The 57,671-nt window shown below is 60.7% G+C and carries 45 protein-coding genes, 3 pseudogenes and 1 riboswitch (1 of these 49 running past the window's edge); of the genes and pseudogenes, 12 read left to right on the top strand and 36 right to left on the bottom strand.

Features of this window, described 5'->3' with window-relative positions:
* Positions 1-166: 166 nt before the first annotated feature.
* The 7 genes from parC to thiC all read right to left on the bottom strand — a co-directional run bounded on the left by parC (position 167) and on the right by thiC (position 9,080).
* A complete protein-coding gene (gene parC / locus H6X51_RS12180) occupies positions 167-2,419 on the bottom strand; it encodes a DNA topoisomerase IV subunit A (RefSeq protein ID WP_185267762.1) in 2,253 nt (750 codons plus the stop codon).
* Positions 2,412-2,948 carry a retropepsin-like aspartic protease family protein gene (locus tag H6X51_RS12185; RefSeq protein ID WP_235991325.1) on the bottom strand — a complete coding sequence of 179 codons (537 nt, stop codon included), beginning with the start codon at positions 2,946-2,948 and terminating at the stop codon, positions 2,412-2,414. The genes parC and H6X51_RS12185 overlap by 8 nt, the downstream gene beginning before the upstream one ends.
* A 10-nt stretch (positions 2,949-2,958) precedes the next feature.
* Positions 2,959-4,854, bottom strand: a complete 1,896-nt coding sequence (gene parE / locus H6X51_RS12190) for a DNA topoisomerase IV subunit B (protein WP_185267763.1) — start codon at positions 4,852-4,854, stop codon at positions 2,959-2,961.
* A 290-nt stretch (positions 4,855-5,144) separates the two neighbouring features.
* Positions 5,145-5,960, bottom strand: coding sequence for a 3',5'-cyclic-AMP phosphodiesterase (gene cpdA, locus H6X51_RS12195; protein ID WP_185267764.1), 816 nt, complete (start codon positions 5,958-5,960; stop codon positions 5,145-5,147).
* 81 nt (positions 5,961-6,041) lie between these two features.
* A complete protein-coding gene (locus H6X51_RS12200) occupies positions 6,042-6,497 on the bottom strand; it encodes a DUF1249 domain-containing protein (protein ID WP_185267765.1) in 456 nt (151 codons plus the stop codon).
* Complete coding sequence (locus H6X51_RS12205) at positions 6,494-7,111, bottom strand: NUDIX domain-containing protein (protein WP_185267766.1); 618 nt, start codon at positions 7,109-7,111, stop codon at positions 6,494-6,496. The genes H6X51_RS12200 and H6X51_RS12205 overlap by 4 nt, the downstream gene beginning before the upstream one ends.
* Before the next feature lie 85 nt (positions 7,112-7,196).
* Entirely contained in the window at positions 7,197-9,080 is a 1,884-nt protein-coding gene (gene thiC, locus H6X51_RS12210) for a phosphomethylpyrimidine synthase ThiC (protein WP_185267767.1), read from the bottom strand.
* A gap of 75 nt (positions 9,081-9,155) precedes the next feature.
* Positions 9,156-9,255, bottom strand: a riboswitch (TPP riboswitch).
* A gap of 134 nt (positions 9,256-9,389) precedes the next feature.
* Here thiC and H6X51_RS12215 point away from each other — a divergent pair.
* A complete protein-coding gene (locus H6X51_RS12215) occupies positions 9,390-10,841 on the top strand; it encodes a TolC family outer membrane protein (protein WP_185267768.1) in 1,452 nt (483 codons plus the stop codon).
* Between the two features lie 293 nt (positions 10,842-11,134).
* Here H6X51_RS12215 and waaA read toward each other — a convergent pair whose 3' ends face one another.
* Positions 11,135-12,391 (bottom strand): lipid IV(A) 3-deoxy-D-manno-octulosonic acid transferase, encoded by a 1,257-nt coding sequence (gene waaA / locus H6X51_RS12220; protein WP_185267769.1) that lies wholly within the window; start codon positions 12,389-12,391, stop codon positions 11,135-11,137.
* A 103-nt stretch (positions 12,392-12,494) separates the two neighbouring features.
* Between waaA and H6X51_RS12225 the strand changes: the two genes are divergently transcribed.
* The 5 genes from H6X51_RS12225 to H6X51_RS12245 all read left to right on the top strand — a co-directional run bounded on the left by H6X51_RS12225 (position 12,495) and on the right by H6X51_RS12245 (position 17,675).
* On the top strand, positions 12,495-13,667 hold the full coding sequence (locus H6X51_RS12225; protein WP_185267770.1) for an FAD-dependent oxidoreductase: 1,173 nt from the start codon (positions 12,495-12,497) through the stop codon (positions 13,665-13,667).
* The gene (locus tag H6X51_RS12230; protein ID WP_185267771.1) at positions 13,664-14,479 is read left to right on the top strand and encodes an aldo/keto reductase; all 816 of its coding nucleotides are present in this window, start codon (positions 13,664-13,666) and stop codon (positions 14,477-14,479) included. The genes H6X51_RS12225 and H6X51_RS12230 overlap by 4 nt, the downstream gene beginning before the upstream one ends.
* A gap of 36 nt (positions 14,480-14,515) precedes the next feature.
* Positions 14,516-15,391, top strand: a complete 876-nt coding sequence (locus H6X51_RS12235) for a type VI secretion system Vgr family protein (RefSeq protein ID WP_185267772.1) — start codon at positions 14,516-14,518, stop codon at positions 15,389-15,391.
* An 88-nt stretch (positions 15,392-15,479) separates the two neighbouring features.
* Positions 15,480-16,976 carry an acetyl-CoA hydrolase/transferase family protein gene (locus H6X51_RS12240; RefSeq protein ID WP_185267773.1) on the top strand — a complete coding sequence of 499 codons (1,497 nt, stop codon included), beginning with the start codon at positions 15,480-15,482 and terminating at the stop codon, positions 16,974-16,976.
* A 231-nt stretch (positions 16,977-17,207) separates the two neighbouring features.
* Complete coding sequence (locus tag H6X51_RS12245) at positions 17,208-17,675, top strand: hypothetical protein (RefSeq protein WP_185267774.1); 468 nt, start codon at positions 17,208-17,210, stop codon at positions 17,673-17,675.
* A gap of 318 nt (positions 17,676-17,993) precedes the next feature.
* On the opposite strand, the gene hldE is transcribed toward H6X51_RS12245, so the two are convergent.
* Positions 17,994-19,424, bottom strand: coding sequence for a bifunctional D-glycero-beta-D-manno-heptose-7-phosphate kinase/D-glycero-beta-D-manno-heptose 1-phosphate adenylyltransferase HldE (hldE, locus tag H6X51_RS12250; RefSeq protein ID WP_185267775.1), 1,431 nt, complete (start codon positions 19,422-19,424; stop codon positions 17,994-17,996).
* Between the two features lie 4 nt (positions 19,425-19,428).
* Complete coding sequence (msbA, locus tag H6X51_RS12255; protein ID WP_185267776.1) at positions 19,429-21,234, bottom strand: lipid A export permease/ATP-binding protein MsbA; 1,806 nt, start codon at positions 21,232-21,234, stop codon at positions 19,429-19,431.
* Positions 21,235-21,385: 151 nt separating this feature from the next.
* On the opposite strand from msbA, the gene H6X51_RS12260 reads away from it, so the two are divergent.
* Complete coding sequence (locus tag H6X51_RS12260; RefSeq protein WP_185267777.1) at positions 21,386-21,982, top strand: lipopolysaccharide kinase InaA family protein; 597 nt, start codon at positions 21,386-21,388, stop codon at positions 21,980-21,982.
* Here H6X51_RS12260 and H6X51_RS12265 read toward each other — a convergent pair whose 3' ends face one another.
* From H6X51_RS12265 to H6X51_RS12280, 4 genes are all read right to left on the bottom strand, one after another.
* Positions 21,983-23,413: a PIG-L deacetylase family protein gene (locus H6X51_RS12265; RefSeq protein WP_185267778.1), complete on the bottom strand. Its 1,431-nt coding sequence runs from the start codon at positions 23,411-23,413 to the stop codon at positions 21,983-21,985.
* 5 nt (positions 23,414-23,418) lie between these two features.
* Entirely contained in the window at positions 23,419-24,318 is a 900-nt protein-coding gene (locus H6X51_RS12270; RefSeq protein ID WP_185267779.1) for a GNAT family N-acetyltransferase, read from the bottom strand.
* A gap of 335 nt (positions 24,319-24,653) precedes the next feature.
* Entirely contained in the window at positions 24,654-25,295 is a 642-nt protein-coding gene (gene pmrG, locus H6X51_RS12275; RefSeq protein ID WP_185267780.1) for a lipopolysaccharide core heptose(II)-phosphate phosphatase PmrG, read from the bottom strand.
* A 110-nt stretch (positions 25,296-25,405) separates the two neighbouring features.
* The gene (locus H6X51_RS12280) at positions 25,406-26,233 is read right to left on the bottom strand and encodes a lipopolysaccharide kinase InaA family protein (RefSeq protein ID WP_185267833.1); all 828 of its coding nucleotides are present in this window, start codon (positions 26,231-26,233) and stop codon (positions 25,406-25,408) included.
* A gap of 237 nt (positions 26,234-26,470) precedes the next feature.
* Here H6X51_RS12280 and H6X51_RS12285 point away from each other — a divergent pair.
* The 3 pseudogenes from H6X51_RS12285 to H6X51_RS12295 all read left to right on the top strand — a co-directional run.
* A pseudogene (locus tag H6X51_RS12285) lies at positions 26,471-26,626 on the top strand (type II toxin-antitoxin system HigB family toxin); the annotation flags it as partial.
* Position 26,627: 1 nt separating this feature from the next.
* Positions 26,628-26,833: pseudogene (locus H6X51_RS12290) on the top strand (helix-turn-helix domain-containing protein); the annotation flags it as partial.
* 120 nt (positions 26,834-26,953) lie between these two features.
* Positions 26,954-27,172: pseudogene (locus tag H6X51_RS12295) on the top strand (transposase domain-containing protein); the annotation flags it as partial.
* A 229-nt stretch (positions 27,173-27,401) separates the two neighbouring features.
* On the opposite strand, the gene H6X51_RS12300 reads toward H6X51_RS12295, so the two are convergent.
* The 17 genes from H6X51_RS12300 to glnE all read right to left on the bottom strand — a co-directional run bounded on the left by H6X51_RS12300 (position 27,402) and on the right by glnE (position 47,053).
* Entirely contained in the window at positions 27,402-28,289 is an 888-nt protein-coding gene (locus tag H6X51_RS12300; protein ID WP_185267781.1) for a glycosyltransferase, read from the bottom strand.
* A 28-nt stretch (positions 28,290-28,317) separates the two neighbouring features.
* Positions 28,318-29,436: a DegT/DnrJ/EryC1/StrS family aminotransferase gene (locus H6X51_RS12305; protein WP_185267782.1), complete on the bottom strand. Its 1,119-nt coding sequence runs from the start codon at positions 29,434-29,436 to the stop codon at positions 28,318-28,320.
* Entirely contained in the window at positions 29,433-29,954 is a 522-nt protein-coding gene (locus H6X51_RS12310; protein ID WP_185267783.1) for a GNAT family N-acetyltransferase, read from the bottom strand. Before H6X51_RS12310 ends, H6X51_RS12305 begins: the two co-directional genes overlap by 4 nt.
* On the bottom strand, positions 29,951-30,355 hold the full coding sequence (locus tag H6X51_RS12315; protein ID WP_185267784.1) for a sugar 3,4-ketoisomerase: 405 nt from the start codon (positions 30,353-30,355) through the stop codon (positions 29,951-29,953). Before H6X51_RS12315 ends, H6X51_RS12310 begins: the two co-directional genes overlap by 4 nt.
* Positions 30,352-31,224 carry a glucose-1-phosphate thymidylyltransferase RfbA gene (gene rfbA, locus H6X51_RS12320; protein ID WP_185267785.1) on the bottom strand — a complete coding sequence of 291 codons (873 nt, stop codon included), beginning with the start codon at positions 31,222-31,224 and terminating at the stop codon, positions 30,352-30,354. Before rfbA ends, H6X51_RS12315 begins: the two co-directional genes overlap by 4 nt.
* Positions 31,221-32,318: a dTDP-glucose 4,6-dehydratase gene (gene rfbB, locus H6X51_RS12325; protein ID WP_328795670.1), complete on the bottom strand. Its 1,098-nt coding sequence runs from the start codon at positions 32,316-32,318 to the stop codon at positions 31,221-31,223. The genes rfbA and rfbB overlap by 4 nt, the downstream gene beginning before the upstream one ends.
* Positions 32,315-33,463, bottom strand: a complete 1,149-nt coding sequence (locus H6X51_RS12330) for a glycosyltransferase (protein WP_185267786.1) — start codon at positions 33,461-33,463, stop codon at positions 32,315-32,317. Before H6X51_RS12330 ends, rfbB begins: the two co-directional genes overlap by 4 nt.
* A 90-nt stretch (positions 33,464-33,553) precedes the next feature.
* Entirely contained in the window at positions 33,554-34,453 is a 900-nt protein-coding gene (locus H6X51_RS12335; protein WP_185267835.1) for a glycosyltransferase family 2 protein, read from the bottom strand.
* 40 nt (positions 34,454-34,493) lie between these two features.
* A complete protein-coding gene (locus H6X51_RS12340) occupies positions 34,494-36,242 on the bottom strand; it encodes a carbamoyltransferase family protein (RefSeq protein WP_185267787.1) in 1,749 nt (582 codons plus the stop codon).
* Positions 36,243-36,360: 118 nt separating this feature from the next.
* Positions 36,361-37,785, bottom strand: a complete 1,425-nt coding sequence (locus H6X51_RS12345) for a lipopolysaccharide kinase InaA family protein (RefSeq protein ID WP_221627331.1) — start codon at positions 37,783-37,785, stop codon at positions 36,361-36,363.
* Positions 37,782-38,528 (bottom strand): lipopolysaccharide kinase InaA family protein, encoded by a 747-nt coding sequence (locus H6X51_RS12350; protein WP_185267788.1) that lies wholly within the window; start codon positions 38,526-38,528, stop codon positions 37,782-37,784. Before H6X51_RS12350 ends, H6X51_RS12345 begins: the two co-directional genes overlap by 4 nt.
* Positions 38,525-39,340, bottom strand: a complete 816-nt coding sequence (gene rfaP / locus H6X51_RS12355; protein WP_185267789.1) for a lipopolysaccharide core heptose(I) kinase RfaP — start codon at positions 39,338-39,340, stop codon at positions 38,525-38,527. The genes H6X51_RS12350 and rfaP overlap by 4 nt, the downstream gene beginning before the upstream one ends.
* The gene (locus H6X51_RS12360; protein WP_185267790.1) at positions 39,337-40,458 is read right to left on the bottom strand and encodes a glycosyltransferase family 4 protein; all 1,122 of its coding nucleotides are present in this window, start codon (positions 40,456-40,458) and stop codon (positions 39,337-39,339) included. The genes rfaP and H6X51_RS12360 overlap by 4 nt, the downstream gene beginning before the upstream one ends.
* A gap of 345 nt (positions 40,459-40,803) precedes the next feature.
* Entirely contained in the window at positions 40,804-41,898 is a 1,095-nt protein-coding gene (gene waaC, locus H6X51_RS12365) for a lipopolysaccharide heptosyltransferase I (protein WP_185267791.1), read from the bottom strand.
* 5 nt (positions 41,899-41,903) lie between these two features.
* Positions 41,904-42,950: a lipopolysaccharide heptosyltransferase II gene (gene waaF, locus H6X51_RS12370; RefSeq protein WP_185267792.1), complete on the bottom strand. Its 1,047-nt coding sequence runs from the start codon at positions 42,948-42,950 to the stop codon at positions 41,904-41,906.
* Between the two features lie 124 nt (positions 42,951-43,074).
* On the bottom strand, positions 43,075-43,998 hold the full coding sequence (locus tag H6X51_RS12375) for a branched-chain amino acid transaminase (RefSeq protein ID WP_185267793.1): 924 nt from the start codon (positions 43,996-43,998) through the stop codon (positions 43,075-43,077).
* A 112-nt stretch (positions 43,999-44,110) separates the two neighbouring features.
* Positions 44,111-47,053 carry a bifunctional [glutamate--ammonia ligase]-adenylyl-L-tyrosine phosphorylase/[glutamate--ammonia-ligase] adenylyltransferase gene (gene glnE / locus H6X51_RS12380; protein WP_185267794.1) on the bottom strand — a complete coding sequence of 981 codons (2,943 nt, stop codon included), beginning with the start codon at positions 47,051-47,053 and terminating at the stop codon, positions 44,111-44,113.
* 245 nt (positions 47,054-47,298) lie between these two features.
* Between glnE and aceE the strand changes: the two genes are divergently transcribed.
* Both aceE and aceF read left to right on the top strand, forming a co-directional pair.
* Positions 47,299-49,953 (top strand): pyruvate dehydrogenase (acetyl-transferring), homodimeric type, encoded by a 2,655-nt coding sequence (gene aceE / locus H6X51_RS12385; protein WP_185267795.1) that lies wholly within the window; start codon positions 47,299-47,301, stop codon positions 49,951-49,953.
* Positions 49,954-49,964: 11 nt separating this feature from the next.
* Entirely contained in the window at positions 49,965-51,623 is a 1,659-nt protein-coding gene (gene aceF, locus H6X51_RS12390) for a dihydrolipoyllysine-residue acetyltransferase (protein WP_185267796.1), read from the top strand.
* Positions 51,624-51,665: 42 nt separating this feature from the next.
* Here aceF and H6X51_RS12395 read toward each other — a convergent pair whose 3' ends face one another.
* The 5 genes from H6X51_RS12395 to H6X51_RS12415 all read right to left on the bottom strand — a co-directional run.
* Positions 51,666-52,955: a serine hydrolase domain-containing protein gene (locus H6X51_RS12395; RefSeq protein ID WP_185267797.1), complete on the bottom strand. Its 1,290-nt coding sequence runs from the start codon at positions 52,953-52,955 to the stop codon at positions 51,666-51,668.
* A 455-nt stretch (positions 52,956-53,410) separates the two neighbouring features.
* Complete coding sequence (locus tag H6X51_RS12400; RefSeq protein WP_185267798.1) at positions 53,411-53,803, bottom strand: type IV pilin protein; 393 nt, start codon at positions 53,801-53,803, stop codon at positions 53,411-53,413.
* Positions 53,803-56,661 carry a PilC/PilY family type IV pilus protein gene (locus H6X51_RS12405; protein WP_185267799.1) on the bottom strand — a complete coding sequence of 953 codons (2,859 nt, stop codon included), beginning with the start codon at positions 56,659-56,661 and terminating at the stop codon, positions 53,803-53,805. The genes H6X51_RS12400 and H6X51_RS12405 overlap by 1 nt, the downstream gene beginning before the upstream one ends.
* A gap of 10 nt (positions 56,662-56,671) precedes the next feature.
* On the bottom strand, positions 56,672-57,214 hold the full coding sequence (locus H6X51_RS12410; RefSeq protein ID WP_185267800.1) for a pilus assembly PilX family protein: 543 nt from the start codon (positions 57,212-57,214) through the stop codon (positions 56,672-56,674).
* A 1-nt stretch (position 57,215) separates the two neighbouring features.
* Positions 57,216-57,671, bottom strand: partial view of a PilW family protein gene (locus H6X51_RS12415; protein ID WP_185267837.1) — the 3' portion only. It continues 264 nt past the right edge of the window; the window shows 456 of its 720 coding nt (coding positions 265-720); its start codon lies beyond the right edge, outside the window — the gene reads right to left on this strand; its stop codon occupies positions 57,216-57,218.

Consider the following 57,671-nt stretch of genomic DNA (forward strand, 5'->3'; position numbering starts at 1 on the left):
CACTGATGCAGCACCAGACAGCCTATCAACCAAAAACATCAGGTTGAGGGTTGCCTGGAACCATAGAATCTCCCACAAAGAGGCAGCAGTACAAACAAAGCGGCTGCAGGATGTGTGGGAGCGGCGCCTCGCCGCGATGGGCGTCCGCTGGACGCCCGGGATCGACTCAGACCTCGACCTGCAGCCCATCCACCTTCTGGAAGCCACGCGGCAGCTTGTTGCCCCGCCGCCCGCGCTCGCCACGATAATGCTCCAGATCCGCCGGCTTGAGGGTCAGGGTGCGTTTGCCGGCGGTGAGCACCAGGTTGGCGCCCTGTGGCAGCAGGGCCAGCGCCAGCAGGAACTCCTCGCGACTCTTCACCCGTGCCGATGGCACTGACAGTATCTTGTTGCCCTTGCCTTTGGACAGCTGCGGCAGGTCGGTCAGCGGGAATACCAGCAGGCGGCCTTCGTTGGAGATGGCCACCACCAGGTCACTCTCACGCTGATTGACCGGTACCGGAGCCAGCACCCGGCTGCCTTCCGGCAGGCTCAGCAACGCCTTGCCGTTCTTGTTCTTGGCCTGCAGATCAGCGCCCTGCACCACGAAGCCATAGCCGGCATCCGAGGCCAGCAAGTACAGCTGCTGGTCCTCCGGCAGCAACACGCCGACGAACTCGGCGCCGGACGGCGGACTCAGGCGACCGGTCAGCGGCTCGCCCTGTCCGCGCGCCGACGGCAGGCTGTGCGCCGCCAGCGAGTAACTGCGCCCGGTCGAGTCGAGGAATACCGCCTGTTGGTTGGAGCGGCCACTGGCCTGGGCCAGGAAGCTGTCACCAGCACGGTAGGACATGCCCGCGCCGTCAACGTCGTGGCCCTTGGCGCAACGCGCCCAACCCCGCTCGGACAGCACCACGCTGACCGGCTCGGAGGGTACCAGTTCGGTTTCCGACAGGGCACGTGCCTCCTCGCGCTCGACCAACGGCGAACGGCGCTCGTCGCCATAGGTTTCAGCATCGGCGATCAGTTCACCGCGTACGGTCTTGCGCAGCAGCTTCTCGCTGCCCAGCACCTTCTGCAGCTGGTCGCGCTCCTTGGCCAGGGCGTCCTGCTCGCCGCGGATCTTCATTTCCTCCAGCCGCGCCAGCTGGCGCAGGCGCGTATCGAGGATGTAGTCAGCCTGCAACTCGCTCAGCTCGAAACGGGCCATCAGCACGGCCTTGGGCTGGTCCTCGTTGCGGATGATCTCGATCACCTCATCCAGGTTGAGGAAGGCCACCAGCAAGCCGTCCAACAGGTGCAGACGTGCCAGCACCTTGTCCAGTCGGAACTGCAGGCGCCGGCGCACGGTGCTGATACGGAAGCCCAGCCACTCGCTGATCATGGCGTGCAGCCCCTTTACCGCCGGGCGACCATCGGTGCCGATCACGTTCATGTTGACCCGGTAGCTGTTCTCCAGGTCGGTGGTGGCGAACAGGTGCTGCATCAGCTCATCGGCATCCACCCGGTTGGAGCGCGGCACTATGACGATGCGCGTCGGATTCTCATGGTCGGACTCGTCGCGCAGGTCGGCTACCAGCGGCAGCTTCTTGGCCTGCATCTGCGCAGCGATCTGTTCCAGTACCCGGGCGCCGGATACCTGGTGCGGCAGCGCGGTGATGACGATGTCGCCATCCTCGCGGGACCACACCGCGCGACAGCGAATCGAACCACGACCGGTGGCGTAGAGATTGAGCAGCTCGCGGCGCGGGGTGATGATCTCCGCCTCGGTGGGGAAGTCCGGCCCCTGGACATGCTCCATCAGCTCGTCCAGCCCGGCGCCCGGGTCGTCCAGCAGGCGCACGCAGGCGGCGGCCACCTCGCGCAGGTTGTGCGGCGGAATGTCGGTGGCCATGCCCACGGCGATACCAGTGGTGCCGTTGAGCAACAGGTTGGGCAGGCGCGCCGGCAGCACCATGGGCTCGTCCAGGGTACCGTCGAAGTTCGGCTGCCAGTCCACCGTGCCCTGCCCCAGCTCGCTCAGCAGTACCTCGCTGTAGCGGGCCAGACGCGCCTCGGTATAGCGCATCGCGGCGAACGACTTGGGATCGTCCGGGGCACCCCAGTTGCCCTGCCCGTCCACCAGCGGATAGCGGTAGGAGAACGGCTGGGCCATCAGCACCATGGCTTCGTAGCAGGCCAAGTCGCCATGCGGGTGGTATTTGCCCAGCACATCACCCACGGTGCGCGCGGACTTCTTGTGCTTGGAGCCTGCCGACAGGCCCAGTTCGCTCATGGCATAGACGATGCGTCGCTGCACCGGCTTGAGACCATCGCCGATATGCGGCAGCGCACGATCCATGATCACGTACATGGAGTAGTTCAGGTAGGCTTCTTCGGTAAACGACGACAGTGAGCGGCGCTCAACGCCTTCCAGGCTCAGATCCAGACTGTCACTCATAGTTGCTCTCTAGATGTTGACGCAAAATCATTTCACCTCCGCGCTGGGTGAAATCCAGTTGCCGCAGGGCGCTCATGCCCAGCAGCACATCCTCGCCGACAATTCCCGGCACGATGCCGGCACTGACATCATGCAGCTGGATGTCGCCCAGCTGCAGGCTATCGATACGGGTGCTCCAGCTCTCGGTCAGGCCGTTGGCGGTATTGACCATGATCGGCCGGCCACGCACCAACTGCAGGCGTTCGGCCAGCGCAGCGGGCACGGCAACGAAGGTAGCGCCGGTATCCAACAGGAAGGTCACCGGCTGGCCGTTGATCTGGCCGGTCGCCAGATAGTGGCCGTGGCGGTTGCGCTCCAGGTGCACTTCTACCGTCTCGCCCACGTGCAGCGACATCGGCTGCTGGTTGGGGTTGCGCCGACGTTCCTCCAACCCGGAAAACCACTGCGCGGCCAATGCCAGCCCGACGATCCAGGCCAGCACCAGCATCACGGTGCCGAGCCGCCGGTCAGGCGGCGGGCCGGCGCTCATGGATGGCCCATCACGCCAGCACCTCAGCCAGATTACCCTTGCTTTCCAGCCACTGCTTGCGGTCGCTGGCGCGCTTCTTCGCCAGCAGCATGTCCATCAACGCCTCGGTGCCGGCCATGTCATCCACGGTCAATTGCACCAGACGCCGGGTATCCGGGGCCATGGTGGTTTCCCGCAGCTGCAGCGGGTTCATCTCGCCGAGGCCCTTGAAGCGGGTCACCTGTATCTTGCCGCGCTTGCCCTCGGCCTCGATGCGATCGAGGATGCCGGCCTTCTCCGCGTCGTCCAGCGCGTAGAACACCTCCTTGCCGATATCGATGCGGTACAGCGGCGGCATGGCGACGAACACATGCCCGGCCTCGACCAACGCACGGAAATGCCGCACGAACAGCGCGCACAGCAGGGTGGCGATGTGCAGGCCGTCGGAGTCGGCATCGGCGAGGATGCAGATCTTGCCGTAGCGCAGTTGCGACAGGTCCGGCGAGCCGGGGTCCACGCCGATGGCGATGGCGATATTGTGCACCTCCTGGGAGGCCAGCACCTGCCCGGAGTCCACCTCCCAGGTATTGAGGATCTTGCCACGCAGCGGCATGATCGCCTGGAACTCCTTGTCCCGCGCCTGCTTGGCGCTGCCGCCGGCCGAGTCGCCCTCCACCAGGAACAGCTCGGAACGACGGCTGCCCTGCCCGGCACAGTCGGCCAGCTTGCCGGGCAATGCCGGCCCCTGGGTGATGCGCTTGCGCTCGATCTTCTTGCTCGCCTTCAGGCGGCGACTGGCGTGGTCGATGGCCATTTCGGCGATCTGCTGGCCGATATCGGCATGCTGGTTCAGCCACAGGCTGAAGGCATCCTTGACCACTCCGGCGACGAATGAGGCGGATTCCCGGGAGGACAGTCGCTCCTTGGTCTGCCCGGAGAACTGCGGCTCGGCCATCTTCACCGACAGCACGTAGCTGACCCGCTCCCAGACGTCCTCAGGCGCCAGCTTGACGCCCCGCGGCAACAGGTTGCGGAACTCGCAAAACTCGCGAATCGCCTCCAGCAACCCCGAGCGCAGGCCATTGACATGGGTGCCGCCCTGGGCGGTGGGAATCAGGTTGACGTAGCTTTCCTGTACCAGCTCGCCGCCCTCGGGCTGCCAGAACAACGCCCAGTCCACCGCTTCCTTGCTGGCAGCCAGCGCGCCGGTGAAGGGCGTTTCCGGCAGGGTCGGCCACTGCGAGCAGGCATCGACCAGATAGTCACGCAGGCCGTCCTCGTAATACCAGCTGTGCTTCTCGCCGGACTGGCGGTCGTCGAAATCGACGCGCAGGCCAGGGCACAGCACCGCCTTGGCCTTGAGCAGGTGCAACAGGCGATTGACGTTGAATTTCGGCGTATCGAAGTAGCTGCCGTTGGGCCAGAACTTGACCGTGGTACCGGTATTGCGCTTGCCCACGCTGCCGACCACTTCCAGCTCGCTGACCTTGTCGCCGTTCTCGAAGGCGATGGCATACTCCTGGCCGTCACGCCGCACCCGCACTTCCAGTCGCAGCGACAGCGCGTTGACCACGGAAATGCCCACCCCGTGCAAACCACCGGAGAACTGGTAGTTCTTGCCGGAGAACTTGCCGCCGGCGTGCAAGCGGGTAAGGATCAGTTCGACCCCGGAGACACCCTCCTCGGGGTGGATATCCACCGGCATGCCGCGCCCGTCATCGATGACCTCCAGGGCATTATCCTGGTGCAGGATAACGGTGATGGCCCGGGCATGCGCGGCCAGCGCCTCGTCGACACTGTTGTCTATGACTTCCTGGGCAAGGTGATTGGGGCGGGTGGTGTCGGTGTACATGCCCGGACGGCGACGCACCGGGTCCAGACCGCTGAGTACTTCGATATCATCGGCGTTATAGGACGATTGGGACATAGAGTGTCTGGTTTTCCTTGATCAATCAGAGCGGGGCTGCCTCCCACTGCGGTGGCCCAGCATAGCATTCTATACGACAGCGCCGCATGCCCGGCTTGCGATGAAACCTAAGGAAACGCTGAATAAATCCCTATCTTGACCCGACACAATCTGGGACCTCGTTACTCTTCGTCCCCACCCTCGTCATCCTTCGCGCAGGCGAAGGATCCACCGGCCACCCCGAGTCAGCCGGCACCCTGGATCCTTCGCCTGCGCGAAGGATGACGGGTAAGGAATTGTTCAGCGTTTCCCTAATACCCCGAGGCACCCGCATCCGGCAGAAAGCTGCCCGCCGGCAAGCGCGAAACGGCGGTATCGATGCGGCCATCATCATACAGGCGCAGCCAACGATACCCCGGCGGCTGGTTGTCGGTGGCGAAATCGCTGCTGGCCACGGCGAACTGCACGCAGGTCGAGGGGCTTGCCAGCAGGCGGATGGCGCCGCGCTGCTGCTCCAGGAGCTGGTGGATATGCCCCCAGAGCACCCCGCGTACCCGCGGATCGGCATCCAGCCGCGCCCACAACTGGTCGGCATTGCCCAGCCCGATTGGTTCCATCCAGTCGCTACCGATCGACACCGGATGATGGTGCAGGCAGATCAATAGATGCCGTTGACCGGCGCCGGCCAGCGCCTGGTCCAGGCGCGCCAGCTGCTGCGCATCCAGATACCCGGCAACGCTACCGGGCACGCTCGAGTCCAGCAGCACGATACGCCACTGGCCGATATCGACCCAGGCCCGATTGAGTCCCAGCGCCTGCCCCAGCTCGGCCATCAGCGCGGCGTCGTCATGGTTGCCGGGCAGCCAATGGCAATCCTGGGGAATACGCGCCACGGCGTCGATGAAGCGCTGGTAGGCCGCAGCCGACCCGTCCTGGGTGATATCACCGGTGGCCAGCACCAGATCGATCTGCGGACGTTCGGCGAGCACCTGGTCGATCACCGCATTCAGTGATTCCAGGGTATCGAGCCCCAGCAGACGCTGCTGTGGCTCGGCGAAGATATGGCTGTCCGTCAGCTGGATCACGCAGACGGAATCAGGGGATTGACTGGCGTCGGATGGTGGCATCTGGCCCGCTCCTGAATAGTTACCCGACATGATCGCAATAGACACAGGGACAATCCAGTGACTGGATCACACTTGTGTAGTTCAGCGACCGATCAGCACCGGCTGGGCGCTCTGCCCATAACGCTGGCAATAGCCCAGCCATTCGCCGAGAAACAGATTGAGCTGGTACTTCTCGTCCGGCTGCAGCATCTGCTCGTTGGGATAGGGATAAACACCACGGAAACGCCGGCGGTTATAGGCGGCCACCACCTCGGCCATGCGCGCATCATGATACAGCCGCACCTCCATGCTCGGCGGCGCCAGCCAGTCCTGCTGTTTTTCATGGCGCAACTGCAGCGTGGTGGTGTAGCGGCACCGCTCGATCACCCGCATCACCAGCCGCTGCGGCTGGTCATCGGCATCCACCAGGATATGCCACTCGTCCTGCGCAGCCATCTCCGGCATCAACTGACGCAGGCGGAAGAAATTGGTCTCGCATACCGCCTGCAGCGAGGACAGGTCGACCCGGTAACGCGGCTTGGCCAGCAGTGCAGTCATGGTTGCGGCCCCGCCTGTTCACGCAGGCGCTGGCCATGCAGCTCGAGCCACTGCAGGGCGATGATGCTGGCGGCATTGTCGATCCGGCCCTGCTCCAGCGCCTGCAATGCCTCGCTGCGCGGCAGCACGCTGACGCGAATGTCCTCGCCCTCCTCGGCCAGCCCATGCACACCCCCCACGCCGCGGCTGTCCACCGTGGCGCAGTACAGATACACCTGCTCGTTGCTGCCGCCCGGCGACGGGAAATAGCGGGTGATCGGAGTCAGCTGCAACAGGTCGAGGCCGGCTTCCTCCCGGGCCTCGCGGTGGGCCACCTGTTCGGCGCTTTCATCGGCGTCGAACAGGCCGGCGACCAGTTCCAGCATCCATGGGCTGCTGCGCTTGTCCAGGGCGCCGACGCGCATCTGCTCGACCAGCACCAGGGTGTCCTGCCAGGGATCATAGGGCAGCACGCACACCGCATCCGGCCGCACGAACAGCTCACGGCGCAGCTCCGGGCCCCAGCCACCGGCGAACAGGCGGTGACGCAGGGTCAGCACATCCAGCCGGTAGAAACCACGGAAACCCGGTTCACGGCGCAGGATCTCGACATCCTGCTGGTTGAAATCGGTCAAATAATCGCCCCTGAAAAAGACATGCCCAATGGTCGGGCTTTTAAACTCGCATATCGGAGCAGGCCGAGGCAAGGGCTGACATGCCCTACACCTTCTGGTAGAGCTGCGAACCCGCCTGACGGAACTCCGAGGACTTGGCGCGCATGCCCTCCTCTACCGCCACATCCACGGTCTCGATACGCTGGGCAGCGGCGTAGTCGCGCACTTCCTGGGTGATCTTCATCGAGCAGAACTTCGGCCCGCACATGGAGCAGAAATGCGCGACCTTGGCCGACTCCTTGGGCAACGTCTCGTCATGGAAGGCACGCGCGGTATCCGGGTCCAGGCCGAGGTTGAACTGGTCCTCCCAGCGGAACTCGAAACGCGCCTTGGACAGCGCATTGTCACGGATCTGCGCGCCAGGATGCCCCTTGGCCAGGTCGGCGGCATGCGCGGCGATTTTGTAGGTGATGATGCCGGTCTTCACATCGTCGCGGTTGGGCAGGCCCAGGTGTTCCTTGGGTGTGACGTAACAGAGCATGGCGCAACCGAACCAGCCGATCATCGCCGCGCCGATGCCACTGGTGATGTGGTCGTAACCCGGCGCGATATCGGTGGTCAGCGGCCCCAAGGTATAGAACGGCGCCTCGTCACAGCATTCCAGCTGCTTGTCCATGTTCTCCTTGATCAGTTGCATCGGCACGTGGCCGGGGCCCTCGATCATCACCTGCACATCGTGCTTCCAGGCAATCTTGGTCAGTTCACCAAGGGTCTCCAGCTCGCCGAACTGGGCTTCGTCGTTGGCATCGGCGATCGAGCCGGGACGCAGGCCATCGCCCAGGGAGAAGGACACGTCGTAGGCCTTCATGATCTGGCAGATTTCCTCGAAGTGGGTATAGAGGAAGTTCTCCTGGTGATGCGCCAGGCACCACTTGGCCATGATCGAACCACCCCGGCTGACGATGCCAGTGACCCGCTTGGCGGTCATCGGCACATAGCGCAGCAGCACCCCGGCATGGATGGTGAAGTAATCCACACCCTGCTCGGCCTGCTCGATCAGCGTATCGCGGAAGATTTCCCAGGTCAGGTTTTCGGCAATGCCATCGACCTTCTCCAGCGCCTGGTAGATGGGCACAGTGCCGATCGGTACCGGCGCGTTGCGGATGATCCATTCGCGGGTTTCATGGATGTTCTTGCCGGTGGACAGGTCCATGATGGTATCGGCACCCCAGCGGATGCCCCAGGTCATCTTCTCGACCTCTTCGTCGATGCTCGAACCCAGTGCCGAGTTACCGAGGTTGCCATTGATCTTCACCAGGAAGTTGCGGCCGATGATCATCGGCTCCAGTTCCGGGTGGTTGATGTTCGCCGGGATGATGGCGCGGCCCCGGGCAATTTCCTCACGCACGAATTCGGCGGTGATCTCTCCGGGGATGCTGGCGCCGAAGCTGTGGCCCGGGTGCTGCTCGGCGAGCAGGCCGGCGGCGCGCGCCTCCTGCAGCTTCATGTTCTCGCGGATGGCGACGAATTCCATCTCCGGGGTGATGATGCCCTTGCGCGCGTAATGCATCTGGGTCACGTTGTGCCCGGCCCGCGCCCGGCGCGGGGTGCGCAGGTGGGCGAAGCGCAGGTGGTCCAATGATGGATCGGACAGACGGGTATTACCGAATTCCGAGCTGAGGCCGGGCAGCACCTCGGTATCCCCGCGCTCGTCGATCCACGCCCCGCGCACATCCGCCAGGCCGGCGCGCAGGTCGATGTTCACCGCAGGGTCGGTATAGGGACCGGAGGTGTCGTACACCAGCACCGGCGGGTTCTTCTCCACCCCGCGATCGGTACGGGTGTCGGCCAGGCTGATCTCGCGCATGGGTACGCGGATATCGGGCCGCGAGCCGGTCACGTAGACCTTGCGCGAATTGGGCATGGGTTGGGTGGCGGCACCATCGGCACCGGAATGGGCAATGGCGGTATCAGGCAAGCGACTGGTCATTATTATGCTCCACTGTATGTAAACAACACAGGGAACCGAAGCGGCACGGGCCAGCACCCCGGAACGGGGCAATGCAGAGGTGCGCATCTCGATTCCTACGCCGGTACTAACCGGATCAGGTTCAACGGGTGAAGTCTCAGCCGGCACAAAAGCGTCGGCACCCCGTCAAGATGAGCCTGCAGCTTAGAGCCTCTGGACGCCGCCGGCAAGCCCGCCCGACGACAAGCCGCTGCGCTTGCCCTTGACCGGCGGCCTGCAGCTCTTTAGCCTTGGTGGATTAACCCAGTCCCTCATGCGAAGGATCTCTGCATGCTGCGCCCTCTTTATCTCGCCATCGTGCTGGCTGGCCTGTCCGGCCCGGCCCTGGCCAAATCCGATCTGCTGACCATCTATCAGGAAGCCCTGCTCAACAGCGCCGACCTGGCCGCCGCCGAAGCCGACGCCCTGGCCCGCCAGGAAGTGCTGCCACAGGCCCGCGCCCAGTTGCTGCCGAGTATCGGCCTGGGTGCCGGTGTTGCCCGCGAACACGTGGATATCGAAGACCGCGGCAGCGACAGCTATTCCACCCACTACTACCAGGCCAGCCTGACCCAGCCGCTGTTCCGCGCCGACCGCTGGTTCAACTACCAGGCCGCCAAGTCCCAGACCGAGCAGGCCCGGGTCGAGTTCTCCGCGGTGCAGCAGCAACTGATCATGGACGTGGCCCAGGCCTACTTCAATGTGCTGCGCGCCTCCGACAACCTGGCCACCGCCCGTGCCGAGGAGGCCGCCTTCGAGCGCCAGCTGGAGCAGGCCCGTGAGCGTTTCGAGGTCGGCCTGTCCGCCCGCACCGACGTGCTGGAAGCACTGGCCGGTTTCGATACCGCCCGTGCCACGCGGATCACCGCCAGCACCAACCTGGATGTCAGCTATCAGGCATTGACCCGCCTGACCAACCGCGATCACCCGGAACTGCTCGGCATGGGCCACGACCTGCCAATCCTGGCACCAATCCCGGGCGACATGCAGCAGTGGGTCGATACCGCCGCGGCGCAGAACCTGTCGCTGCAGGCCTACCGCCTGGCGATCGACAGCGCCTCCGATGCGCTGCGCAGCAGCAAGGCCGGCTATGCTCCGGTGGTGGATGCCTTCGTGCGCTACAGCGACAGCTATGGCGGCGCGCGCCTGGGTGGCGTAGGCGCCGGCGTCGCCGGCACCGGCGATACCGAACTGACCCAGTTCGGCGTGGAAATGACCCTGCCGCTGTTCACCGGTGGCGGCACCACCTCGCGGGTGCGCGAGTCCACCTTCCGCCTGACCCAGGCCGAGCAGGCCAGCGAGGCCGAGCTGCGACGCATCGTCGAACGCACGCGCAACCTGTTCCGCACCGTGACCTCCAGCGTCGAGGAAGTCGAAGCCCGGCGCCAGTCGATCATTTCCTCCAAGGCGGCACTGGATGCCACCCAGACCGGCTACGAAGTGGGTACCCGCAACGTGGTGGACGTGCTGGACGCGCAACGCAACCTGTACCGCGCGGTGCGCGACTACAACGATGCGCGCTACAACTACATCCTCGACAACCTCGGCCTGAAGCAGGCCGCAGGCACCCTCAGTCCGCAGGATCTGGAAGACCTGTCAGCCTGGCTGAAAGCCGACTACGACCCGGACCGCGACTTCATCCCGCCGTTCACCGAGCAGGAGATCCGCCGCATGAACATCGGCGGTAGCCAGCCGCAGCCGTCGCTCAATGAGCAGCAGCGGCGTATGCGTACCTCGTTCTGAAGGATTGATCCGGGGAGGGGGAAGATAGGGATAGTGTGGGGTGAGAGTGGGGTGAGAGTGGGGTGAGAGTGGGAGCCGCGCCCCGCGGCGATCGGTGCTCACCAACGCTGCAAAGCCTGCAAGGCAATATTCACTGCCAGCTCGATTCGCGCCGGGGCGGCGCTCCCACTGGTGGTGGCACCCACCCTTCAAGGTCGCATGCCCCGGGTCGTCGAGCGCCCGCTCGACGACAGCGCCACCACAGGCTCGCACGGCGTAGCGCCCGAACGCGGACCAGGGCGCTCCCCCCTTTTCTACAGCAGCCCTGCAATCCCCTGCAGCAACTTCTCCAGAGCACCCTGGTTGGCCTTCACCACCGCCTGCCCTGCTGCACCGGCCTGCCGGGCGACTCCGGTATCGTCGAGCCAGCGTATCACCTGCCCGGCCAACGCCTCGGCGTCGGCCACCTCGACCAGCGCCCCGGCCTGCTCCAACAGCTCACTGATCTCGGTGAAGTTGAACCTATGCGGCCCGGACAATACCGGCAACCCCAGCGCCGCCGGCTCCAGGTAGTTGTGCCCACCGCCGGCAATCAGCGAGCCGCCGACAAAGGCCATGTCCGCGCAGGCGTAGAACTGCATCAGCTCACCCATGCTGTCGCCGAGAAACACCTGGTCCGCCATGCCCGGCATCATGCCCTCGCTACGCCGCACCATGCTCAGCCCCGCCTGCTGGACCTGCCTGGCGACACCATCGAAGCGCTCCGGGTGGCGTGGCACCAGGATCAGCAGTGCCTGCGGGTGTCGGCGCAGGATCAGCTGCTGCGCGGCCAGCACTATCTCATCTTCCCCGGCATGGGTGCTGGCGGCGATCCATACCGGCCGCTCGCCCCACTGCGCCCGCCAGCGATCAGCCTGCTCCAGCAGTGCGGCAGCGGGTTTCAGGTCGAACTTGATGCTGCCGGTCACCGTCAGCGCCGCCTGCCGCACACCCAGCGCGGCAAAGCGCTCAGCTTCGGCAGCGCTCTGCACCGCCACCCAGTCCAGCGCCGCGAACATCGGCCGTACCAGCCAGGCGACCCGCTGGTAGCCGCGGGCCGAGCGTTGTGATAACCGGGCATTGGCCAGTACCACAGGCACCCCGGCACGCCGGCATTCGGCAACCAGGTTCGGCCACAGCTCGGTTTCCATGATGATCGCGATGCGCGGCTGCAGGCGGCGGATCAGCCGGCGCTGCAACCAGGGCAGGTCATAGGGCAGATAGGCGTGCCCGACCTGGTCACCGAACAGCTTGCGGATCTGCTCGGAGCCGGTTGGCGTCATGCAGGTGATGGTGATCGGCAACTGCGGATGGCGCCTGAGCAACTCACGCACCATGGGCGCGGCGGCAATGGACTCGCCCACCGATACCGCATGCACCCAGATACCGCCGGCACGCAGGTCCCCACCCAGGGCGAAACGCTCGGGCCAGCGCCGCGCATAGGCCGGCGCACGCCAGGCACGATACAGCAGGCGCAGCAGCACCAGCGGCAGACACAGGGTAAAGATCAGGCTGTACAGAAAACGGGGCATGCACTTCTCCAGTACCGGAACGCGGCATAGAGTAGCAGAAGTGACCTGGGAGGCTGCTGATGGCTATACTACAGACCCTTTTCACCGGTCATATGCGGAGCCCATGAGCACACCCCTGCACACCGACATCTGTATCCTCGGCGGCGGCATTGCCGGCCTCTGGCTGAACGCCCGCCTGCGCCAGCAGGGCTTCAGTACCCTGCTGATCGAACCGCAGACCCTGGGCGGCAGGCAGAGCAGCAAGTCGCAGGGCATCATCCATGGCGGCACCAAATACGCCCTGCATGGCAAGCTGAGCACCGCCGCCGAGGCGATCGCCGGCATGCCGGCACGCTGGCGGGCTTGCCTGGACGGCGATGGCGAGCTGGATCTGCGCGGGGTGAAGGTGCTGTCGGCGCATCATTACCTGTGGTCGCCCGGCAGCCTGATCAGCAACCTGGCCGGGTTCTTCGCCAGCAAGGCGTTGCGCGGGCGGGTGGACAGCGTCAAGGGCAGCGAGCTGCCGGCGGTATTCACCAACCCGGCCTTCAAGGGCAAGGTCTACCGCCTGGGCGAGCTGGTCCTAGATGTTCCCGATGTGGTAAGCCGGCTGGCGGAGCTGGGTGGCAACAGCCTGCTCAGTGGCTCAGTACAGGTCAGCGGCGACAGCCATGGCGGCATCAACGAGCTACAGGTCGACGGCTGCCACATCGACGCCCGGCGCTACGTGCTCGCGGCCGGGGAAGGCAACGAGGCGCTGCTGCACAGCGCCGGCATCAGCCAGCCGGCCATGCAGCGCCGGCCGCTGCAGATGGTGCTGGTCAAGGGCCCGGCCCTGCCGGCGCTGTATGCCCACTGCCTGGGCAGCAGCCCCAAGCCGCGCGTGACCGTCACCACCCACCCCTGCGCCGATGGCCAGTGGTGCTGGTATCTGGGCGGTGAACTGGCCGAACAGGGTACCGATATGCCTGCTGACGCACTGATCCGACAGGCGCAGCGGGAGCTGGCCGAACTGCTGCCCTGGGTCGATCTGCAGGGCTGCCAATGGGCAACGCTACCGGTGACCCGTGCCGAACCGGCGCAGAGCGGTCTGGTGCGACCGGATAATGCCTTCGTGCAGGCGGTCGGCAATACCCTGGTGTGCTGGCCAACCAAGCTCGCGCTGGCCCCGGACCTCAGCGATCAGGCCATCGCCGAGCTGCAGCGCCAGTCGATCCAACCGCAACTGCCGCAGCCGGTGACCAGCCTGCCGCAGCCGCGTGTCGCACCACCGGTATGGGATACCCTGTTCCCATGAAAACCCTGCACCCATATCACCGCCCGCTGGGCAGCACCGGCCTGCAGGTGTCACCGCTCGGCCTGGGCACGGTCAAGATCGGCCGCAACCAGGGGGTCAAGTACCCCAGTGGCTTCGAGCTGCCGGATGATCAGCAGGTAGCGGAGTTGCTGGCACTGAGCCGCGACCTGGGGATCAACCTGCTGGATACCGCCCCCGCCTATGGCATCAGCGAACAGCGGCTGGGCCCGTTGCTGGCCGGCCAGCGCCAGGACTGGGTGCTGTGCAGCAAGGTCGGCGAGGAGTTCGCCAACGGCGAGTCCTGGTTCGACTTCAGCGCCACCCACACCCGGCGCTCGGTACAACGCTCGTTGCAACGGCTATGTACTGACTACCTGGACCTGGTGCTGGTACATTCCAATGGCGATGACCTGAGCGTGCTCGCCGACGAGGTCTATCCGGCGCTGCAGCAATTGAAGCAGGAGGGCCTGATCCGGGCTTTCGGTTTCTCCGGCAAGACCGTCGCCGGCGGCCTGCAGGCGCTGGAACAGGGCGACTGCGCCATGGTCACCTGGAACCTGCGGGAGCAGGCCGAACGTCCGGTTCTCGACTTTGCCCTGTCACACAACAAGGGCATTCTGGTAAAAAAAGCACTCGCCAGCGGACATATCTGTCTTGAGGGCGAAGACCCGGTCAACGCCGGATTCAAGCTGGTATTCAGCCATCCGGCGGTCAGCAGCGCCATCATAGGCACCATCAACCCGGCGCACCTGACCCAGAACGTCACCACTGTCGCAGGTATTCTGGAGCGAGCGGGCAAGAATAACGATTGAAGCGCTGCTGGCGCAGCGCACCAACGAGGGGGCGTCATGGCCAGAATCATTGCCCGCAGGAATCCTGTCGCATTCAAGACACAGGCTCTTCACGTCCAGGCCAGCCCCGAGGTATTGCGCTACTCCCCGGTCGGTGACCCGCTGAATTTCGAACAGATGCTCGCACTGCGCCAGCTAGTAGAGGTCGCCGATCCGGAATGCTTCGAGTTGACGGTGGCCAACCTCGGGGTGTCCGCCGATATCACTCTGCACTGGCAACAACGGGAATTTCGCCTGCTGGTCAGACAGCAACGCCCTGATCGCGGCGATGAGGTACTCAAGTTGCTGTCCGGCTATGTTCCGGCCCATGAGCTGCGCCTGCCGCTGCTGACACTGATGACCGAGCTGGCCGAAGAGCTGCTGTTGGAAACCGGCCAGGGCTGGCTACCGGGGCGCTACCAGGAAGTCTGGCTCCCAGCGCCCTATGCCGATACCCTGCCGGCGGACCCCAAGCGCTGGTTCAGCCTCACACCACACCAGGGCGCCGCACGCGCCGTGATGTGCCGGGAACTGAACCTGCTGGAGCGGCCCCGGGCGTATGTGCATCTACCGACCAACTCGCTGCAACTGGTCTATCACATGCGCCTGGCTCCACCACCCTGCAGCGACCTCAGCGCGCTGCATGCCGATGAGTTCCTCGATGCACAAAGCGGCCAACTGCATGCGCGTCTGGACCACCACCAGCCCGACCTGTATCTCGCCGAGTTGCGCGACGGCGTAGCCAGCGGCCGCCTGTTCACGCTGGAGCAAGGCGAACTGATCGAACAGCACCCCCGGCATCTGGCATTGAGCGAAGCCTTCGCCCCACAGGTCGGCTGGGTGATTGCGCAGCCGCACTGCAGCTGGCCGGATGGCCTCCTGCTCAGCCAGTAGAACCCATTAGACCATCGTCGACTGCCCTGCCGCCCAGCGGCGGCCTAGACTGCCGGCTGTTCGAAATCACCCACTGGTATCTGATTCCATGTACAAAAATCGTATTCGCATGCCGGCGCTGCATGACAAGGTCATGGGCGCGGCAGAGGCTGCATTGTTGATCGAAGATGGCATGACCGTCGGCATGAGCGGTTTCACCCGTGCCGGGGAAGCCAAGGCAGTCCCCCTGGCGCTGGTCGAGCGCGCCAGGGAGCAGCCGCTGAAGATCAGCCTGCTGACCGGCGCCAGCCTGGGCAACGATCTGGACAAGCAGATGACCGAAGCCGGGGTACTGGCCCGGCGCATGCCATTCCAGGTCGATGCCACCCTGCGTAAGGCGATCAACCAGGGTGAGGTGATGTTCATCGACCAGCACCTGTCCGATACCGTCGAGCAGATGCGCAACCACCAGTTGAAAATGCCCGATATCGCCATCATCGAAGCCGTGGCGATCACCGAGGAAGGCCATATCGTACCGACCACCTCGGTAGGCAACTCCGCCAGTTTCGCGATCTTCGCCAAGCAGGTGGTCGTCGAGATCAACCTGGCGCACAACCCCAATCTGGAAGGCCTGCACGATATCTACATCCCGACCTACCGGCCGACCCGCACACCGATCCCCCTGGTCAGCTCCGAACAGCGCATCGGCAGCACCGCGATCCCGATCGATCCGGCGAAGATCGCCGCCATCGTCATCACCGACCAGCCCGACTCCTACTCCACGGTCACTCCGCCGGACGAGGAAACCCAGGGCATCGCCGATCACCTGGTCACCTTCTTCGAGAAGGAAGTCGCCGCCGGACGCCTGCCGAACAACCTCGGCCCGCTGCAGGCCGGGATCGGCAGCATCGCCAACGCGGTGATGTGCGGCTTCATCAACTCCTCCTTCGAGGACCTGGTGATGTACTCCGAGGTGCTGCAGGACTGTACCTTCGAACTGATCGACGCCGGCAAGATGAAGTTCGCCTCCGGCTGCTCCATCACCCTGTCCGGCCGCTGCAACGAGCGCGTGTTCGGCAACCTGGAGAAGTACAAGGACAAGCTGGTGATGCGCCCGCAGGAAATGTCCAACCACCCGGAGATCGTCCGCCGGCTGGGCATCATCGGCATCAACACCGCGCTGGAGTTCGACATCTACGGCAACGTCAATTCCACCCACGTCGGCGGCACCAGGATGATGAACGGCATCGGCGGCTCCGGCGATTTCGCCCGCAACGCCAACCTGGCGATCTTCGTCACCAAGTCGATTGCCAAGGGCGGCGCCATCTCCAGCGTAGTGCCCATGGTCAGCCACGTGGATCACACAGAGCATGACGTGGACATTCTGGTCACCGAGCAGGGCCTGGCTGATCTGCGCGGCCTGGCACCTCGTGAGCGCGCCCGGGCCGTGATCGACAACTGCGTGCACCCGGACTACCGCGAGGCGCTGAACGACTACTTCGAACGCGCCTGCGCCAAGGGCGGCCACACCCCGCACCTGCTGCGCGAAGCCGTCGAGTGGCACCTGAACCTGGAAGAGTTCGGCCATATGCGCGCGGCAGGCTGATCACACCAAGGCAGCCCTCCCATGCAACACTGGGAGGGTTGTCAAGCACCTGCTCGACGACAAAGTCTCCCATACAGAACCAGCCTGCCCACCCCCCTCCAGAAGACGCGACCTGCTTCGCAAAACCGGCAGCAACTGCTGTTCATCTCCGCATATGTGACCTGCAACACACCACCAACTGATCAGCATTGATAGGCTCCAGGTATCCTCCAGCCAGCTCAAGGGATTGTCATGGCTCACCACCCCGACCGCATCGCTGCCCACGGCGTACGGATACTGTTGCTGTGGCTGCTCACCGCCGCGCCCGGTCTGCCGGCGATCAGCAGTGAAGCCAGCTCCCCACGACAAACCGAATTCAGCGACCGCAACTACACGCCGAACCGCCAGATCAATATCAGCAAGCCAACCAGACCAGGCGCAGCCCGGGCCGCAGCCAGTACCGACAACAGGGTCATCCAGAGCAATATGGAGAAGGTAGCCTGGGTGGATGCACGGGGAGCGCAAACCGAATACCGGATGTACTACGAACACGACAGTAACACGCTGGATTTCGCCAGCGTGTGCAGCAACTACCGCAAGGGGTCGATCGACTATCGCAACTGCCGCAAGGCGGCCAAGCAGTGGTTCGGCGGCAAATGCAACGGTGGCAACTCAGCGGGCAGGATGTACTGCCATGCCCGCAATGGATTCCTGCCCTGAGCCGACTCCGGGGCCAATAGCAAAGCCCGCCAATCGCGGCGAGGCGCCGCTCCCACTCCAGTCAGCAGTCAGCAGTCAGCAGTCAGCAGTCAGCAGTCAGCAGTCAGCAGTCAGAGCATGGCCTGCTCTTGTGGGAGATTCTATGGTTCCATACAAGCGGGTTCGAGTGCTGCAGATGGCATGCTTGCGTGGGAGCGGCGCCTCGCCGCGATAAGGCGTACGGCACGCTCCCCAGAGATTACTTTGCCGCACTCCAAACAGATCGCAGGGAGCCAGGGAGTCTCCCCCCAAGGCACCGCGCCAACCGGGCGAGTAAACTCAGCCCGCACTCTTCTCGCGAATCTTCTCCACGATCGCCGTGGTCGAGCAGCTGTCGACGAACTTCAGCACTTTCACTTCACCGCCGTAAGCCTGCACTATGGGCGCGCCGACCACCTGGTCGATGCCATAATCACCGCCCTTGACCAGCACATCGGGACGGACCTGGCGCAGCAGCGCTTCGGGGGTATCCTCGGCGAAGCTGACCACCCAGTCCACCGCCTCCAGGCCGGCCAACACCGTCATCCGCCGCTCCACGGCATTGATCGGCCGTCCCAGCCCCTTGAGGCGGGTCACAGAGGCGTCATCGTTGATCGCCACCACCAGCCGATCGCCCTGGCTGCGTGCCTCTTCCAGATAGCCGACATGACCGGCATGGATGATGTCGAAACAGCCGTTGGTGAACACGATCCGCTCGCCGTGCGCCCGCGCATCCTCCACCGCCACCAGCAGTTGCTCCGGCGACATGACCCCGCGGCCAGCACCCTGGGTCTGCTGCACCGCCCGGCGCAACTCCGGCGCGCTGATCGCCGCGGTACCCAGCTTGCCGATAACGATACCCGCCGCCAGGTTGGCCAGCGCCACGGCATTGGGCAGCGACTCACCGGCAGCCAGCGCGGTACCCAGGGTCGAGATGACCGTATCACCCGCACCAGTGACATCGAATACCTCACGGGCGCGGGCCGGCAGGTGCAATGCCGCCTCGCCGTGGCGCAGCAAGGTCATGCCATGCTCGCTGCGGGTTACCAGCAGAGCCTGCAGATCCAGCTCTGTGATCAACGCCATGCCCTTGTCCACCAGCTCCTGCTCAGTGGCGCAGTGGCCGACCACCGCTTCGAATTCGGACAGGTTCGGCGTGATCAGGGTGGCACCACGGTAGATGGAAAAGTCCTTGCCCTTGGGGTCGGCCAGCACCGGCAGGTTGCGCTCACGGGCCAGCCTGATCAGCGCCTGGTGGTTGACCAGCGCGCCCTTGCCGTAGTCGGACAGGATCACCACCCTGACCTTGTCCAGCAGCCCGCTGACCGTCTGCAGCATGGCCTCGCCATCGGTGGCGAAGGGCTCTTCGAAGTCCACCCGCAGCAGTTGCTGGTGCCGGCTCATGACCCGCAATTTGGTAATGGTCGGCAACTCAGGGTGCGCCTGAAAAGCGCAATAGACGCCCGCGGCATTTAACCTCTGCTGCAGGCTCTCGGCGGCCTCATCGGTGCCGGTGACCCCCACCAGCCAGGCCGGCGCACCCAGCGCCGCGATGTTCAGGGCGACGTTGCCGGCACCACCGGGGCGGTCCTCGATCTGGTCGACCTTGACCACCGGCACCGGCGCTTCCGGTGAAATGCGCTGGGTCGGACCGTGCCAGTAACGGTCCAGCATGACATCACCCACAACCAGAACCGGTGCGGAATCAAAACGGGGCATGGTCAGTTTCATTGCATCACTCATGTGTATTGAGGTCTCGGGCAGTCTGCGTCTCGTCCTGGAACTGCATGCTGTGCAGACGCGCATAGTAGCCATTGAGCGCCATCAGTTCGGCGTGACTGCCGCGCTCCACGATCTGCCCCTGGTCCATCACCATGATGATATCGGCCTTCTCGATGGTCGACAGGCGATGGGCGATCACCAGCGCGGTGCGTCCTTCCATGACGCTGTCCAGCGCCGCCTGGATATGCCGTTCCGACTCGGTATCCAGCGCCGAGGTCGCCTCATCCAGGATCAGGATCGGCGCATCACGCAGCAGCGCACGGGCGATCGCCAGGCGCTGGCGCTGCCCACCGGACAGCAGCACGCCGTTTTCGCCGACCAGGGTATCGAAGCCCTGCGGCAGTTGTTCGATGAACTCCCGGGCATAGGCCGCTTCCGCCGCCGCCATGATGGCCTCACGCGGAGCGCCAGCCAGGTCACCGTAGGCGATATTGTTGGCCACCGTATCATTGAACAGGGTCACATGCTGGGTCACCAGCGCAATGTGCCTGCGCAGATTGCGCAGGCGATATTGCTCCACCGCCACACCGTCGACCAGGATCTGCCCCTGATCGTGGGTGTAGAAGCGCGGAATCAGGTTGGCCAGGGTCGACTTGCCACTGCCGGAACGCCCGACCAGCGCCACCATCTGCCCCGGCTCGACGGTAAAGTTGATGTCCCGCAGTACCGGCTTGTCAGAGCCAGGATAACGAAAGGTCAGGTTGTTCACCTCGATACGCCCGCTGACACGGTCGCGCTCGATACTGCCGGTATCCTGCTCAGGCTCCTCGTCCAACTGCTCGAAGATGCTCTCCGCGGCGGCGATACCTTTCTGGATATTGGCGCTGACCTCGGACAGTTGACGGATCGGCTTGGGCAACAGGCCGGCCGCGGTGATATAGGACACCAGGTCACCGGCGGTGGCATCACCACGCAGGAACAGCACCAGGAACATCACCCCGGCCATCGCCCCGTAGGTCACCAGCTGCAATGTCGGCGTGAAAACCGCGCCGGTACGTACCATTTTCAGGCCGCGCAAGCGGTTGTTCTCGCTGGCCTTGTGAAAGCGCTCGCTCTCATAGCTCTCGCCGCCGAAACTGCGCACCACGCGATAGCCGGTAATGGTCTCGGAGGTGACATGAGTCACATCGCCCATGGCGGTCTGGATCTTCTTGCTCTGCTTGCGAAACTTCTTGCTGGTGCTGTTGACCATCAGGCCGATCAGCGGCAGCACCGCCATCAGCACCAGCGTCAGCTTCCAGTTCATCCACAGCAGATAACCGAACAGGAAGATCACCGTCATGCCCTCACGAAACACTACCTTGATCGCATCGGTGGCGGCACCGGTGACCATGGTCACATTGAAGGTCACCCGTGAGACCAGATGGCCGGAGTTGTTGTTGTCGAAATAGCGGTTGGGCAAGGTCAACAAGTTATCGAACAGGGATGTGCGCAAGTCATGCACTACCCCCAAGGAGACCTTGGCGATGAAATAGTTGCCGAGATAGGAGCCGATACCCTGGTACAGCGCCACCAGGATGATGAACAACGGAAAGCCCCAGATCAGCGGCACCCCCAGAAACAATGCCGAACTGCCCTCGTTCAGGCCATCGACAAAGTACTTCAGCATCCAGGCCATGGCCGGCTGACTGGAGGCGAAAATCATGAAGCCGAAGATACTGATGGCAAAGGGCAGCCAATAGGGTTTGACGTAGCCGAGCAGGCGCAAATAGATGCGTACACTCGAACGGGCAAAGCTTTCTTTCTGCGGATCCGACATAAGCTCTTCGCGAAATGGAATCAGGCCGGGGAGTTTATCACAGCCTAGAACCGCGCTCCGGGTTGCCATCATCTGTACATACGACCGTCACTATAGATGAGCCGGTGACCGCGATACGGTAGACTAGCCGCTTTCATTGCGGGAAGGCGGCATGCAGGCACTGGATTCAGCACAATACGAGCGCTTGCGCGAAAACGCAGAAGTCCTGGAGCGGGACGGGCATGGCGAGAAAGTACTGCGCCTAGCCGATGGCACCTTCCTCAAGCTGTTCCGCCGCAAGAGCTGGCTGTCGAAAACCGCCTTCTACCCACCGGCCAGGCGTTTTACCGATAATGCCGCCGAGCTGGAACGCCTGGGCATACCCTGCCCCCATGTATTGCAACTCTATCGGATGAGCAATCCATACCGCTCGGTGGTGCACTATGAACCGCTGCCCGGCCTGACCCTGCGTCAACTGCTCGCCCAGGATCCCAGCCTGGACCAGTTGGAGCTTTTTGCCCGGCTGGCCGAATTCATCACTCGACTGCATGACTTGGGGGTGTATTTCAGGTCACTGCACATGGGCAATATCGTCCTGACGCCCGACAACGAATTGGGGCTGATCGATATCTCGGATATGCGCTGTCTAGGCCGCCCGCTATCGCGGTGGATGCGTGACAGGAACTACCAGCATTTGCTCAGGTACGAACAGGACTGGGCGCAGGTCGACCCGAACATAGGTACGCTGTTCATGTTTTCCCGGCGCTGATCAGTCAGGAATCGAGTCACCCCGCCGGGGAGGCAGTTCTCTCACCCAGAACAGCTCATGCCGGCGCACCGCTTTGCGCAGATATTCATTATCACCGGTCTTCGGCCAACGCCTGCCGGCCAGCAGACGCTGGATATGACGGCGCAGCTGACGCTTGAAAGGCAGCGGCGGCTGCAGGTCATGGTGCATCAGCAGCGCCATGGCCTTATCCAGCTGCTGCTGATCATCCAGTACATGGCTGAACAGATCGTCAGCTAACAACTCGACCAACGCGGGCGGCAATGCCACACCAGTATTGGCGTCACCCATCGGCCAACGGTCGTTGTCATGCAGATGGTTGGCATACAGAAACAACTGTTCCGGCTGCCAGGCGCTCTGCTCCATCGCCTGAAAGAACGCCCGGGTGCTGGCGACATGATCAGCATGGGGGTCCAGCTCCGGATGCGGCATCACCACCACATCAGGCCGGAAATGCTCCAGGCAGGCCGCCAGATCGGCAACCAGATTGTTCCAGGTGGGCAAGCCATCAGCATCGGCGGGCAGATCGATCGCATTGAAACGCCGCGCGCCGCGTATGTCCGTCTCACCGGACTCCTTGGAGCCGAACGCTTGCTCCGGCTGTTCCGCCATGGCCGTCAACTGCATGCAGTAATACCCCAGCTGCACGCAATCCGCCTGCGGCACACCGCCCCACAGTGGTATGGCCAGGCTATCCCAGCAACGCAGGCGCCCCTTCAACCGGGCGGCCTCAGTCTTCCCCAGTCCGAGCCGTTGGTAATGTCGCGCCTCGATCTCGCCCTGAGTAAGAGTAACGATGCGTACCTTCTCCGCACTGCTGTACAGGCCGAACGCCGCCAGCTCAGCATCGTCGGCATGGGGGGCGAGGATGAGCACGCTCTGCGTCCGTGGGCAGGACTGATTGAAGGCGAACAATTGCACATCCGGCATGATGGAACAGAAGCCACAATGCACAGCCAGCCCTTCGCCCTGCAGATGCTCCGCCTGCCCGGTCAGGTTCAGATAGCGCACGCCCCTGGCACCGCGCTCGAATGTCTGTCGGTCATTGCCGATATGGATCACCGGATCGAACAGCAGCCCCAGCCACGAGCTGCGTATCTGCACCTGCACCACCAGTGTTGCCTGGTCCAGATCGAGCTGGGCCGCTGACAGCTCCAGTCGCCAGAACCCACCAGCCGTCTGCAACGGGATCGGCTCGATATGATCCGGGAAGCGGTAACGGTAATCCTCGCTCGGCGAATAGAACAGATGATCGGCGAACCAGGCTTCATGCGCCAACCAGGCCAGCAACAAGCCAAACGGGAGCAGCCAGACTGAGAGTTCGATGCTGGCCATCACCAGCAACGTCAGTACAGCCACCATGGCAACGCGCTTGTTACGCCGATAGCGCTTGAGTAGTCGTTGTTTACGCATGGGTCTCAGCCGACCTCATACACAGGAACACGACGGCACCAGCGATCCTTGTACTGACGGTCGGCACGACCAAAGGAATAGCGCAGCGCCCTACCCCGCTGCCGAGCATGCTCCCATTCAGCCTGGGTATTCACAAAGCTCAATACGCTGCCCGGGCTCAGCTCGTTGAAAGCCGGGTCCACGCCGCCATTGATATACTCAACGCTGATCCACTCGGGCGATTCCACCCGGTACAGCACCTGGAATGCCACCGGCACGCCATCGACACAAATGAAACTGCCGGTCATGAACTCCCGCAACAGATCGAACACCTCGGGCAGACAGGCCTTGCCCGGAACGGCAAACCCCCAGCGCTTTTCAAACAGGGTGGTATACATCCCGGCCCGCTCGGCGGTCGACAGCTGACTGATCGGCGCGATGACACCGCCCTGCTCCTCAAGCAAACGCAACTCACGGCGCTGGTTATAGCGAAACTTCCGGCTGTACTGTTCAGGCTCCCGGGCCAGCGCCAGTTGCTGCTTCTGCGGGCGCAGGGTAGCAACCCGACTGGTATGTAACCCGGAGACATAGCTTCCGGCATGACGTACCGATATGAGCGAGTTCGCTGCCTGGGGCAGGATGATCTCCGCATTGCCCAGATCGAAAACGCCACGCTTCTTCCTGCGCTTGAGCACCACCCTGGACAGGGCCAGATGCTTGCCCCAGACAGGCATCGCCGCCTGCAGCTCACCATCGTCAAACCAGCCCAGGTAACGCACCTCGATGCCAGCCAGCGCTGACAACCCGGCTACGATCTGCGGGTGTGTCGCCACGCTGCCACCCCAGCGCGCCCAGGCCTGCTGGTAATCCCCGGCATCGATGGGAGTCCAGCCACGCTCACGATACAAACGAAACAGATCGAACATGGAACTAGACCGCGTTGCGCTTGGCGGCAGTATTCGTGATGGCCCAGTGATTTTTGAGCATAGCTGTCCCTATGCCCTCGCCGGAAGCATGACTTCCTCACTTGGGCATAACCTGATGATGATGAAATAACGAACTTGAAGGGCGGCAGTTTGCCGGCGAGCCCAATATAGAGAAGTTTGCTTTCTCGCTGTTGGGTATTCGCTTTTTGTTCAGGAAGCGTTCAGCTTTTCAGGAAGGGAGGTCATACGTATATACGCATCGGCACAAGCGACTGCGGAAAAAGGCATACCGCAGCCACTTGTTCATAGGAATACTGGACCAGGTAAAACGAGGCTCAACGCGCGAACGTCAAATCCCAATCTTCTGGATCAATAAAACCTAATGCCTTGACCCCTTCAGGATTGTCCGCCAGCGACAGGAAAATTGCGGAGCCGTATGCGGGAAGCTCTTCGTCATACCCCAGCGCCTCTTGTGCATAGTTGATGCAGTGACTGTGCGTAACCAGAATCAGGTTCCGCGCCACCTGCTTGTTGTCCAGAGCGGTGTCGATGAAATCCTCCTCACAACTGACCAGCCAATCGCGCTCCTCACCCACATCGCCAAAAACCAGCGCCTCGGTCTCGGCGGTCCGTAGTGCGGGGCTGTTGTAGACAATGGACTTATCCAGCCCCAGCTCGCCAAAATCCTCATGCAGCTCGTCCCCGACCAGTTTGGCACGTGCGGTCAGCCCGCTTTTGTCGGTCAGGCAGGGCACATCATATCGATCACAGCGCTCGAGATGACGCAGCAGCACGACAACCTCACCCCTGTCCCACGACTGCAGAAGCTCTCCCGTGTAATGCCGGTGCTCTTCAGAAAGGTCGGCTATCGCCGGTGGTTCGAACAGGAAATACAGCAGCGTACTGGCGAGGAGGGTGAAGGCAACAGAGAGTCTGTGGCGGTTGAGCCATTCGGGCAGGCGTGACAGGTAGAGCATTGGCGAGATCCTGATTGTCATGCAGCAAAGGGCAGCATGAAAGCAGTATTGAGATACATTCGCAACACTTTTCTACCGGACCAGTACCGACGGCTGCCTCCTTGTGCTTATCATACCTGACGTTGCTTGCGGGCAGAACGATGCAATACCCTGGCGACCCAATAGCGCACCTGCATATCTACCTTTGACTTGCCCAGGTAAGCCAACAGAAAGCGTAGCCGTTGACTCCGACTGGGCGGCTGGCTGCGTCGATACAATGCCTCCAGATCGCGCATACGTCCCCAGGGCGAGAATAGATGCGCACGACTCTTTTCCAGATCGATTAGGCACGCACTTGCCCCATCCTCTGTTGGCTTGAGAAAGATATGCTTGGGATACAGGCAGTTATGCACTATCGAGTGTTTGTGCAGCAACGCAATCAGTTTCCCTGCCGCTACCAGCAGGTCCCTCTTCTGGCAGCACCCTAGCGAATGCCAGTTGGCAAACCAATGATCCAACGGCAGATAGCCATCCAGATTACGGGTCAGCAGAATCGCGTGCAACTCCCCTTCGACCCGTCGCTGGGCAAAAAAGGCAGCTTGCAGTGCCGGAATACCCAGCTGTGCATACCGTTGGATATTGTAGAACTCTCGCGCAACAGTTGGCTCACCCAGCGGGTGGCGTATAGTGCGGATCAGATAGTTGCTCTGACGCTTCAGATAGAAAACCTGCGGGTTGCCGTTGGCATCTTGCAGACTCAGCCGACTGACGCTGCTATATCCACCACGGGCGTAGTTGGGTTCATCCACCAACTCCGCCTCCACTTCCCAGAGCGCTTCGAAGCTATCGAGTCGATGAAGTTGCAGCGTATCGAACGCATTGACGGCAATAAAAGCCGAATCCGTCGTTCTCGTCCTTCGATACCTAGGACGACCGATCTCAGGAGCCCTGCTCGACATCATAATCACCCACAGAAAAGCCATGACACATCACAGCAACTGCTGCTGCGACGCACCAACAAAGGGGCAATATAAGAGAACCAGCCACCTCACTTCGGGATTTCCGCAATCCGTTCAGCGAGCGTTCAGCTTTCCCAACAGTATGACCATCCACCTCGGTGGCCGGTATCCTGCGCCAGCACCACCGCAGGAAACCGACACTCGCGCAAAGTCCCAACGCGGACCTAAAATAAGCCCATGAGCATAATCGCCATCAGCCACCTGAAAGCCTTCAGGGAGAGATACCCAGATGCAGAGTAACCACTGTTGGCCTGGACCGACGAAGCCAAAAAAGCTGTCTGGTCCAGCCCTACGGACATCAAGAAGCAGTTTCGTAACGCGAGCATTCCCAAAAGATGCCTTCGAGGTCATAATCACCCTGATAGAGGCCTACGAGGCGAAGCATTTTCCTGTCGATCTGCCGACCCCCATTGATGCGATCAAGTTCCGCATGGACAATCAGGCTTGACTGCTGCCAATCTGGCTCCCGCTATCGGCAGAACGAATCGCGTCTATGAAGTGCTGAACGGGACGCGCGCCCTTACGCTGCCGATGATCTAGAAACTGCACAACATGTTCGGTATCCCGGCGGAGAGCCTGATCAAGCCTGTGACTCACACATAATCCGGCACCCGCAACGCAAAAAACCAGCCGGGCTGGGTTTGGCATGGCGCCATCTAGCCATTCGTCATCAGTCGCAAGAACTGGCTGTTCAACGATACACCCAAGAGTGTTCACGCCAGCACGCTGATCTACAGCCTAGTTGAAACAGCCAAGGCCAACGGGCAGGAACTCTATGCCTGGTTGCGGCATGTGCTGGAGCGCCTGCCCTTGGCCACTACGACAGAAGACTATGAAGCTCTGCTTCCATGGCATTGCCTAAAGGTCAATAGTTACTGATCGGTAGCCCTGTGGGAAGGTGGGGGTTACGGATCAGTTACAGCGGTTGAGCCATCCAGTTAGGCCAGACAGGTAATGCATTGGCTAGGCGCTGCTTGTAGATTGGGGATCCTGAAAAAACATGTATACGACAGAGGGTTCATGCTCCCTGAGGAGAGCAGGCACTATGAAACCAGTATTGAGACCCGTTCGCAACAAATTCCTTACCCTATGGCCTCATAAGTGCATCTCAATGTTTTACCAGCATCCGTAATACCCCTCTCAGCACCTTCAAATCCATACTCCGAAGCGGGATGCGCCTTAGTATCTTCAAGGCCAGCCTGCGATCAGCTTTGGCAGCTTTCATAAAATAGGATTTGAAATGCTTGGTACACACCGCCTGATAATCCTGATCGTCAGCATACAAAGCATATATCCGTAATACCTCATCGAACATGAATTCCAAACGAGAATGCATATTGCCATCGTGTACCCGGTAAAAGGCCAGATCGTCCTCCAGTACATCGATAAAGTAACCGGCGCTGGTAACCTTAAGCATCATTAACAGGTCTTCAATACGCATGGTCTCGTCGTAACCACCTACGTTACGAACCACATCAGTACGTAGCATCATGCTGGGAGCAGGTGCACCGGCTACCGTGCCACAGAACACTGCGCGAAAATCCAGGCGCCGAGCGGGCCGATGACGATACTTGTGCGGCAACCTTTCACCATTTTCCGCAATAGGTACAATATTTCCGCCACAGATAGCCACCTGGGGGTGCGAATGCATGTGCTCAACCTGCCGGCCAAGTCGGCCAGGCAGCATCACATCATCTGAAGCAATAGGTACAAAGAGTTCGCCTTCAGCCAATGCCAGCGCCCGGTTGAGCGTGGTCAACAGACCTTGATTAGCTTGCACATGCAGCTTGAATGGGTAATCCTCCTGCAATCGTTGCAACAACTCCGGGCTGCCATCGGTCGAGCCGTCATCAATGACTATCACCTGCTTATTGACATAGTTCTGCTCAAAGATACTCTGCAGGCATGCCTCAATGAAAGGCGCATGATTGTAGGAAGGCACAACCACACTGACCAAAGGCCCATCCGCCGACATCTGTTCCTCAATGCTATTCATTCTACGTTCCGATTAAGCCAGATGCATTTCAGCAGCCATATGCATTACAGGCAGCAACAACCGACTCAACCTGCTCATTCGACATCGCAGGTCCGATGGGTAAACTCAGAACCTGCTCGTGCAGTTGTTCAGTAAGCGGTAGCGATAATCCGGCCCAGCTGCTATAAGCCTGCTGCCAGTGTGGCGGTATGGGATAGTGAACAAGGGTTTGCACACCATGCTGTCGCAAATGCGCCTGCAAAGAGCGCCTATCAGTGCAGCGCACTACAAACAGATGCCACACATGCTGCTCGGCATATTCGGACCAATACTGACTGCTGCCTGGCAGAGCAATCAAGGGATTGCTGATACCGGAGAGATAACGCTGCGCCACCTTCCGTCTGGCATTAGTGTCATGATCAAGACGAACCAGCTTGACTCTCAACAGCGCTGCCTGCAACTCATCTAGCCGGCTATTGACGCCCTGATAAATATTCTCGTACTTCTTCTGGCTACCGTAGTTGCCAATGGCCCGAACAGTTTCAGCCAAGGCATCATCACTGGTCGTGACAGCGCCGCCATCGCCCAGCGCACCGAGGTTCTTGCCAGGATAAAAGCTAAAACCCGAAGCATGCCCCCAACTACCGGCCCTTCTCCCATCGATAGCAGCGCCATGGGCCTGGGCCGAATCTTCCAGCACCAGAAGCTGGTATTTTTCTGCCAACGTCATGATGTCAGCCATGGGAGCCAGCCGACCATACAGGTGAACCGCCAAAATGGCTTTTGTATTTGGCGTGATTGCAGCGGCAACCTTGTCTGGAGCAAGATTGCAGCTCTGCACATCAGGCTCCACCAAAACCGGAGTCAGGCGATTTTCGGTTATGGCCAGAATGCTGGCAATGTAGGTATTGGCAGGGACAATGACTTCATCACCCTCCTTGAGTCGTCCCAGCACTTTCCAGGCACGCAAAACAAGAATGAGCGCATCAAGCCCATTCGCAACCCCCACACAATGCCGTGTACCGCAGTATGCCGCAAACTCCTGCTCGAAGGCCTTGACCTCCTGGCCCTGAATATACCAGCCCGAGTCAATAACGCGCGTTGCGGCATTCAGCAACTCCTCGCGGAGCGAGGCATTTACGGCCTGCAAGTCCATAAAAGGTATCATTGTATCTTGCTGCTCAATTTTTTTTTGCTTTCTGCTACGTCTGCCTTCTGTATGGTGAAGTACAGATTCTGTTCATCTTCACCAACAACCTCAGCACCCATTTTTTGATGAAAGGCGATGACACGCTGATTATCTTTCATCACATCAAAGTGAGACTGGGCAAACCCCAACTCCTCGAATCCAAACTGATAGACAAGAAAAGCACTCTCTACAGCCGCATAGCGTGTCTTTTCCTGATTGAGGATCCAACTCCCCCAGCAAAAAGAATCTTCACGCAGATCATAGACACGAACCGTTCCGCAGCGAACTCCGTCCAGTCGCTCTATGATAAAATAGTATTGTATACCGGCCTGCTCATCCTGCTTGTAGCGGCGAATCCACTGACGCTGTTTGCTAACACTGGCATCGGTGCTGGACAGATATTTCCCATAGTTCTCATCCAACCGCAGCGCCAGGATAAACTCCGCATCTTCCTCTTCAACCAACCGCATACGAATAGTTTTGGCATCAAGATTCATACAGGAGCCCGTTGTTTAAGAAACTCATCGTAATCACGAATATAGTCACTCTCATCATAGTGCGCACTGGCTAATACGACGAGAACACAGTCCTGGCTGAAATCATGCATGGTTCGCCAAACCATGGTATCAATAAAGATCCCCCTGCTTGGCGAGTCAAGCCAGACATCCTGCTGCTGGACGCCATCATCCAAGCGCATTCGACAACGGCCGGAAACACAGAAAGCAACCTGTTTCAGAGCCTTGTGCGCATGGAAACCACGGGATACACCCGCCTTCGTATCAAATATGTAATACATCCGTTTGATGTCGAAGGGCACGTTGCCGGCCCCTTCGATAGCGATCAGTGACCCACGATCATCACCCTTCAGCGGAAAATCAATCCATTGCACCAGGCTCACAACCTGCCCTCCGCCAAGCTCAGCAAATACTGGCCATAGCTGTTCTTACTGAGTGATTGTCCTATGCGGTGAAGCTCTTCCTTGCTCAGCCAGCCGTTGTTGTAGGCAATTTCTTCGAGGCAGGCAACTTTATAGCCTTGTCGCTTCTCAATGGTTTCTACAAATAGCCCTGCTTCAAGCAAGCTCTCATGCGTCCCAGTATCCAGCCAGGCAAACCCCCGTCCCAACAGCTCGACATTAAGATCACCCCGCTCCAGATAGGCTTGATTGATACTGGTTATTTCCAGCTCGCCACGGGGTGAGGGTTCAACCTGTTTGGCCATTTTCACAACATCATTGTCGTAGAAATAGAGCCCCGTCACCGCATAGGAGGATTGTGGTTTCAGCGGCTTCTCTTCAATCGACACGGCCCGCCTGTTTTCATCAAATGAAACCACACCAAAACGCTCTGGATCTTTTACTTGATAGCCAAAAACTGTTGCCCCCGTCCCTCGCCTGGCAGCTGCCTTGAGCATGGGGCTAAAGCCTTGGCCATAGAAGATATTATCCCCGAGCACCAGGCACACAGTGTCTGAGCCAACGAACTCTTCGCCAATGATAAACGCTTGGGCCAGCCCATCAGGGCTGGGTTGCTCAGCGTAACTTAAGGATATGCCAAAACCTGACCCGTTCCCCAGCAGACGTTTATAAGAGGAGATATCTTCAGGAGAACTGATCAACAGGATATCCCGAATACCTGCCAGCATCAGTACCGACAACGGGTAATAGATCATCGGTTTGTCATAGATTGGGAGCAGTTGCTTGGATACCCCTTTTGTTATGGGGTAAAGGCGCGTACCCGAGCCTCCTGCCAATACAATACCTTTCACTGGTCACTCCTTCCTTGATGGTTAACACTAGCAGCACCGAGTCGTCCAAGATGATAGGCACCGCTCAATACCCGCTGCCACCAGACTTGATTATCAAGATACCAGGATACCGTCTTACGAATCCCCGTCTGAAAGCTTTCCTGCGGTACCCAGGCTAGCTCACGCTCCATTTTGCTGGCGTCGATCGCATAACGTCGATCATGCCCCGGGCGATCCTCAACGAATGTAATAAGGCTTCTGTAGCTGGCTACACCTGCCGGTTTATTCGGCACGAGCTCCTCAAGCAGATCACAAATCGTTTCCACCACCTCCAGATTTGTCAACTCATTATGCCCACCAATGTTATAGGTTTCACCCGGCACGCCTGCACAAACCACTCGCCAAAGAGCTCTGGCATGATCCTCCACATATAACCAATCACGAATCTGCATGCCATTGCCATAAACCGGTAGCGCCTTGCCATGCAAAGCATTAAGAATCATGTGTGGAATCAGTTTTTCAGGAAAATGGTAGGGACCATAGTTATTCGAACAGTTGGTGACCAGCACCGGCATCCCATAGGTACGCTGCCAAGCTCGGACAAGGTGGTCAGAACCGGCCTTCGAGGCGGAGTAGGGTGAACTGGGCGAATAGCTCGTCGCTTCGGTAAACAGCTCTGTACTGCCTTCCAGATCGCCATAAACCTCGTCGGTAGACACATGATGGAAACGAAACCCGTGTTGCTCTTGCTTCGGCAAGGCCTGCCAATACTGGCGTGCGGCCTCAAGCAATACAGCCGTTCCCATCACATTGGTTCTGACAAACTCAAGGGGTCCGTCAATCGACCTGTCCACGTGGGACTCTGCGGCCAAGTGCATAATGGCCTGCGGGCGGACGTTCTCAACGATGCGCTGCACCTCAGTGGCATCAGTAATATCCGCCTGATAAAAGGCATATCGCTCAGAACTCGCTACATCGCCCAGCGACTCCAGATTACCTGCATAGGTGAGCTTGTCTATATTGACTATGGACACGTTTGTATTCGAAATCAGGTATCGAATCAATGCCGAGCCGATAAAGCCCGCCCCGCCGGTTATCAGAACACGTTCTATCACAACCTTCTATCCCCTTTGGACATCACCATGCTCTCAATTAATTGGCGATAGTTTTTTCTGAAATCATGGATGCTGTGCTGCTCACATAAGTAGGCGTAACCCGCTCGCCCTAGGGCTTGCAACTGAGCATTTCCCATAGACAGCAATGGCTCCAGCTCACGGGCAAGATCATCAGCATTTCCTACCTGGAAAGAACGCCCGGAGCACTCTTCCAGAATCGGCGCCAGACTGGGAATATCGGAACCAATAACCGGGCGCTGACCGGCAAGCGCTTCCAGCAGAGCCAAAGGTAATCCTTCACTGAGAGATGGCATGGCAAAGACGTCAAACGCCCTGACATACTGAAGAGCATCATGATGAGCCCCTAGAAGTATAACCTGCTTCTGCAAGCTATGCTCCGCAATCAGCCTCTCCAGTTCTTCCCGCGAGCGCCCTTCACCGATAATGGCAATCAAAACATCAGGATAGCTCGCGGCCAACTTTGCAAAAGCTGCAATTAATGTAGTGTGCCCCTTCACAGGTACAAGGCGGCCAATACAGCCAACGATACGACATCCCTGGGCCAATCCAAGCCTACGCCGAGCCTCACGACCATCCAATAACATTCCAGTGGCACGCTCTATATCAATAGCATTATTGATATGAGAGGTATTACTTTCGTTGAATCCAGAAACCCTGGACAGCAAATAACGCTTTACCGCCTGGGACACACCAACAATGTGCCATTGAGGTCCAACCAGAATATTAGCTTCAAACACTCGCGCTCGCCGGTCATAGTCGCCAATACCGTGCTGAACGCCGATAAAGGCCGGGCGCGTCAAAATCCTGCTAAGCCACATCATCATGCTGATTGGTTTAAAACGATGAGCAATGACAACATCAAAGCCTTCATCACGACAAAAACGGTACAATTTCAACATAACTGACCAGCGCTTCAGCCCTTTCAGATCTGATTTATCCAGGTCAAAATACACCGACCGCTCAGCAGCGCTGACAGGCTCATCAGGCCCTGGCTTGCCGCGCAGAAACAACGTGGTAACACCGAAGTAATCTGTGGGTAGACCGGCAATCACCTGCTCAGCCAGGTCGGAGGCGTTGACGTTGTATCGCAGCTGTATCTGTAGAACCTTTACCCTGTTACCCACCCTGCCCTCCGCTCCATAAACTTTCCAATCGATGTAGAGTTTTCACGTGTAGAAGGATTCAGCCACAAGACATATCACCCGGCAACACACTCACTTGCGTAGCCAAAGACGCAAGGCTTTGCGGGAATAACTCAGATTCAGCAATACACGCCAGTCCATCCTTAACGCATGCATGAAAAAGGCCTTGGCCTGAGTCTTTTCATTAGCCAGATAGGCACTGCGAAACAATGAAAGGCAGCGCTGTACATAGAAAGCCTTACGCATTGACCGCATGGACTCCGGCAGGCGTGAAAAAACTTCATCAACGACCTGCAGACCCACCTGCTGCCCATAACCTGTGTGGTGACGCAAGCTGTCATCGTGTTTGTAAAGCAATAATAAAGGCTCATTCAGCTGACTCACGGGGAAATGTGCCAGTGCTTGAGCAAATACCGGCAAGTCCTCCGAGTTACGGAATCTTTCTGGATAATTACCCAGATCGAACACTTCCCGGTGCATGGCACAACCACCATTGGAGAGACCCAGGGTTTTATCCAGCAGATAAGCCTTGACCCGCTCCAAAGCACCTCCAGGTAAGCGGGTATTACGGTGCCGACGTCGATTTCCTGCTGAATTGATCGAAATATGTTCACCAATGACCAAACGGCTTTGACGATTGCTCTCGATATGCTCAATTAACTTGCCCAAAGCCCCTGGTACAAATTCATCGTCAGCGTCGAGAAACACCAACCAGTCCCCTTGACTCTCACGAATGCCCAAATTACGCACGGAAGCCAAGCCACCATTTTCCTTGCGGATACTCCTAAACTGCTCTGGATAGGCTAGGTGCAAGGCGTTGATAACATCGGGGGTCGCGTCCGTCGAACCATCATCAATAATCAATAATTCCGTGCGGGCATCGCGCTGTCCGAGTATTGATTGTGCGGCACGTGCCAATGACGCGCCATAGTTATAGGCCGGAATGACCACAGAGATCAGCACCGGGGGCATATCCAGGGGTCGCGCCTCTCTCACGCTCAAGGATACTGGGTTATCCGACACATTTGCCCCCTTCTTTCACCACCAACACATCCTCCATGATCAGATACTGCAAATCCGACCCATAGAACATATTCAACGCATCCGTCGGCGAGCACACCATCGGCTCGCCACGGCGGTTGAGGGAGGTGTTGAGGGATACACCATTGCCGGTCAGCTTCTCCAGCTCGAGCATCAGGTCGTACCACCGTGGGTTGTGGCGGCGTTCCAGGACCTGGGCGCGGGAAGTACCGTCTTCGTGTACCACCTCGGGGACGCGCTTGTCCCAGCCTTCGTTGACTTCGAAGGTGAAGGTCATGAAGGGACTGGGATGGTCGACCTTGAGCATCTGCGGGGCGACGGTGTCGAGCATGGACGGGCAGAATGGGCGCCAGCGCTCGCGGAACTTGATCTGTTCGTTGATGCGGTCAGCCACGCCGGGGACGCTCGGGCAACCTATGATGGAGCGTCCACCCAGGGCGCGCGGGCCGAACTCCATGCGGCCCTGGAACCAGGCCACCGGGTTGCCTTCGACCATGATCTGGGCGATGTGCTCGGGTACGTTGTCGATCTGCTGCCACTGCGGCTGGTTCGGGTGCCGTGCGCAGGCGGCGATGATGTCTTCGTTGCTGTAGCTGGGGCCGAGGTAGACGTGCTCCATCTTCTCCACCGGCACGCCGTTCTTCACGGAGATATAGGCAGCGGCGCCCACCGCCGTACCGGCATCGCCGGAGGCCGGCTGCACGAACAGCTCCTTGACCTCGTCACGGGCGATGATCTTCTGGTTCAGCTTGACGTTCAGCGCGCAGCCGCCAGCGAAGGCGATCTTGCCAGTTTCGCGGATGATGTCACCGAGGTAGTAGTCCATCATCTCCAGCGCCAGCTTCTCGAACAGGGCCTGCATGCTGGCGGCATAGTGGATATAGGGGTCGTCGGCGATATCCCCTTCGCGCTTGGGACCGAGCCATTCGATCAGCTTGGGCGAGAAGTAGTAACCCTTGCCCTTTTCCTTGTAGCGACGGAAGCCGATCACGTTGGCGTAATCGGTATTGATGATCAGCTCGCCATTCTCGAACTTGGCCAGCCGCGAAAAGTCGTACTTGGCGGCATCGCCATAGGGCGCCATGCCCATGACCTTGAACTCGCCATCGAGCATCTCGAAGCCCAGGTATTCGGTGAGCGCGCCATACAGGCCGCCCAGCGAATCCGGATCGTAGAACTCCTTGATCTTGTGGATCTGGCCATTCTCGCCGTAACCGAAGAAGGTGGTGGCGTACTCGCCCTTGCCGTCGATACCGAGAATCGCCGTCTTCTCCTGGAAGCCGGAACAGTGGTAGGCACTGGAGGCGTGGGCCAGATGGTGTTCGACCGGTTCCAGCTTGACCTTCTTCAGATCGAAACCCAGCTGCTGCAGGCACCACTGGATGCGCTTCTTGTAGCGATGATAACGGCGGTTGCCCATGAAGATGGCATCCAGAGAACGATCAGGGGCATACCAGTAGCGCTTGGCGTAATGCCAGCGGGCCTTCTCGAAAATGCTGATCGGCGCAAAGGGGATGGCGACGATGTCCACGTCCTCCGGCTTGATGCCGGCCTGCTCCAGGCAGAACTTGGCGGACTCATAGGGCATGCGGTTCTTGGCGTGCTTGTCACGTACGAACCGCTCTTCTTCCACAGCGGCGATCAGCTTGCCATCGATATACAGGGCAGCTGATGGGTCATGGCTCAATGCGCCGGAAAGTCCGAGAATGGTCAGGCCCACGGGTACACCTCTTTCAGAAACTGGGTAAAGGGGACAATTTTATACACATTTGCCGCTACTGGCTCGTTTGGTCTGGCAGTTATGACAGCCCAGCGTGTTCTGTCAACTTATGCCCCTTTCAGCGAGGCATGACCGATTCCAGCCATTGTGCCAGGGCCGAGCCTGCAGGCCAGTTACGGATGAAGCGTGCGCGGTCTTTGGCCCAGGCCTTGCGTCGCCCGGCCTCGCTGCGGTGCGCCTGCATGACATCCAGATCGATCAGCACCACCTGCCGGTCGTGCCACAGCAGGTTGGTGGCCTTGAAGTCGCCATGGCTGATACCCGCATCGACTACCTGCTGGAAAACTCCCAGCAAGGCATCAGCCGTGGTCGAGTCGGGAACCGCGGCACCGGTTTCGCCCAACTGCTGTAGCAGGTTCGGGCCCGGACAATACTCGCTGATCAGCCAGGCCTGGCGGCGCCAAAGCCCGATACGACGCTCGATCATCGCCAGCGGGGTGGGCGTGGCGATGCCGAGAAACTGCAGCCGCCAGGCCGCCAGCCAGGAGTGCCAGGCACGACTGGGACGCCAGAAGCGCGTGAGCCAGTGACCGAAGCCCTTGATGTTGTAGCGTTTGACGACCACCTCACGACCACCAACGGTCGCCATGGTAACCGTGCTGCTACCCCCGTCCTTGAGCAGAGGGGTGCCGCTGAAGGCACTATCGGGGTCAGCCAGCAAGGGCGCCAGCGCCTGCTGGGCCGAACGCAATACCACAGCGAAGCGGTCGAACGAGCGGTGCACCGCGAACTGACTGCAGTCGCGCAGGGTCTTGTCGAGAAAATTGTTCAGCCGGGTCTGGCGTTGCTTGTGGATCTGCGCCAGCAGTTGCTGCCGGTCCAGGCCGTGCAGCGGATTGGCGTCGAGATAGGATGGCAACAGATGATCCACCTGCGCGTCCCACTCTGGCATCAGTTGGGCAAAAAACAGTGCGAGGTTGGCCTGGGCGGTCGTTAAGGGCAGCGGTTTTCCCGGCTCCGCCACCTCGATCGCATCCCCATCGATAACATACAACCGCTGCTGGTCCTGAAGGAAGTTGCCCAGATGCAGGTCGGTCTGCGCCAGCCCCTGGGCATGCATGGCGGCGATGGCCAGCAGGGCGTCCCGCAGAATGGCGAGCGCTTCGGCATTGCCCGGTGATCGATCCGCCAGTTGCTCCCAATGCTGCTGCAGACTCTGTGCACCCGGCAGGTACTCGGTCAGCAGGTAGCACCCGCCGCCCGGCAGTTCACCACTGTCCAGCAGCGCAGGCGTGGTGATCCCCGCTCTCTGCAATGCTTGAATGCCCACGCTCTCGCGTTGCCAGTGCCGTTCGGCGCCGGTGGCGATGAACAGCTTGGCGAGCACTTGCCGGCCATTCCATTCGCCGCGCCCAACCAGGCGCTTGCCCGGCAGGATACGCAGCCACTGCTGGATCAGCAGCGGCTGGCCCGCGGCAAGCGGCAGGCTGATATCGACCGGCGGGGTGCGTCCGGCCTCGCGCAGTCTGGCGGTAGTGCTCACTCTCGTCCCTCGAAGAATGCCAGTATGGCTCTGATGCGTTTCTTGTCAGCGGCGTCCAGATGCCGACGCCGGGTGTATGCCAGGTAGAAGCGGAGGCGATCAGTGCGCCTCAACTGATATTTGCCCACCTTGTCGAGGCAGGCCAGGTCCTTGATGATCCGGTAGCGCAGCAGCGGGCCAGGCCAGCGGCTGCCTGCGGGACAATCGATGAAATAGACCTGTGGCGCGGTCTGACGATCAACCAGGATATTGCGCCACTTGAGGTCGTTGTGGGCGAAACCATGCTCGTGCATGATGCGCGTGGCGTCGGCCACCTGTGCCATGACGGCAGCCAGCCAGCGCCACTCGCGCAAGCGCGGATCCTGGCGTCTGGCCAGCTGCGCCAGATCATCGGTATCGTCGATCCCCAGCGTGATCAGCGCTCCCCGACCGAAACCGAGCCCGTCGCGCTCCATGCCATAAGCCACCACCGGCACCGTGGGGATACCCCAGCGCTGGAACTTCAGCAGATTCTCCCATTCGGCACGGACCCGCGGACGACCGATCCAGCGTCGCAGATTCTTGCCGGCCGCCACATAGCGCTTGATGTAGTAGCAGCGCCCCTGCAGGCAGAGCCGCTGCACGTCACTGATGTCATCTGCGGTAACCGGCTCGCCCTGCAGCTCGAACACGCTGGGCAGATCGGCAAACAGACTCGCGGCCTCGCCCTCGGCGAGGTCTGTGTTGAGTACCCAGCCGGTCATGTGCCGCTGCCAGACGCATACTTGCGCTCGAAGCGCGTTTGCAGTTTGGCCGCCTTGCGCTCGAGCATACTGAGCAGCACTGCCTCTTCGGTAAAGATCTGGCGCAGCGGCAGCTGGAAGTAACTCTTGAGAAAGCGCAGCTTGTCACGCTCGGTCAGACCGATATGCAGGGCGGAGAAATATAGGCCGGCCAGATCCTTGTCGCGCCAGCGGCGCGGCACACTGCTGCGCACCTGGGCCCGGTGCAGGTCGATCAGCGACAGGCGCAGGTTGTCCGGGGTCGGCGGGGTGTCGGTATGCAACAGGAAGTGGCAGATATAGCAGTCACGGTGATTGACCCCGGCACGGTGCATGCGCCCGGTCATCTCGGCGACGCGGTGGATGAGCGCATGCTTGAGCCCGGCTGGCGGCGGATAACTTGGCCAGTTTCGACTGAAGTCTTCCAGGCTGATGGTCGGCGCCAGTTCCTCGGTGATGATGAAAGAATGCCGGGCGGCGGGATTGCCGCCACGCTCGCCGAAGGCCACGGCGGTCATGGTCGGTACGCCGGCCCGGGTCAGAGCCTCGATGGCCTCCCATTCCTGGTCGGCGCCGAGCACCGGCTTCTTGAGTGTCGACCAGTTCTTGAGTATTTCGCCCCAGCCGACACCGCGATGGATCTTGACGAAGTAGCCGCGCCCAGCCACCTCGGTGCGCAGGGTGCGGCGAGCCTCCAGCTCCCGGAACACCTCGCCCTGCAGCTTTTCGACTTCAGCGAAGGCATCACCATCGGCCCACAGGGTCCTGAATGGTTCGTGCAACACCAGCTTCAAGCGAACTCTCCCAGGATCACATCCGCCGCTCGCGCCGGCATGCTGTACAGGTCGGCATGCTCGGCATAGTCCAGGGCATTCTGCTGCCATTCCTCACGGGTTTGCCGATCATCCAGGATGCGCGCCAGCCAATTGTTCAGCGTGGCCTGCTCGAAGGGCTCAGGCACCACCAGCCCACAATCAGCCTCTTCGATGTAGTGCGCGTAGCCGCAGGCCGCCGTGGTCAGTACCGGCAACCCCGCCACCAGCGCCTCCAGCAATACCGTGCCGGTATTCTCGTTATAGGCCGGATGGATCAGCAGATCGGCGCCCAGCAGAAAGCGCGGCACATCGCTGCGACCCTTCAGGATCTGTACCTGCTCGGACAACCCCAGGCCACGCATCTGGCGCAGGAAAGGCGCCGGATCATCGGCACCCATGACGATCAGCCGGGTGCGCTGGCGCAAGGCGGCCGGCAGTGCTGCCAGCGCCTCCAGGGTACGATCCAGCCCCTTGGTCTTGAAGCCTGAACCGATCTGCACCAGCAGCAGCTCATCATCGCCCAGGTTGAACTCGGCACGCAGCTCCGCCCTGACCTCGGCGGCATTGGCCGGAGCACGTCGATCAGTGGCGATGCCGGGTGGCAGCATGTGGAAGCGCTCGAGTGGCGTGCGGTAGTGCTTCATGAACAGCGGCAGCTGCAACTCGGAGATCATCAGTATCTCGGTGCGCCCCTGCGGGGCGAATACCGCCCGCTCATAGGCGGAAAAATGCCGATAGCGCGGGCTGTACTGATAGAACCAGCTGCGCTGATTCTGCGCCTTGTCCTCAAAACAGCCATCGGCAGCGTAATAGACATCCAGCCCCGGCATCTTGTTGAAGCCCACTACGCGGTCAACCGGATGGCGCTTGAGATCCGCCTGGACCTCGGCGACGAACTTCTCGTTGCGCCCCTGACTGGTCAGAGCCCGGGCCGGAACAATACGAATATCGAAACCTGACGGCCGCTCCCCTTCCCAACCCATGGTATAGACGCGAATGGCATGACCGCGTTGCTGGCATACCTGGGCAATCCGCAGGAAGTCACGCTGCAGGCCGCCGAAGGGGAAGTATTTGTACAGTACGAACGCCAGTTGCATCGAAGTTCTCTTGGGCTGGGCTCTGGATCAAGGGGCAAAGTTTAACATAGCTGGGCAGGTGCTGCGGTGGGTGGGCTGTTTCCGCCTCTCTCTCCCTCTCTCCCCCTCTCCCCAGCCCTCTCCCGCAAGGGGAGAGGGAGTCAGGCCGTGCCTATCGCAACGCCTGAGTTTTCCTGCAGAAGTGAATTTGTGCTGCTTGCAGGGGAAATACGGAGGCTCGGGCACGAGTCACCTCTCACCCCTTGCGGGAGAGGTAGCTTGTCTATGCCTATCACAACGCCTGAGTTTTCCTGCAGAAGTGAATTTGACCTGCTTGCAGGGAAAACACGGCGGCTCAGGCGCGAGTCACCCCTCGCCCCTTGCGGGAGAGGGGCCGGGGGAGAGGGGGTGAACACCAAGCAACACCCCCTCCAGCTCCGTCATCACCCGCTCGGGCTGCAGCCGGGTAAAGCACAGCGGCAATTCCCGGCGCAGGTCGAAGCGCCTGGCGTCTTCCGGGGTCGGTTCGTACTTGCACTTCTTGCTCATGCAGGGTGCGCAGGGGAAGTCGCTGGCCAGGTGTACCTGGCTGCGGCCATAGGCACCACTCCAGCCGGGGTTGGTTGGCCCGAACAGCGATAGCGTCGGTACGTCCAGCGCCGCGGCCAGGTGCCCCAGGCCGGTATCCACCGCCACGCAGGCGCTGGCGCCGGCGAGAATGCTGGCCATGCCGGCCAGCGGCAGCCTGGGCAGTACCTGTACACCGGGCAACCCCTGGGCAATACGCTCGGCGCGAGCTTTTTCCGCATCGTTACCCCAGGGCAGCTTGACCTGCAGGCCACGCTCGACGGCCAACTGCGCCAGGCGCTTCCAGTACAGCTCCGGCCAGTGCTTGGTCACCCAGGTAGTCCCATGCAGAAAAACCACATAGCGCTCAGCGGACTGCTCGCCGGCGAGGCAGCTGCGATCCAGGCCGTAATCACCGGTATCGGCCGGCAATCGGTAACCCAGCGCCTGGGCGAACAGTTGCCGCACCCGCTCCACCGCATGCTGGCCCCAGGCTACAGCGATGCCCTGGTCGTACCAGCGGCTGGCCAGCGGCTCGCGGGCCGAATGGCGATCCAGCCCGACCACCCGGGCCTTGATCCCGGTGGTCAGCAGCGCGCTCTTCACCAGCCCCTGGGCATCGATGACCAGGTCATACCTGTGGGTTTTCAGGCGCCGGCGGAAGCGCTGCCACTCGCCACTGCGCAAGGTCTTGAGCGGGTGCTTGCGCCAACGCCGGATGGCCACCGGAATCACCTCGGCCACCGCTGGATGCCACAGCGGGATTTCGGCGAAGCCCTCTTCCACCACCCAGTCGAAGCGGATACCGGGAATCGCCGCCTGGGCATCGGTCAACGCCGGCAGCGTATGAATGACATCGCCCATGGAGGACGTCTTGATCAGCAGGACACGCATGCTGCTCAGAGATCCGACGGATCGGCCAGCGGATCACCCACCAGGCGATCCAGGGCATCGATTACCCGCTGCGGTTCGAGGTCGCGCAGGCAGTTGTAATGGCCGAAGCGGCAGGTCCGGTCGAAACAGGGACTGCAATCCAGGCCCAGCCGCACCACCTCCACCTGCTCGGCCAGCGGCGGCGTGAAGTCCGGGGAAGTCGAACCATAGACTGCCACCAGCGGCCGGTTCAGTGCTGCGGCCACATGCATCAGGCCTGAATCATTGCTGACCACGGCGGTGGCACAGGACAGCAGGTCGATGGCTTCGGCCAGGCTGGTTTCCCCGGCCAGGTTGCTCGACTCTTCACGCAGACCGGGGCGCAGGCGCTCGCGGATCTGCTCACCGACCGGATGGTCGTTCTTCGAGCCGAACAGCCAGACCTGCCAACCCTGGCGCACTTTCTGGTCCGCCACCGCAGCGTAGTGCTCGGAGGGCCAGCGCTTGGCCTCGCCAAACTCGGCGCCCGGACACAGCGCCAGCACCGGTCGATCCAGCTCCAGGCCGAAACGTGCCAGCGCCGCCTCGCGGCTGGCTGGTTCGATCTGCAGGGTCGGTCGCGGATAGGGCCGTTCCAGCTGGTGCTGCGGCTCCGATGCCAGGGCCATGAAGCGCTCGATCATCAGCGGATACTGCGCCTTGTCCAGCACGCGGATATCGTTGAGCAGGCCGTAGCGCATTTCACCGCGCCAGCCAGTGCGCCTGGGAATACCGGCGAAGAACGGCACCAGCGCCGACTTCAGGGAATTGGGTAGCAGAATGGCCTGGTCGTACTGGCCGGCCAGGCTCTTGCCGATGCGCCAGCGGCTGGCGATATCCAGCACGCCATGCCCCAGCGGGAAGCTCAGTGCCTGACGGACCTCGGGCATGCGCTCAAGGATCGGTCGGCTCCAGTCCGGAGCCAGCACATCGATGACGCAGTCGGGGCCGTGACGCAGCTTCAGGCAGGCAAACAGCGTCTGCGCCATGACCATGTCACCGACCCAACTGGGACCAACAATCAGAATTCTCATCAAGCCTTACATCCTATCCGTCATTGCGAGGAGCGTAGCCCGGTGGATTGCCACGCCCTGCGGGCTCGCAATGACGTCGCGATGACACCCTGCGAAGCCGCAATGACGGTATTCAGCTTTCAGCTCACTTGACCAGCGTCAGCCATTCACCGCGCGCTGCAACCTTGCCGTTGACCAGGTCGAAATACGCTTTCTGCAGCTTCTCGGTAACCGGGCCGCGACGGCCGATACCGATCTGCCGGCAGTCCACTTCACGGATCGGCGTGACCTCGGCGGCGGTGCCGGTGAAGAAAGCCTCGTCGGCGATATACACCTCATCGCGGGTGATGCGCTTCTCGACCACCTTGATGCCCATTTCCTCGGCCAGGCTCAGCACGGTGCCACGGGTGATGCCGTTCAGGCAGGCGGTGACTTCCGGAGTATAGATCACACCGTCCTTGACGATGAACACGTTCTCGCCGGAACCTTCGGCCACATAGCCTTCCGGGTCCAGCAGCAGCGCCTCGTCGGCACCGGCCGATACCGCTTCCTGCAGCGCCAGCATGGAGTTCATGTAGGCACCGCTGGACTTGGCGCGGGTCATGGTGATGTTGACGTGGTGACGGGTGAACGAGCTGGTGCGGATGCGAATGCCCTGCTCCAGTGCTTCCTCGCCCATGTAGGCACCCCAGTACCAGGCGGCGACGGCCACGTGCACCTTGAGGTTGTCGGCGCGAATACCCATGCCCTCGGAACCGTAGAACACCAGCGGACGGATGTAGGCGGTGTCCAAATTGTTCTCGCGTACTGCAGCGCGGCACGCCTCGTTGATCTGCTCCTTGGTGTAGGGAATCTTCATGCCCATGATGTGGGCGGAGTCGAACAGGCGATCGGTGTGCGCCTGCAGACGGAAGATGGCGGTCCCCTGGTCGGTGTTGTAGGCACGGATGCCCTCGAACACGCCCATGCCGTAGTGCAGCGAGTGGGTCAGAACATGCACGTTGGCCTCGCGCCACGGCACCATTTGCCCATCGAACCAGATAACACCATCACGATCAGCCATCGACATAACAACCAGCTCCATTCATATATATCTATCTACTAGGTTCAGGTGCTCCGCCAGGGAGCTTGCCCGTTGCGTTCTGGCCTGATCATGCCTGCCGAAAGATTCTCAAGGTCATTCAGGCATCCGCCACGTCCGGCAGCCATTGCTGCCAGAGGCGGATGATGTCATGTCGGTAGTCATGAAACTGGTCGCCAGGTGTTTTCCCCGGCTGCTTTTGCAAAGCCAGGCGATGGGCTGCTGCTCGGTAGGCCTTGTAAGCCTCCTGCACACGCTGAACGTCCTCACCGGCGATCAATCCGGCGTCACGCAGCCCGTCCAATATTCTGATGTTATCCGTAAAGCGCAGTAACTCTGGGTACCGGCACGACCAGGCCAGGACCGCATATTGCACCATAAATTCGATATCGACGATACCTCCCGCGTCATGCTTGAGATCAAACAACGCTTCGGCGCTGAAGGCAGACTCGTCGAAACCCGCCCGTGTGGCTTGCGTGGCCAGGTTGTCGCGCATCTTCTGGCGCATGCCCAGCACTTCCTGACGCAGCACCTGCTCATCCCGCTCACGGCCCAGCACCGCCGCACGCAGGGCATCGAACTTGTGACTCAGTTGCGCGCAGCCGGCCAGTGGCCGCGCCCGTACCAGGGCCTGGTGCTCCCAGGTCCAGGCCTTTTCCTGCTGATAGCGGGCAAAGGCCTCCAGCGAAGTGACCAGCAGCCCCGAATCGCCCGAGGGACGCAGGCGCATGTCCACGTCATACAGCACACCGGAGGTGGTCTGGGTATTGAGGATATGGATGATGCGCTGGCCCAGCCGGGTATAGAAGCGGCCACCATCCAGCGGGCGCGGACCGTCGGTCTCGGCCTCGGTATCACCGTCGTGGATGAAGACCAGGTCCAGGTCGGAGCCATGCCCCAGCTCGATGCCGCCGAGCTTGCCGTAGCCGACGATGATGAAATCCAGCTCGCAGGCGCTGCCATCATGGCGCCGCGGCACGCCGTGGCGCCGGACCATGTCACGCCAGGCCAGCTGCAGCACCTGCTGCAGGATGGCCTCGGCGATCCAGGTCAGGTAATCGCTGACCTTCATCAACGGCAGGCTGCCGGCAATTTCCGAGGCCGCCACACGCAACGTGTGGGCACGCTTGAAATAGCGCAGCACCTCCATCTGCTGTTCCAGGTCGTCTTCGGGAATGCGCAGCAGTTGCTGGCGCAGCTCGTCCAGCAGCTCACCGGTCTCCGGCGGCCGGTACAGGCGCCCGGCATTCAGCAGCTCATCGAGCACCACCGGATAACGGGCGATCTGCTCGGCGAGCAGCGGGCTGGCCGCGCACAGCACCAGCAACTCGCGCAACGCCCCGGGGTTTTCCGTCAGCAGCACCAGGTAGGCCGAGCGCCGTGCCACCGCCTCGACCAGCGGCATCACCCGCTCCAGTGCCAGGTCCGGATCATCCTGCTCGGAGGCCATGCCCAACAGGCGCGGCATGAAGATATCCAGGCGTTCACGCCCCATGCGTTGCATGGCGCGCACGCGAGCGGAGTGCATCAGGGTCTGCAGCAGGTTCCAGGCCCGCTCCGGGTCCTTGAAGCCGCCTTCGGCCAGTTGCTCCTGGGCCTGCTCCGCCTCGGGGAAACCGGTCAACAGCGTCATCCACTCGGCATAGGGTGGCTGCGCCTGGTCCTGATCCTCGTCCGGATCAGCAATCACGCCGGCGAAATGCCGCTCCACCCGGCTGCGCTGCAGCTCCAGCTGGCGGCGGAATTCGTCCCAGCTGTCGAACCCCATGACCAATGCCACCCGCGCCTGATTCAAGCGGTCGGTGGGCAGCATCTGCGTCTGGCGGTCATCGATGGCCTGCAGCGCATGCTCGGTATCGCGCAGGAACAGATAGGCGCCCTTGAGCTCATCCACCGCCTCGTCCGGCAGGTAGACATTGGTCGCCAGCACATCCAGCACCGCCAGGATCGGCCGCTGCTGCAGGCTGCGGTCGCGCCCGCCGTGGATCAACTGGAATGCCTGACCGATGAACTCCACCTCACGGATACCGCCCGAACCCAGTTTGACGTTGTCCTGCAGGCCCTTGCGCTGCACTTCGCGCTGGATCATCTGTTTGAGATTGCGCAGCGCCTCGATGGCGGCAAAATCCAGATAGCGCCGATAGACGAACGGCTTGAGCATGCCGAGCAACTCGGCGCCGGCCTGCTGGTCACCGGCAACCACCCGTGCCTTGATCATCGCGTAGCGTTCCCAGTCACGGCCCTGGCTCTGGTAGTACTGTTCCAGCGCATTGAAGCTGAACACCAGCGCACCGCTGTCGCCATAGGGGCGCAGGCGCATGTCCACGCGGAACACGAAACCGTCGACAGTGACCTCGTCGAGCAGCTTGATCAGGCGCTGCCCGGCACGGGTGAAGAATTCCTGGTTGGACAGGCTGCGCCGCCCACCCTGGGTGTCGCCCTGCGCCGGGAAGGCGAAGATCAGGTCGATGTCCGAGGACAGGTTCAGCTCCTGGGCGCCAAGCTTGCCCATGCCCAGTACCACCATGTGCTGTTGCACACCGGCATGACTGAAGGGCGTCCCGAAATCGCTGGCCAGTTGCTGGTAGACCCACTGATAAGCCTGGTCCAGGCAGACATCGGCCATGTCCGACAGGTCACGGGTGGTTTCCATGGTGGCGGCCTGCCGGGTCAGGTCGCGCCAGATGATGCGCACCTGATGCTGCTGGCGAAAGCGCCGCAGCCGCTGCGCCAGCTGGTCCTCGCTGGCGCTGTCGGCCAGCGCCGCGGCCAGCAGGCTGGCCATCTCACCGGGAACCAGCGAACGCCACAACTGCCGCTCCTGCGTCAGACGCCAGGCCATGGCCGGGTCACGGCGCAACTGCTCGGCGACGAAATCGCTGCCGGCCAGCACCTGCTGCAACTCGCTCATGAAACTGTCGCCCAGCAGCGCCAGATCAGCTTCCAGCCCCGCCTGGCGTACCGCCGCCAGCCACTGCGCGAGGTGGTGGTCCACGACCGAGTGCAGTGCGGCAGGCAATGTGGCGGGCAATGAAAAAGACATGGTCTATCCTGATTACATCCGAAGGATGCAGATTGCCACGCTCGGGACACACGGAAAAGCCTGAAACAAAAAAACGCGGTCCAGATGTAGTTTCACTACAGAAAGCCCCGTGACCGGATGGTTTTTTTGTTCCAAATGTAGTAAAACTACACGCACCGTTGACCATTGCATTCCCGAGCCACACCACCACGCTCAGGTAATGCGATTGTTTTTTACCCTGGGACCCACAAGGTCTGGAGAACAATATGAAGCTTGAAGATATCGATCCACTCGAAACCCAGGAATGGCTCGATGCCCTGGAATCCGTTCTCGACACCGAAGAAGGCGAAAAACGGGCCGAATACCTGATCCAGCGCATGGGCGAACTGGCCAGCCGTTCCGGTACTCAGCTGCCCTACGCCATCACCACCCCCTATCGCAACACCATCCCGGTGACCCACGAAGCGGCGATGCCCGGCGACCTGTTCATGGAACGCCGCATCCGCTCGATGGTGCGCTGGAACGCGCTGGCCATGGTCATGCGTGCCAACCTGCAGGACCCGGACCTGGGTGGCCACATCTCCACCTTCGCCTCCAGTGCCACGCTGTATGACATCGGCTTCAACTACTTCTTCAAGGCCCCCACCGAAGAACACGGCGGTGACCTGGTGTTCTACCAGGGTCACGCCTCACCGGGCATCTACGCCCGCGCGTTCCTGGAAGGCCGCATCAGCGAAGAGCAGATGACCAACTATCGCCAGGAAGTCGACGGCAACGGCCTGTCCTCCTATCCGCACCCCTGGCTGATGCCCGACTTCTGGCAGTTCCCCACCGTATCCATGGGCCTGGGCCCGATCCAGGCGATCTACCAGGCGCGCTTCATGAAGTACCTGGAAAGCCGCGGCTTCATCAAGCCGGGCCAGCAGAAGGTCTGGTGCTTCCTGGGTGACGGCGAGTGTGACGAGCCGGAATCCCTCGGCGCCATCTCCCTGGCCGGTCGCGAGAAGCTCGACAACCTGATCTTCGTCATCAACTGTAACCTGCAGCGCCTCGACGGCCCAGTTCGCGGCAACGGCAAGATCATCCAGGAACTGGAAGGCAACTTCCGTGGTGCCGACTGGAACGTGATCAAGGTCATCTGGGGTCGCCTGTGGGACCCGCTGCTGGCCCGCGATCACGACGGCCTGCTGCAGCAGCGCATGGAAGACGCCGTGGATGGCGACTACCAGAACTACAAAGCCAACGACGGCGCCTATGTGCGCGAACACTTCTTCGGTGCCCGCCCGGAACTGAAGAAAATGGTCGAAGGCATGTCCGATGCGGAGATCTGGAAGCTCAACCGTGGCGGCCACGATCCCTACAAGGTCTACGCGGCCTACCATGCGGCCAGCAACCACAAGGGTCAGCCCAGCGTCATCCTGGCCAAGACCATCAAGGGCTACGGCACCGGCGCCAGCCAGGGCCAGAACATCGCCCACAACACCAAGAAGGTCGATACCGAGAGCCTGCGCAAATTCCGCGACGCCTTCGGCATCCCGATCAGCGACGATCAGCTGGAGCACCTGCCCTTCTACCGTCCCGAGGAAGGCAGCCCCGAGTACAAGTACCTGCACTCGCGCCGCGAAGCCCTGGGCGGTTACACGCCGCAGCGCCGCACCAGCAGCACGCCGATCCCGGTTCCGCCGCTGGAGACCCTCAAGTCGATCCTCGACGGTACCGGCGAGCGTGAAATCTCCACCACCATGGCCTTCGTGCGCATCCTCGCGCAACTGCTGAAGGACAAGGAGCTGGGCCAGCGCATCGTACCGATCGTGCCGGACGAGGCGCGTACCTTCGGTATGGAAGGCATGTTCCGCCAGTTGGGCATCTACTCCTCGGTCGGCCAGCTGTATGAGCCGGTGGACAAGGACCAGGTGATGTTCTACCGCGAGGACAAGAAGGGCCAGATCCTCAACGAAGGCATCAACGAGGCCGGCGCCATGTCCAGCTGGATCGCCGCCGCCACCGCCTACAGCACCTACAACCAGCCGATGCTGCCGTTCTACATCTTCTACTCGATGTTCGGCTTCCAGCGTATCGGCGACCTGGCCTGGGCCGCTGGCGACAGCCGCGCCAAGGGCTTCCTGATCGGCGGCACCGCCGGTCGCACCACGCTGAACGGTGAAGGCCTGCAGCATGAAGATGGTCACAGCCACATCCTGGCCTCGACCATCCCCAACTGCCGCACCTATGACCCCACCTACGGCTACGAGCTGGCAGTGATCATTCGCGAAGGTTCGCGGCGAATGATGGAAGAGCAGGAAAACATCTTCTATTACCTGACCGTGATGAACGAAGCCTACGCCCAGCCGGCCATGCCCGAAGGCGTGGAAGAGGGCATCATCCGCGGCATGTACCTGCTCGAGGAAGCCAAGGAGAAAGGCAAGCAGCATGTCCAGCTGATGGGCAGCGGCACCATCCTGCGCGAAGTACGCGAGGCGGCCACCCTGCTGCAGAACAACTACGGCATCAGCGCCGATATCTGGAGCGTCACCAGCTTCAACGAACTGCGCCGCGACGGCCTGGATGTGGAGCGCTGGAACCGCCTGCATCCGACCGATGCACCGCGTCTGACCTATGTCGAGCAGAACCTGGCCGAGCGCAATGGACCGGTCATCGCTGCCACCGACTACATGAAGCTGTACGCCGAGCAGATTCGCCAGTGGGTACCGGGCAACTTCAAGGCGCTGGGCACCGATGGCTTCGGTCGCAGTGACAGCCGTCGCAAGCTGCGGGACTTCTTCGAGGTCGACCGCCGCTGGATTGCCTACACCGCGTTGGCGGCGCTGGTCGAGAATGGCGAGCTGCAGCCCAAGGTACTGGTCGAGGCGCAAGCCACCTTCGGTCTGGACCCGAACAAAACCAACCCGCTGAACTGCTGAGGAGAGCTGCCATGAGTGAATTGATCAAGGTACCCGACATCGGCGGCGCAGGCGAAGTCATTGAAATCTTGGTCCAGGTCGGCGATCGCGTCGAAGTGGAACAGAGCCTGGTAACCCTGGAATCGGACAAGGCCAGCATGGAGCTGCCCAGCCCCAAGGCCGGTGTCATCAAGGCCATCAAGGTCAAGCTGGGTGACAGCCTGTCCGAAGGCGACGAGCTGATCGAATTGGAGGTCGAGGGCGGCGAGCAGGCTGCCGACGAGCAATCGGCGGAACAAGCCAAAGCCGAGCAGTCAACCGAACAGCCGGCCAAGCAGGAAGAGTCTGCCCCGGCTCCAACGGAAAAGCCGGCAGCGAAGAAAGCCGAGAGCAGCGTGCAATCGTTCAATATCCCGGATATCGGCGACGGCAGCGCGCGGGTCATCGAGCTGATGGTGCAGGTCGGTGACAAGGTCGAGGCCGAGCAGAGCCTGCTGACCCTGGAATCCGACAAGGCCAGCATGGAAATCCCGGCACCGGCGGCCGGCGTGATCGAAGCCATCGTGGTGAAACTCGAGCAGGAAGTCAAAACCGGCGACCTGATGCTGCGCATGCGTGTGGAAGGTGAGGCCGAGGAGGCAGAGCAAGCCGAGCCAGCCCCTACTGCCCAGGAAGCAAAAGAGCAAGCAGCAACGCCAGCCAAGGAAGAAAGCGCCCCGGCACCAGCCGCCAAGCAGGCTGCACCGGCCCCGGTCGGCGCGCCCAGTCGTGGCGACAAGAAGGTCCATGCCGGCCCGGCCGTACGCAAGCTGGCTCGTGAGTTTGGCATCGAGCTGACCGATATCACCGGCAGCGGTCCGCGCAACCGCATTCTCAAGGACGATGTACAGGCCTACGTGCAGAGCGTGATGCGCAAGAACAAGGAAAGTGGCGGCGCCACCGCAACCGGTGGTGCTGGCATCCCGCAGGTGCCGGAAGTCGACTTCAGCCGCTTCGGTGAAGTCGAACTGAAGGACATGACCCGTCTGCAGCAGATCGGTGCCAGCAACCTGCACCGCAGCTGGCTGAACGTGCCTCATGTCACCCAGTTCGACCTGGCCGACATCAGCGAACTGGAAGACTTCCGCAAGGCACAGAAGACCGTGGCGGAAAAGGCCGGCGTCAAGCTGACCGTACTGCCGTTCCTGCTCAAGGCCTGTGCTCACCTGCTGCGCGAACAGCCGAACTTCAACGTCTCGCTGGCCGCCAACGGCAAACAGCTGATCCAGAAGAACTACGTGCACATCGGTTTTGCCGTGGATACTCCGGATGGTCTGCTGGTCGCGGTGATCCGTGATGTGGACAAGAAGAGCCTGCTGGAGCTGGCAGCCGAAGCGGCGGAACTCGCCGACAAGGCCCGCAACAAGAAGCTCAGCGCCAACGACATGCAGGGCGCCTGCTTCACCATCTCCAGCCTGGGGCACATCGGTGGCACTTACTTCACACCGATCGTCAACACCCCGGAAGTCGCGATCCTCGGCGTCAGCCGCGCGACGATGCAACCGGTGTGGGATGGCAAGGCCTTCCAGCCACGGCTGATGCTGCCGCTGTCACTGTCCTACGACCACCGCGCCATCAACGGCGCCGCCGCAGCCCAGTTCACCAAGCGCCTGGGTGAACTGCTGGGTGATATCCGGTCGATGTTGTTGTAATGCAAAGCGGTCGGCAACACCTGTTGCCGACCGCCTTCCCTCCTACTGCTCATTCCCCCGCAACAGATCCGCCAACGCCGCCAGTGCCGGAATACTCAACGGCATGGTTTGCGCGCTGCTGGCAATCGGATGCGATGACAGGCGCACCATGACCATGCCCACCGCCGGGTTGATATGGATCATCTGCCCATGCACGCCCAGGGCCTCGAAAGCGCCATCGGCGTTATGACTGATCCACCACTGGTTGCGATAGGAATAGCCCGGCTGGAAATCCCGCCCCGAGGCCTTGAATGCCTCCCGATCAGCGCCCTCCCGGATCTTCTGGATTGCCTCGGCACTGACCACCTGCTGGCCATTGAAACGCCCCTCCAACCGCACCATCTCGGCAAAGCGCGCCAGGTCCCGCAGCGTCACGTTGAAGCCCGCCCCGGCCCACTCGGCACCCTTGGAATCGAGCAGCATATAGCCATCCTGCTCGGCACCCAGCTTGCTCCAGATCCGCTGTTCCACCAGGGCCGCCGTGGACAGTCCGCTCACCCGACGCAGAATCCAGCCCAGCACCTCGGTATGCGTGGTGCGATAACGGAACGCCTCACCGTGCGCGTCCACACCCGCGCCGATGGTCGGCAGATAGGAATACAGGTCCCGCGCGCCCGGATAATCATGCGGCACCGGCCCCATGCCCGCCGCCAGCGAATACTTGACCACATCGGAATTGCGATCGGCATAGATTTCGCTGTAATCGATATCCGCCGTCATATCCAGCACCTGCTGCACCGTCGCCCCGCGCCAGCCACTGTTCTCCAGCTCCGGCAGGTACTCGGTCACCAGCGCATCGGGATTCAGCTCACCCTCCTCGATCAACTGCGTCGCCATCAACCCAACAAAAGACTTGGTCACCGACCACAGGATATGCGGCTCATCCTCCGGCACACCCGGCTGATAGCGCTCGAACAGCACCTTGCCGTGCTGCATGACCAGCACGCCGTCGACATAGGTCGCATCCAGGTACTGCTCGAAGCTCATCTGATTGCCGTCAGGACCGGTAAAGCGCAGATCGGCAATCTGCTGCTCCAACCCCTCAGCACGCGGCAGCGGATAAACACCCTCGTTACCACGGGCCACCCGCCGGGACGGAAACAACTCCCGCGCATGGTGGAAACTCCAACGCGGATTGGGATAGGGACGCATGAAGCCCGCCAACGTCACCTGCTTGTCCGCCGCCGGCGGAAAGCCCTGCATCAACTGCAAACGATCGGTACGCACCGACTCGGGATCGGGCAACTCAACGGCAACACCTTGCGCGGACAACAGAACGGCAGCCAAAGTCACCCCCCATATTCCTGATTTTTTCATAGCAGCACCGGATATCTCTTGTTCTTGTCCACCCGAGACTACCCAACCCGCCCCCCTTCGCCAACAAGGCAAAGGCCAGATTGTTCTGCTGAATAGGGAATGATGCGGATCAGCCGCCCAACCACCCGCGTCAAGACAACCCCGGCCACCTCGCCTGACCGTGCACCACGTCATTACGAGGCCAAAGGCCACGGCAATCCACCAACTCGAAGCCGGCCAAGCCAAAGCTGCACAGGGGTGTAGCCCCCCCCCGCGCCACGCCAGCGCCAGGGCACATAATCACCAGCTTGCACAATCCTACTCCCTCTCCCCTCGCGGGAGAGGGCTGGGGAGAGGGGGAGCAACATCACCGCCCCTGCCATCCTGGGTCTGCCGGAAGGATACAAGCAGCATCTTCCGCCAATACAGCAGACACCCTCCATCCCGGTAACTTACCAGGACTTCGTTCCATCACTTCCGTAGGTCAGCTTGGGCTTCCCAGACATCAGGCCTGTCTTCGGGTTCGCCTCAATCGTATAGCTCTGATTCGATGCACCTGGAGTGATTTTTGCTTCGTAATATTTGCTGCCACTCAATTCAGGTGCCAGTGTTGAAAGCTTCGTATCCGCATCTTTATAAGAGAAATGCTTGGCCCGATAGGCTTCGAGTGTGCTGGCCAGCTCCATGATCTGTCCTTGCGCTTCCGCCTCGCGGGTATTCTGCACATAACGCTGATAGGACGGGTAGGCAATAGCGGCAAGTATGCCGACTATCACCACCACAATCATCACTTCGATCAGCGTAAAACCCGCGCCCCGGCGCGGCAATGATAGGACTCTTTTCATCAGCCGTTACCTCCTTCATCGCCCGAGCCTTTCGCCTCGTTACGAATCTCATTGGCCTCATCTTTTGGCAACTGCATCCAGCGACGCTTACGCAGATTCGGGTTACCCAGATCGCCCTCGCCAATCACCTCAGTGCCAACGACCACGATCAGATCGCCCTTTTCATCCACCAACAGGGTTGGTGTAGGCGGCGGCGTACTCTGGCTGAGCATCTCGCTGCGACTGGTCGGCGTCGGCCCTTCCTTGCTGATCGACTTGGGCGCTCCTGTGCGCAGATCAACACTGTGGAAATAAGCGGCGCCATAACGTACAGCGCAGACGTTATCATTTTCCTGGTCTTCGGTCGGCGCATAGGTGCTCAACATGATGGTGTTATCAAAGATCACCGGCGAGGCCAACGCCTTCTCTCCTGGGCGCACCGCATCCTCCTCAAACAGGTAATACCAGCCGCGATCGTCACTTTTCAGATCGCCATCTACCACATTGGCCATATTGGACAACGTAGCCACAGGGGAGGTACCTGAATGCCGCGCATCCTTATCAATAACAACGAACAAGCCCTCGTTCGTACCCTCATCCAGCGGATGGGTACGGTAACCGGAAGCCGCCGCCACATATAGGTGGTTCTGCGCACCCGATTTAACATAGGCAACCGCCGGCGCCTCGTAGAAACGACGATGATTCACACCTTCGCCACCCAGACTGGCAATGCGATGAACCTCGTAGTTAGCAGTTGTCCCACCCATATCGACACGGAACAACTGACCACCCAGATCGCCGAAATACAGGTGGTCCGCGACACCGTCAAAATCGATATCGACCACCGAAACACCACCTGGCACCGCCCATTTCAGATCATTGTGGGCGGCTTTCCAGATCAGCTCACCAGTCTCCGCATTGACGATGTAGATGGTATTTCCCCATGTATCACCATCGTCAGCGCGGTTATGGGTGGCACTGGCAATGCCATTCTCAATGGATGTATGTTGCAGAGGACTGTAGCCGCCCCCGAACACCAGTGCTGGTACCGGCTTGTCTTCACCGGAGACCCGGACCCGGGTCAAGGTCGGGGTGGACCAGGTCTCGCCCATGTCCTTGAAGTCGCCTTCACCACCGATGATCTGCCATTTCAGCTTGGGCGCTTCCGGATTGGTGACATCCAGCGCGTAGTAGTTTCGTCCGCCACTGCGCATGCCGCCGTAAACATAAACCTTGGCCGGTTTGTCGGTCAGACTGTCACCCGCCTGACGCCAGGCAACCCAACTGCCACCCAGCCCATAGGTCTGACGGCGGTTGTCTTGGGTAAGAGGCTTTTTCTTGATGGTGAACTCTGGCGCTTTTTCGAACAGTTCATGAGGCATAAAAGCGGCCACTTCTTCGCCAGATTTGGTGTCGATGATATGCAGCATGCCACCATTGGTAGAGACAAACACATAGTTGTCATCTTCACCATAGTTGATCATCAGCGGCACGCTGTGCATCGGGTCGCCCCACTGGCTCTTCAAGGCTTCGAACATGGCCTTGCGTTCGTCCAAGCTATCCAAGCCAACAAAGGAACTATTGTCGGGCACAGTGCTAGTATTATTTGCGGCGTTCCAGCTTAGCTTGCTGGTGGTTCCACCATCAGCACTGCTGTAATACAGGTTGCGCGTACCCACCTGCTCCCGGGCGCCGCCCTTGGTGGCATCGGCACCGTCTTCCACAGTACCCCAGAAGCTACTGGCATCGCTCTTGAAGTAACCAGTACTCGAGTCAATGGCGGGACCACTGCGGTCATGAATTTCCTGATTCTTCAGTTGGTAGCGCTTGAGGTTACCCTCCCAGAAGCTGCTTTCCGCCGGCTGGAATACCGCGTAGTAAAGCTCGTCAAGGTGCTGGAAGCGGTTAAGGGTATTGACTGCAACACCTGGTGCAGAAATGGAACGGGACTGGCCGTCGATCAGGTCGAGGATGTCGATAAAAGCTGCAGCCAGCGCCTCTGCTGTCTGGGCATCATAAACTTTTTCTGTACCACCTGCCGATGCCACTTCCCCCATATTCTTTAGGTTACCAGACGTCATCTGAAAACCGACCTGCCAGGTCTTTATGGGCTTTCGGGTCACCTTACCGCCGCTGCCCAACACATCCTCTCCGTCATTGTACAGCCACTTGGCTAGATCTTTCTGGCAGTTATAGGAGGAATTACAATTACTCCCAGCCTTGCCTCTCGCATAGTCTCTCGACGCATTATCGTAATCCGACACAGGCTCACCATCGGTCATAACGATGACATGGTTACTTTCGCACTGATTATTATAGTTTATCGGCGAGTCATAACTGCTCGAGCTTACCCATTTACAGTTCTTACCGTTACTATTACATTCCTGCTGCATATTAACAGCTGGTCTCGGATTAGACTGCAATGCCTGACCACTTTTAGCATAATCACTTGGCGCCTCCCCTAGCATATAGCGCACCATTTCAGTATAAGACTCCAGAGTCGGCGTGTTACCGCTGGCCGGAAGCCCTGAAACCGCTCCCTTGACATCGGCTATCGCACTGCTATCCATAGGTGTAACCGGATAAAAAACATAACCACCGGAAGAACCGTTAAAGCGCCCCACTCCTACACTTATATCCTCCCCCAAGCCAGACACAACTGAATTAAATGCATTTTTCAGATCTGTCATTTTTTTTCCGGACATGGACCCTGAACTATCCAACAGAAACAGCACATTGGCCACAGGCTTGTTCTCAGTATTACCCACATTCACTTGAGCAAAGTAGATTTCCGTATCATCGGCATAACTAACGGCCGAGAACGACAGGAGCGTGGTTGTCAGTAGTCCCGTGATGAAGCCCTGCAGTTTTCCGTTCATGGCGCTGTTCCTAGTTGAGCTCCGAGGAGGGGGCGATTCCACGTTTCAGCGCCTCCTGGAAGTGATGATTCTGCAGGCTGAGGGCAGGCATTTCGCTTTCAGCCAGCATATTGATCTGATAGTCAGCAAAGATAGTGCCGGCTCCGGTCTGACTGACCTGGGAGCCATCGAGAGGGGTATAGCCGCCGAGATAACTGAGCGAGCCTGCGCGTAACAATCCTCGCTCATCCAGCCTCGCGTTGCTGCCACAGGCGCCCTCCGACTCGGAGTTGCTGCGCTCAACACAATACTCGACTACACCTGAAGCGAAGGCAGTGTAGAGCTGCTGGTCGGTCATCTCATTGAGCTTGCGGTAGGTGACACCCAGCGCCGTTTCCGCCGCCTCAAAGGTCATGGCATCGCCCTGCACTCCGGTAGCTACCTTGCCGGAGAACAGGCTTGAACGCAGCGCAGACAGGCCCATCAACGAGACCATCAGCAGGATAATCAACGATACCAGCAAAGCCGCGCCGCGCTGGGTCTGAGGCCGACCAGTGAATGTGGATTCATACATATCACACCCCATCCCAATCATAGTTACGCAGTTGCACGGTAGCGCTGTATACCCGGCGCAGCAGGTTGTCGTTGCTGGACACCGACTGATCGAGCACCCAGTGCGACATGCTTGCCGACTCGGCCTGGCGGAATCTGTCTGAGGACAGCAGCAGGGCAAAGCGGATCGCGACCACCACCGAGTCATCTTCAAGTTCGCCAGCAGTGACGAAGCGAGTCACCTCAAGCCGCTGGTTGGGTTTGCCATCAATACCGTACAGCACCTGAAAGCTCTCCACCCCGCTGAGCAGATCCACCGTGCTATTGGTCAGCTCGCTGGTACATTGCAACACGCTATCTACAACCCGATAAACACTGCGGATTTCCGTTTCAGTGGTATATGTCTCGCCGGCGCAAGTGGAGGTACCCCAGTAATGGATCGCCAAAGTGTCATCCCCTTCATTTCCCCCGTCTGCGGC

This window comes from Halopseudomonas xiamenensis, assembly GCF_014219065.1.
GTDB lineage: Bacteria > Pseudomonadota > Gammaproteobacteria > Pseudomonadales > Pseudomonadaceae > Halopseudomonas > Halopseudomonas xiamenensis.

What these genes read in the sequence shown, in the direction of transcription:
- parC (WP_185267762.1), bottom strand. Translation starts at nt 2,419, where the DNA reads ATGAGTGACAGTCTGGATCTGAGCCTGGAAGGCGTTGAGCGCCGCTCA.
- H6X51_RS12185 (WP_235991325.1), bottom strand. Translation starts at nt 2,948, where the DNA reads ATGAGCGCCGGCCCGCCGCCTGACCGGCGGCTCGGCACCGTGATGCTG.
- parE (WP_185267763.1), bottom strand. Translation starts at nt 4,854, where the DNA reads ATGTCCCAATCGTCCTATAACGCCGATGATATCGAAGTACTCAGCGGT.
- cpdA (WP_185267764.1), bottom strand. Translation starts at nt 5,960, where the DNA reads ATGCCACCATCCGACGCCAGTCAATCCCCTGATTCCGTCTGCGTGATC.
- H6X51_RS12200 (WP_185267765.1), bottom strand. Translation starts at nt 6,497, where the DNA reads ATGACTGCACTGCTGGCCAAGCCGCGTTACCGGGTCGACCTGTCCTCG.
- thiC (WP_185267767.1), bottom strand. Translation starts at nt 9,080, where the DNA reads ATGACCAGTCGCTTGCCTGATACCGCCATTGCCCATTCCGGTGCCGAT.
- H6X51_RS12215 (WP_185267768.1), top strand. Translation starts at nt 9,390, where the DNA reads ATGCTGCGCCCTCTTTATCTCGCCATCGTGCTGGCTGGCCTGTCCGGC.
- waaA (WP_185267769.1), bottom strand. Translation starts at nt 12,391, where the DNA reads ATGCCCCGTTTTCTGTACAGCCTGATCTTTACCCTGTGTCTGCCGCTG.
- H6X51_RS12225 (WP_185267770.1), top strand. Translation starts at nt 12,495, where the DNA reads ATGAGCACACCCCTGCACACCGACATCTGTATCCTCGGCGGCGGCATT.
- H6X51_RS12230 (WP_185267771.1), top strand. Translation starts at nt 13,664, where the DNA reads ATGAAAACCCTGCACCCATATCACCGCCCGCTGGGCAGCACCGGCCTG.
- H6X51_RS12235 (WP_185267772.1), top strand. Translation starts at nt 14,516, where the DNA reads ATGGCCAGAATCATTGCCCGCAGGAATCCTGTCGCATTCAAGACACAG.
- H6X51_RS12240 (WP_185267773.1), top strand. Translation starts at nt 15,480, where the DNA reads ATGTACAAAAATCGTATTCGCATGCCGGCGCTGCATGACAAGGTCATG.
- H6X51_RS12245 (WP_185267774.1), top strand. Translation starts at nt 17,208, where the DNA reads ATGGCTCACCACCCCGACCGCATCGCTGCCCACGGCGTACGGATACTG.
- hldE (WP_185267775.1), bottom strand. Translation starts at nt 19,424, where the DNA reads ATGAAACTGACCATGCCCCGTTTTGATTCCGCACCGGTTCTGGTTGTG.
- msbA (WP_185267776.1), bottom strand. Translation starts at nt 21,234, where the DNA reads ATGTCGGATCCGCAGAAAGAAAGCTTTGCCCGTTCGAGTGTACGCATC.
- H6X51_RS12260 (WP_185267777.1), top strand. Translation starts at nt 21,386, where the DNA reads ATGCAGGCACTGGATTCAGCACAATACGAGCGCTTGCGCGAAAACGCA.
- H6X51_RS12265 (WP_185267778.1), bottom strand. Translation starts at nt 23,413, where the DNA reads ATGCGTAAACAACGACTACTCAAGCGCTATCGGCGTAACAAGCGCGTT.
- H6X51_RS12270 (WP_185267779.1), bottom strand. Translation starts at nt 24,318, where the DNA reads ATGTTCGATCTGTTTCGTTTGTATCGTGAGCGTGGCTGGACTCCCATC.
- pmrG (WP_185267780.1), bottom strand. Translation starts at nt 25,295, where the DNA reads ATGCTCTACCTGTCACGCCTGCCCGAATGGCTCAACCGCCACAGACTC.
- H6X51_RS12280 (WP_185267833.1), bottom strand. Translation starts at nt 26,233, where the DNA reads ATGTCGAGCAGGGCTCCTGAGATCGGTCGTCCTAGGTATCGAAGGACG.
- H6X51_RS12300 (WP_185267781.1), bottom strand. Translation starts at nt 28,289, where the DNA reads ATGAATAGCATTGAGGAACAGATGTCGGCGGATGGGCCTTTGGTCAGT.
- H6X51_RS12305 (WP_185267782.1), bottom strand. Translation starts at nt 29,436, where the DNA reads ATGATACCTTTTATGGACTTGCAGGCCGTAAATGCCTCGCTCCGCGAG.
- H6X51_RS12310 (WP_185267783.1), bottom strand. Translation starts at nt 29,954, where the DNA reads ATGAATCTTGATGCCAAAACTATTCGTATGCGGTTGGTTGAAGAGGAA.
- H6X51_RS12335 (WP_185267835.1), bottom strand. Translation starts at nt 34,453, where the DNA reads ATGCCCCCGGTGCTGATCTCTGTGGTCATTCCGGCCTATAACTATGGC.
- H6X51_RS12350 (WP_185267788.1), bottom strand. Translation starts at nt 38,528, where the DNA reads ATGACCGGCTGGGTACTCAACACAGACCTCGCCGAGGGCGAGGCCGCG.
- H6X51_RS12360 (WP_185267790.1), bottom strand. Translation starts at nt 40,458, where the DNA reads ATGCAACTGGCGTTCGTACTGTACAAATACTTCCCCTTCGGCGGCCTG.
- waaC (WP_185267791.1), bottom strand. Translation starts at nt 41,898, where the DNA reads ATGCGTGTCCTGCTGATCAAGACGTCCTCCATGGGCGATGTCATTCAT.
- waaF (WP_185267792.1), bottom strand. Translation starts at nt 42,950, where the DNA reads ATGAGAATTCTGATTGTTGGTCCCAGTTGGGTCGGTGACATGGTCATG.
- H6X51_RS12375 (WP_185267793.1), bottom strand. Translation starts at nt 43,998, where the DNA reads ATGTCGATGGCTGATCGTGATGGTGTTATCTGGTTCGATGGGCAAATG.
- glnE (WP_185267794.1), bottom strand. Translation starts at nt 47,053, where the DNA reads ATGTCTTTTTCATTGCCCGCCACATTGCCTGCCGCACTGCACTCGGTC.
- aceE (WP_185267795.1), top strand. Translation starts at nt 47,299, where the DNA reads ATGAAGCTTGAAGATATCGATCCACTCGAAACCCAGGAATGGCTCGAT.
- aceF (WP_185267796.1), top strand. Translation starts at nt 49,965, where the DNA reads ATGAGTGAATTGATCAAGGTACCCGACATCGGCGGCGCAGGCGAAGTC.
- H6X51_RS12400 (WP_185267798.1), bottom strand. Translation starts at nt 53,803, where the DNA reads ATGAAAAGAGTCCTATCATTGCCGCGCCGGGGCGCGGGTTTTACGCTG.
- H6X51_RS12405 (WP_185267799.1), bottom strand. Translation starts at nt 56,661, where the DNA reads ATGAACGGAAAACTGCAGGGCTTCATCACGGGACTACTGACAACCACG.
- H6X51_RS12410 (WP_185267800.1), bottom strand. Translation starts at nt 57,214, where the DNA reads ATGTATGAATCCACATTCACTGGTCGGCCTCAGACCCAGCGCGGCGCG.